Raw genomic sequence first — 57,480 nt, 5'->3', positions numbered from 1 at the left:
TCGTCGAGCCGGGCAAGGAGGCCGAGTTCCTGGACATGCTGTTGAAGCACCTGGATGTCGGTGTCGCGATCCTGGACCAAGACATGCGCTATCGCATGATGTCCAGTGCCACCCTCTACAAGATGGGCATGAAGCATGGCGACATCGAACTTGGCGACCCTCTGACCAAAATGCACGAATTGATGACCCGCAACGGTTATCTCACGCCAGAAATCATGGAGCGGAATCGGTTATCCGAAGCCGAACACCGGACGAATATCGAAGAAGGAAAGGACATCACGACGCGGCTGATCCAGCTCGGAGACGGTTCGACGCAGCGGTTCTGCCGCCAGGTGCTCGACAACGGCTATACGATATCGGTCTCATCGGATGTCAGCGAACTGGTCGAAAAAGACGAAATGCTGGACGCCGCCTTGCAACTCGGCCGGTCCGGATATTGGTTCTTCGATCTGGACACGAAAAAGTACGAATTCTCGAAGTCCATGATCCAGTACTATTCACGCGAGAAGATCGACGTCATCCAGGAAAAGGGCTTGGCGATCGTGGCCCATCCCGACGACCGGGACATCATGACCCGGGCGCTGCGGGACATGAACAAGAATGGCGGCCGTTTCGAATTCGAAATCCGCACGATCACTGGCAGAGGCAATATGCGCTGGAGCCGTACGCTCGGCGAGCTGGTCAGGGACTCGCAAGGCCGCCCGCAGAGGATCCGCGCCTTCGTCACGGATACGGAACGAGAACATCGCCAGAAAGCGACGATCGAGGCGGCTAAGGATCAAGCGATACAAGCCAGCAAGGCCAAGTCGGAATTTTTGGCCAATATGAGCCACGAGATCCGGACGCCCATGAACGGCATTCTCGGCATGGCCGAATTGCTCGCGCTTTCGGGCATCGACGAACGTCAGCGCGAGTATGTCAACGTCATCACCAGTTCCGCCAGTGCCTTGCTGTGCATAATCAATGACATTCTCGACTTCTCGAAGATCGAGGCCGGGGCACTGGAGCTCGACCCGATGCCGTTCGATCTCAAATCGTCCGTCAATGACGTCATGGCCTTGTTGGTGGCGAACGCGCAGGACAAGGGTCTGGAGCTGATCATAAACTACCCTGGTGGCCTGCCCGCGAATTTCATCGGTGATGCCGGACGGATTCGACAAGTTCTGACCAATCTCGTCGGCAATGCGATCAAATTCACGGCCGACGGTTATGTCAAAATCGATGTCAATGTCGCACCGGATCCGGATGATGCGGACCGGCCGGTCGTTACAATCGATGTCACGGATACGGGGATCGGCATCGCGCCGGAAAGCGTCGAATCCATCTTCGACAAGTTCACCCAGGCCGACGGATCGACGACACGCGTCTATGGCGGCACCGGCCTCGGCCTCGCCATCACCAAGCGCATCGTCGAAATGATGAACGGCAAGATTTACCTGACTTCCGAGGTCGGCATGGGTTCGACCTTCGGAGTCAAAATTCCGTTGACGATCGACCATGATGCGCGGGCGGAAACCTACGACATCGCCGCTCTGAACGGCAAGCATGCCTTGATCGTCGACGATATCGACGTCAATTGCCAGATCCTGTCCGACCAGCTCGCCGGCTGGGGCATGACCAGCGACACGGCGAAGAACGGCGTCGAGGCGGCGGAAGCGCTGAAAGCGTCCGCCAGCGACTCAGATGCGAAGCCATACGATGTGATCGTACTGGATTATCTGATGCCTGGCGTGAATGGCCGCGAACTCGCTTCCATGCTGTCCAAACAGTCCACCTTGCCGATCCCGCCGATCGTCATGCTGTCTTCCTGCGACCAATCGGTAACCAGCCAGGAATTGGCCGCGATTGGAATCGAGACCTATCTCGTCAAGCCTGTCCGGGAGCGGCGCCTGTTCGAAACGCTGGGACGGATGCTCGGCAAGCATGAAGCCAGGTCTCAACCTGTTTCGCCCGACCCGGAAACCAGCAACGAGATGCCGGAGCCCGGAGAAGTCGAAGCTTCCGTGCAGACGCTGAACGCGATCCTGGATACACCGTCCGCCCAGACTGAAACCAGTCGGGAAACCTTTTCCGAACCCGTTATGGCTGAGGCCGACCAACCGTCTGACGACGTTTACAGCCCGGTACAGCTTGCCAGCGAACACCCCGAGTCCGGTGCAAGCTCGGTTCCACATGAATCGCCCCGGAACGACACGACGATTTCGGCATCGGAAACGGATGCTTTGCTCGACTCCCTGCTTTCGGACATTTCGATGCCGAAAAACGTATCTGCACCCGCTGAGGACACTCAACAGGAGGACACTCAACACAAAGCCAGAACGGCTCCGGATCCCGAAACTGAAGCAGAGGTCATGACGTCTCGTGTTGTAAAGCCGGACAAACAGGAAATACTCGTTGCGGAAGACTTCCCGCTCAATCGCGACGTCGTCCGGCTGATGCTTGTCGAGACCGCTTTCGACCCGGTTTTCGCCGAAAACGGCAAGATTGCTTTCGACATGTTCATGGAAGACCGCGACCGCTTTCCGCTCATCCTGATGGATGTCTCCATGCCTGTCATGGACGGTTTCGAAGCCACGGGCCGCATCCGGGCTTTCGAAGCGGACAACGACACGGCCAATCCCATCCCCATCATTGCGCTCACAGGGCATGCGTTGAAGAACGATCGTCAGGACTGCTTGGATGCGGGCATGACCTATTACCTGACCAAGCCTGTGAAGCAGACGGAATTACTCGAAGTGCTGGAAAAGTACAGTGGCCGTGCCGTGCAATGTGAAAACAGCCAAGCCGCCTAATCAGAGACCGAATAAGGCCCGCAAATGATCGCAGGCCTCGTATTGTGGCATCACGCCGACTGCGGACCAGCCTTCGCCGCCACCGACTTGATGATCTGTGCATAGCGTTGCAGCAAGAACATCAGAGCAAAATGCATCACACCCAAGACGATGGCAATTAGCCCGATCTTGACGGCCAGAAATTCGATGACTTGCGCCCAATTTATAGGACCCACTCCGGAGATGCGCAACGTATAGGCAACAAAGCCGATATTGATGAGATAGAAGCCGACCAGCAACATGTTGCTGATTGCATCGACGAGATGCGGCGCATCCTCGTAGAGATGGTTCAAGAACACCTTGCCATTGCGGTTGAGCGTCCGACCGACCCAGACCGTCAAGCTCAGAGATATGACGACATAAATCAGATAAGTTATTCCAAGCATATGCTGCTCTTCTTGCTATTTCCGCCATTCCGGCTATATTTAACCAGTTAGCTAAATTCCTCTGACCCTGTTTAAGTATTTAGTCAATAGGTTAAATGGATTTTTGCTCGGTTTTGGATTCTGATGCTCATGGACAAGATTTTCTCAGCTCTCGCCTCCACGCCCCGCCGTCGCATCCTCGCCTATCTTTCAGCGACATCCCTGACGGCGGGCGAGATCGCCGAACGCTTCGACATGTCCAAGCCTGCACTCAGCAAGCATTTGTCGGTGCTGGAGAATGCTGGCCTTGTGACGCGCGAACGCCGAGGGCAATACATCCACTACTCGCTCGTACCCGAAAGCCTGACGAACACGCTGAATGGCTTCGTTCAGGAAGTATGTCCCTTTACTCGCCCGTTGAAAAAAGAAAGCGAAGCGAGAGCGGCGCAACAGCAGGCAGACGATGCGGATTGCATGGAGCCCCCTGTCGAGCCGATATGAAAAAGCCCGCCTTTGGGCGGGCTTACAGGTTTGGTATCGTCGTCGGAACGATCAGTATCCGACCTTTTCAAGCTCGGCTTCCAACTCCGGCAGAGCCTTGAACAAATCCGCCACCAATCCGTAATCCGCGACCTGGAAGATCGGGGCTTCCTCATCCTTGTTGATCGCGGCAATGACTTTGGAGTCCTTCATGCCGGCCAGGTGCTGGATCGCGCCGGATATGCCGACGGCGATATAGAGTTCTGGCGCCACGGCCTTCCCTGTCTGGCCGACTTGGTAGTCATTAGGTACATAGCCCGCATCGACGGCGGCGCGCGAGGCCCCGACGGCGGCGCCGAGCTTGTCGGCAATACTTTCGATCATGGAGAAGTTTTCGCCCGACCCCATGCCGCGCCCACCGGAAATAACGATCTTTGCGCCTGTTAACTCAGGGCGGTCCGATTTCGTCAACTCTTCGGACACGAATTCGGAACCCATGTCGCCGATCTCGGTCGCCTTCGTTTCGACAGAAGCCGAACCGCCTTCGCCCGCCGCGGCAAATGCGGTCGTACGAACCGTGACGACCTTCTTGGGGTCGTCCGACGTGACATAGGCGACGGCGTTGCCGGCATAGATCGGACGTTCGAACGTGCCGTCCTCGATCCCGGTGACGGAGCTGATCTGTTGCGTGTCGAGCTTGGCGGCGACGCGCGGCATGTAGGCTTTATGCGTGGTCGTATCGGGCGCCATGAGCGCGTCGTACCCATCCATGAGGGCGACGAGGGTCGCTTCCATGGCTTCGGGCATCTGCTTGTCCAGAAGGTCGTGTTCGATGTGGATCACGGCGCGGACGCCATCAATCCTGCCGGCGGCTTCGGCAGCAGCGGCAGCGCCCTTGCCCGCCACAAGAATATCGATGTCTCCACCCAGCGCTTTTGCGGCCGTAACGGTCTTGGCGGTCGCGTCGGCCAGCGACGCGTTATTATGTTCTGCAACGACAAGCGTGGCCATTAGAGCACTCCTGCTTCGTTCTTGAGTTTATCGACGAGGGTCGCGACATCGTCGACCTTGATACCGGCTTCGCGGGCTTTGGGTTCCGTCACCTTCACGACCGTCAGGCGCGGCGTCGTATCGACGCCGAAATCGTCTGGCGTCTTGGCTTCGATCGGCTTGCGCTTGGCCTTCATGATGTTGGGTAACGATGCATAGCGCGGCTCGTTGAGCCGCAGATCGGTCGTGACCACGGCTGGAAGCTTCAGGTTCACGGTCTGCAGGCCGCCGTCGATCTCGCGCTTGACCTCGACGCTGCCCTCGCCCGGACTGACCGTATTGGCATATTGACCGATCGGCCAGTCCAGCAGCGCGGCGAGCATGCCGCCGGTCGCACCGTAATCATTGTCGATGGCCTGTTTGCCCATGAGGATCAGCTCGGCGCCTTCGGCTTCGGCCACGCTCTTGAGGATCTTGGCGACCGCGAGCGGCTCCAGATCTTCGTCGGTCGTGACGTGCACGCCGCGGTCCATGCCCATGGCTAGTGCAGTTCGGATGGTCTCCTGCGCCTTGGCCGGTCCGATCGAGACGGCAATGGTTTCCGTCGCGGTACCGCCTTCCTGCAGGCGCACGGCTTCCTCGACGGCAATTTCGTCGAACGGGTTCATGCTCATCTTGACGTTGGAGAGATCGACACCGCTCTGATCGGGTTTGACGCGGGCTTTGACGTTGTAATCAAGCACGCGCTTGACCGGGACGAGAACTTTCATGAGATCTCCATGACGTGGAAGGTGAAGTTGCCGATCATATGCGGAAGGCGCCCGTCGGTTTCAAGCGACATTCCGGCACAGCCGGATGCGCGGATGCATGGCGCGAACCGATCTACGAGACGATCGAAGCCCGTTCCTTATTGGACTTCGACACTTAAATTGAGCGGTTCGATCGTCGGTTCGCTGCCGTCCTGACCCGTCAGCGACGTTATGGACACGGGCTCTTCGGGCGCCATCGTGATCGTCATGGTCTGTCCGGGCGTGTCGATGAAATCGATCAGACCGGATCCGACCGTGTCCATCAGGTCGCGCTGGAAGGCCGACGGTGCGGTCAGCGAACCGAGCGCGATCATCGTCTTGGCACTGCCCTTCAGGACGGGGACCGGGCGGCCAGTGATCGCGGAAGCGACTTTGTAGCCGCGCTCGACCAAGCTGTTGCCAGGCACGTCTTGGATATCGCAATCGAGGCTCTCGATCCGGATCAGCTTGTTCGCCTCGGCCTGGGCCGCATTGTAGCGTTCCATCTCGGCCATGTAGCGCTCCATTTCAGCCTCGCTATCGCCGTCGTCCGAGAAATCGAAAACGGGCATGGTCACACCGCTGGCCTTCATGGACGCGGCGGCCGCATTCGTTCCGAGAACCGAATAGTCACAGCGCATTCTCAGCCCGTCATCGATGTCGAAAAGGCCGTCTTCATAGCGCACGCGGTCTTCGGCCGGATCGAAGATCGTCGTTCCGGACCCCTTCATGGAAATCTCCGCCAACCCGTTCTCGCGCAGCACATCCATGTAGGGCGCAACGGGTGTGTCGGTCATGTCCTTGAAGGTCACAATCATCGGTTCCATCACGGAGCGAAGCGTCGTGACCCCGCCGTCCACGGTCGTATCCGCTTCGAAACCGTCCGTGATCAAGTCGAACGTGCCGGACTCCAACGCCACGCGTCCCAAGTCGATCTGCCGGAAGGGCGGCGTCCCTCTCGGCGAGAGACCCGACATGAAGCCGTTCATGAAACTGGCACCCAATCCGGCCCCCGGCATGTTTCCTGGGTCCATCTGGGTCGTATCCAGTCCCATTGCGGTCAGCCCGTCCATTTCCAGCTTGAAGGGTTTGGCTACAGTCGCGGCGTCGGTGTCAGAAGCGGAGTCGTCATCAGCCGCCCATTCGAAGTTCAGAGTCTCCAACACGACATCCATGATGGCCATGTCGGCATCGTTGCCGACCACGATCTGCTCGATCGCGAATGTGCCGGTTTGCTCGTCCTCCCGCACGGTGGCCGTCATGTCGGCCAAGCGGATCGCACGGAACTCGCCCGTATCGGCGATGTCTTCGACCGTATCAGTAGCCTTTTCGGCCGCTGTGTCGCGCGCCATCAGAACATCGGTCAGGTCAGCCATGAGGTCCGCGGTCGGTTGCACCACGGTCAGATTGGCGACCGCGGCGTCCACGACTTCGACGCGGGCCTCGCTCTCATCCTCTTCGTAAGCCTTGAGACCCATATCGAGGACAACCAGCTTGTCGAGCGTGGCCCCGTCATCCGTTTCATGCAGGCCGATCATCTCGACGCGGTCCGCCTGAATGGCGGCATTGCCGCTGGATGCGGTCCAGTCCGTATAGACAACCGTGGAGCCGTCGATCGCGCGCTCGCCATAGCTTGCCCCGTCCATGCCGAGCGCGTCCAGCAAGGCCAGCGTTTCGGATTCGGTTCCGTCACGGGCCTCGACCTCGAAATGGCGGGACAGAGCGCCCTCGTCCGCCTTGGTCAATTCCAGCGTCGCCGCATCGACCGTGATTTCCTCAGCCGCGGGCTTGTCCCCGCCCCGGCAAGACCCCATCACGAGGGCGGACGCGCATAGTCCGGCAAGAAGGGTGCGCTGCAAGCTCAGCGGGGAAGCGAACATGTCGGAAGTCCTGTCGAAGTTGAGCCACATGTCTAGCGGCCATGCCCTGCCTGACAAGACGCAATTCCCGTTGATCGACTCAGCCGACCCACGCGTGCTCTACGTCCTGTCGGACCGGGCGCGGCGCGTCTCGTTGAAGGTCAAGCCTGCCGACCGGCAAGTCCATGTCGTCGTGCCGGGTCTGCGCAGTTTCGCACAGGCGCAGCGCTTCGCGCGGGAGCAACGCGATTGGATCGATGTCCAATTGGAAGGCTTGCCCGCGCCCATGCCGTTTGTGCCCGGCGGGAACATCCTATTTCAGGGAGACCGGTTCCAGCTTGTCAATCCGCCCGGAAAGGGCCGCGCCAAAGTGGACCGCTCCGGGCGGAGAATCACCGTCCCCTCCCCCGATCGGGAAAGCTTTCCCGGCCGGGTGCGGCGCCTGCTGATCCGCGAGGCGCGCGCCGAGCTGGAGGCTGCCACCCACCATTACGCCGCGCAGCTTGGCAAGCGTGTTGGCAAAGTCAGCGTACGCGACCAGTCCTCCCGCTGGGGCAGCGCCATCACGCGGCGCGGCGAAGGTCAGATCTCCTATAGCTGGCGACTGATCTGCGCCCCGCCGGACATTTTGGAGTATGTCTGCGCCCATGAATGCGCCCATCTGGTCGAGCCCAATCACAGCCCGGCCTTCTGGGCCGTTTGCGAACGGCTCTTTCCGGACACCCCGATGGCCAAACGGTGGCTCGGCCGCCACGGCGGAGAGCTGCATGCCGTCGGTGCGGATGCCTGAAAGCATGGGGTGCGATACGGGTTGAAATCCCTGCATCCCTTCCCACATCCGCGCCATGCAAGACATCATGAAAAACCAACTCACCGTCTTCACGGTCGGTGGGACAGACGACACGCTCGCGCCCGTCAGAGGCCGCGCCGTGCGCCTGCCGTCGGCTTTGCAGACGGCACTGGCCGACCGCTATCCCGAGCCAGTCGCCCGCCTGCTTGGCGAAGCGATGATCGTCGGTGCGCTGGTGGCGCGCTCGCTCAAGTTCGACGGACGGCTCGTCGTCCAGTGCCACGGCACGAATGAGGGCGCGGTCAGCCTGCTGATGGCCGACTGCACCACGGACGGGCATATTCGGGGCTACGCCCGATATGACGAAAAGGCATTGAAATCCGTCACTTTGGACAATCGCAGTCCGGGCGCGAACACGTTATTGGGCGGCGGCACCTTTTCCATGACCATCGACCAAGGTCCAGATACGGATCTGTACCAGGGTCTGGCCGCCATCGAAGGCCAGCGCCTGTCTGATTGCGCCGAGCATTTCTTCGAACAAAGCGACCAGATTCCGACCATGATGCGCCTGGCTGTGGGTCAGGATGTCGGGCCCGGTGGCAGCCAATGGACCGGCGGCGGCCTCATGATCCAACGTGTCGCCGAAGATGCGGCACGCGGCGAAACGGACAGCGTGTTCGACACGGCCAAGGCCCTCATGGCGACAGTGGACGATGCGGAATTGATCGATCCGGACCTGCCGACGGACAGCCTGCTCTACCGCCTGTTCAATGAAGACGGCGTCCGGGTGCTTGACCGGCTGGATGTTCACGCCGAATGCCGCTGCTCGCGCGATCGGCTGGCGAACACATTGAAGAGCTTCGACGCCGCTGCCCGCGCCGACATGGCTGACGATGACGGCATGATCCGCGCCCGGTGCGAGTTCTGCGATGTGGAATATGTGTTTCCGGTCGGAGGGATGGAGCAGGCCTGACCATTGGACTCATCCGCGCGTTCGGACGCGCGGGGGCTACGCTATGCGCGCCAGAACCCGGGCGTCAGCACGACCAGGGCGGTGACGATTTCCAAACGTCCGACCACCATGCCCGTCATCAGAGCCCATTTCGCCAGTTTCGGCAGATCCTGATAGGTGCCGCTGGGCCCGATGATGTCGCCCAGCCCCGGCCCGACATTGGCTACGGCGCTGCCCGCGCCGGACCAGGCCGTAACCGGGTCCAGCCCGATTGCGCCCAGAATGGAAGCGATGACGGCGACGGTGACGAAGAACAGGAAGAAATAGCCCAATACCGAATAGACGACGGCATCGGGCAGCGGCCGGCCATTGTAACGCATCGGCGCAATGGCGTGCGGCCTCGGCATGCGGAACAGATAGGCCCGCAACGCTTCCAGCGCGACTTGGTAGCGGAAAATCTTGATCGAACAGGCCGTGGACCCGGCACAGCCTCCGATGAACATGTAGAAGAAGAAGGCACCGACCGCCATCGCCCCCCAATTCATGTAGTCCGCCGTGGCGTATCCGGTCCCGGTAATGATGGAAATCGTATTGAAGGCGGACAGGCGCAGCGAATGCAGCAGGCCCAGTTCGCTGTCCTGCGCGCCCGATGTGACCAAGGCGACGCAGACCAGAAGGCTGAGCATCACGACGACGCTCAAAAACGCCCGGACTTGCGGATCGCGGGCTGGCGCATCCAGCTGCCCGCGGCGCACCATCAGCATGTAGACCCCGAATGGTAGCGCCCCCAGCAACATGAAGACCATGCCGACGATGTCGGCGCCGTCATCCATGAAGCCGCCCATGGACGCGTCCGAGGTGGAATAGCCGCCCGTCGCGATCGTCGTCATGGCGTGAGCGACCGCATCGAACACGCTCATCCCCGTCCAGGTGTAGGCGGTCGCGCATGACAGGGTCAGCCCCAGATAAATGCCTGCAATGGTCAAGGCAATGCTCCGTGCGCGCGGCAGGATCTTCTCGCCCACATCGGAGCTTTCCAGCCGGAACAGCTGCATTCCGCCGACGCCCAGCATGGGCAGGATCGCCATGGCGGTGACGATGATGCCGATCCCGCCTATCCACTGCAGCATCGCCCGCCACAACAGGATGCCCTTGGGCATGTCGTCGATCCCGGTCATTACCGTCGACCCGGTCGTGGTGATGCCGGAGGTCGCTTCGAAAAAGGCATCCGTCAGGCTGAGCCGCACCGGGTCCAGCATGAAGGGCAGCGCGGCCAGCACGGCCAGTACGATCCAGGAAAAGACGGTCAGGACGAAAGCGCCGCGCGCCCGGATGTCTGGCACCGGATTGTAGGTAGCCGTCGCCAGCGCTCCGCCGATCAGCGTAACGACCAATCCCGAAATGGCGAAAGCCTGCCAGGACCGGTCTTCATAGAGCAGGTCGACCGCCATGGGGACGAACATGAGCAGCCCCATGGCGAGGGCCATGAGTCCGATCACGAAGAATACGGAACGCAGATCCGCCATGGCGGGCTTATCGGGTGCGCGGCAGGGCGTGGCAAGGCCGGGCATGGCGCTTATGGCGGGCTTGGGGAGGTCCCTCTCCGAAACCCGGTATCTATTGCGTGGAAACCGGGCCGCGCGTAAGCGCAAGGGACGATCACCCTCCACGGAGTCCGGCATGCGCCACCGTCTACTTTTTCCGCTCCTGCTCGGCTCCTTGGCCGCCTGCAACTATGGCGGCGATCCGGTGGACCGGAACGACGAGACGAAGGAAACCGTTCCGGCCCTGCAGCAAGCGGCCTCCGACGCGCTGACACCCCGTACGCAGCGGCGCAGCTACCTGATGGACGATCCGGGACCGGGTCGGCTGACGCCCGAACGCATCCATGCCGAGCCGTCTATCGACGGCCCGTCCTTGGCGCGTGCCCGCATCGCCCCCGACGGCACGTTCGTCACCCTCTTGAAAGGCCGCGAGGACGATGCGGACCAGCAGGACCTCTGGGCCTACGACATCGAAACCGGTGAAGGACGTCTGCTCGTCAGTTCCACCGACCTGCTCGGGGCGCCGGAAGAACTGTCCGAAGAGGAAAAGAATCGCCGTGAACGCCAGCGCCTCTACGCCAGCGGCATCGTCGATTACAGCTGGGTCGGCCAGGACCTGCTGATGTTCCCGCTGGGCGGGGACATCTATCTCTATGATCTGGATACAGAAGAGGCGCGCCAGGTCACGGCTACGCCCGCCTTCGAGACGGACCCGAAAGTCTCGCGCGACGGCGCGCTCGTCGCCTATGTGCGCGAGGACGAACTCTACGTTAAGGAATTGGAAACCGGACTGGAGCGCCAACTGACGGACACGGCGACCGACACGGTCCGCAATGCCACGGCCAGCTTCGTGGTGCAGGAGGAACTGGACCGCGACACGGGCTACTGGATTTCGCCCGACGCGACGCGCATCGCCTACACGCAGATCGACGAGAGCCCGATCGCGATCGAAACCCGCGCCAACATCGGACCCGACGGGATCACGACCATCGACCAACGCTATCCGTTTGCCGGAACGGACAATGCGACGGTGCGGCTGGGCGTTGTGAATACATCCGGCGGGGAAACCCGATGGCTCGACCTGGGCGACGACGCTGACATCTACCTGACCCGCGTCGCTTGGGCGCCGGACGGCCGCTCGCTTTATGCCGGCGTGCTCAGCCGGGACAACCAGACGCACACGATCTACCGCATCGATCTGTCAGATGGCGGATCGGACGTATTCTACGAGGAGACCAGCGAGACATGGCTGAACATTCGCTCGGAGTTCAAGGCTGTCGAGAACGGCCTGCACTTGATCAGCGAACGCGACGGCACAAGGCGGTACTACGAGATCACGGCGGACGGTCCGCGGCCGTTGACGCCGAGCGGCCTGCTGATCGAAGATGTGTTGTGCGAAACGGCCGACGGCACGCTGTTCGTGACCGGCTGGCGCGACAGCCCGGTCTCCACCCACATCTTCCGCGTGGATTCTGGGAACGACGAGGGGGCGGACAGCACGACCGAACGCTTCGTCGCGACACAGATCGACAAGGGCGAAGGCCAGCACCGCGCGGCGTTCAACGCCGACTGCACGCGCTATCTGGAAACCTTCAGCAACGACAACGTCCCGCCCCAGGTCCGCGCGTTCGAGGCGGACGGCACGCCGCTGACCTGGCTGTCGCGCAATCTGCTGGACGACACGCATCCTTACGCGCGCTACCGTGACGCGCATATCGAGCCGGAATACGGCACGCTGAGCGCTGAAGATGGCTCTACGCTGCACTATCAAGTCTACAAGCCTCTCGGACTTCGGGCGGGGGAACGCCGACCGTCCGTCACGATCGTCTATGGCGGCCCAGGCGTACAGCGCGTGCTGAACCGCTGGGAACGCAAGCATTTGCCGCGCATGCTGGCCCATCACGGCTTCGTCGTCTTTCTGGTCGATGGCCGCGGCAGTTCCAATCGCGGCAAAGCGTTCGAGGATGTGCTGCACCGCGCATTGGGACGGGCCGAAGTCGTGGACCAGATGGTCGGGGCGGAATGGCTCAAAGGCCGGGACTTTATCGATCCAGACCGGATGGGCGTCTATGGCTGGTCCTATGGCGGCTACATGGCGCTGATGATGCTGGGCCAGACCGATCTGTATGCATCGGGCGTTGCCGGGGCGCCGGTGACGGACTGGGCGCTTTACGACACCGCCTACACGGAACGTTATCTGGGCGATCCGCGGCCCGACCATCCGAACCATACGCCCGGCGCCTATGAGGGCGGGTCCGTCTTCACCTGGCTCGACGGGCTGACCGAACCGGTGCTGGTCATTCACGGCATGGCGGACGACAATGTCGTCTTCCGCCACACGGTGAAGCTGGTGGACGCGATGCAGAAGCTAGGCCGTCACAATCTGACGCTCGAAGCCTATCCGGGCGAAAAACACGGCTTCCGCGCGACCGAAGCGCGCATCCACCGCGACAGGTCTATTCTCGAGTTCTTCCTCGACACGTTGGGCGCCGAGGAAAACGGTTAGCGTCAGTTCACAGCCGACGGGGCGTTCCCGTCGGCCCAGTCCCTAGCAGGGTTCGAGACTTCCGTCCGGCAGTTCGACCAGGCAATCGACCGGCTCTTCGACCTCGATAATGCCGCCGGTCTCGCCGTCGATGATGATCGTGTCGGGACCCAGGTCCATATCATCCCATTCCCAGTCGTACCAATAGGTGCGGTCCTCCCACCAATCATAGTCGTCCCAGTAATCGAGACTGTCGTAGAAGTCGTAATCGTCGTAGTAGGCATCCCAATATGTATTCAGCTCGAAGCTGATGACCGGCACGCCATATTGCCGGGCATAGACCGGGCCGTGATAGCGTTCCGACATGTAGACGATATCGAGATCGTCGCTGGGCACCCAGCCTCTGAAACGCCCGGCGCTGACGTCGCACCATGTATAATGGCGCACGCATCCCAGCACCTCGATATCGTTGTCTTCGGCCAGCACGACGATCGTCGGGAAACGCGCCCCCGGCCCGGCCCGTAAGGGAATGTCGTCGATGGTAAAGCCAATCGTTTGTGCTTTCGCATTGGACGGAGCCACGACCGCAGCTGCCAACGCCAGAATGGCGGAAGCCGTCAGTGTTCGTAATGATATCATGTCCTAAACTCCACTTGTGTCGATACCGACATGTATTGCTCTTGCGACTTTGCCCTCACTGTCTCCGTGACGAGACCAATGAAATTTCAAAGCCTGATCGAGTGTCGCACTTTCGGGATCATGGATCGAATTACGATCACGATATGTTTATCTCTCCGCCGGCGCCACGTTCGCCAGACGGATCGCCTCGACGATCCGGCCGCGCATCAATGCCGTTTCGACCGATGCAGGATCGGCAATCAGTGCGGCTTCGATATCCTGATGGGCCGCAGCAAGCCGGTCTTGTCGCAACCGGACATCGGCCCGGTAGCGCAAGGCTTCGGCATTGTCCGGGTCGTCTGAAACAACATGGCTCAGCTCCGTTTCGGCCGCACGGATGTCGCCGCGCATGACACTGGCGCGCGCCCGCGTGATGCGCAGCGCCGCATGGTCGTCCTCATGCGCCAGCCCAGCCGTCGCAGAAGCGTGCGCTTGGTCCGCTTCGCCCGCCGCCAGCCAGAAATTGGCGGCTTCGGAGCGGAAGTTGGCGCGCATCTCGGCCGATCCGCCGTCCCGGCTTTCCGCGAGGGTGTCCAGCCGGTAGGCGGCCTGGCTCTCATGGCCGAGCGCGAACAGGGCCATGGCCTCGCAATGGCGCGCCCGGCGACCACCGCCTTGGTCACGCCAGATCATGGCTTCCTCGAACGCCAGGTCCTGATCCTCGGCGATACGCTCCAGGCAGGCTTTGTGCTTGGCGTCCAGTTCCTGCGTGCGGTCTGCCGCCTCGGCCGACAGGGCGCTTGCCAACAGCGCGGCGGCGACGGAAAGGATGAAGGTTGCGGGTCGGGTCATGAGGGCCGCGCTATAAGGTCAGGCAGATGGCGGACACAATGCGCCCGCGCGTTACATTGCAGTTACCTGGAGCCTATGAGCGGGCCATCGCGCTGGACGGGACCAAAGTTCTCCTGTTGGGCCGCGGCTATGTCGCCCGCGCGCTGGAGCCGCATTTGCGAAAGGCCGGAGCCGTCCTCCGGCACACGTCGCGCGATGAGAGCGGCTTGACTTTCGGGTCGGACGCGATGCGCGACGCTTTCACCCGGGCCGACATCGTCCTCGTCTCCGTGCCGCCGAGCCGCCAAGGTGCGGAGCCGTCGCTGGCCGCATTGGCCGGCGTGTCCAGCCGGGCGCGCTGGATCGGCTATCTGTCGGCCACGAGCGTTTACGGCGACCGGCGGGGGCAATGGGCGTTCGAGGGCGAAGCGCCGACGCCGGGACTGTCCCGCGGCATCCGGCGCGCAGACGCCGAGCTTGCCTGGCTGGAGGCGTATCCGCAGACGCAGATCTTTCGGCTGGCCGGAATCTACGGGCCGGGCCGGGCGCCCTTCGCGCGCCTGCGCTCGGGTGAGGCCCGCATCGTCGAAGCGCCCGGCCATGTGGTGAACCGCATTCACGTGGACGACATCGTGAGCGCGCTGCTGGCGTCGATGGAGCGGCCTAGCCCGCAGGACATCTACAACATCGCCGATGGCCATCCCGCCCCGCCGGGCGAGGTGCTGCGTTTCGCAGCCGACCTTATCGGCGTATCGCCGCCGCAGACCGTCGCCCTGCACGATCCCTCCGTCTCCGCCATGGCGCGGAGCTTCTATGCCGAGTCGAAGCGGGTCGACGCGTCGCGCGCCCGATGGCGGCTGGGCTGGCAGTCGCGCCATCCTACCTATCGCGAAGGCCTGCGCGCGATACTGTCCGCTATGGAAGACCGGACGACACGATAGCGGCCGCGTCCGGACGGTAGCCGCGCGCCTTCATGCAATGCTCGAAAGTCTTCGCGTCGGCATCCAACGCCCCCGCTTCGCAATCGCGCCAGTCTTCGAGCAGCGCCGCGCCGTCCAGGCGCACATAGGACACGCCGTCCACGGTCATTACGTCCATGGCCAGAGGGCCTACCCTGACCGTTTCCAGAATCTCCACGGAACGAAACATCTCAACCTGAGCTGTCTGGACAGTCACGACGGTATCCGATCCGGCCTCGGCGACGGAGAAGGCCCTAGCATCCGTCGCCGTACCGGCCTTCGCGGGTGCGGCCCTTTCCGGCGCGTCGCGCAACAGCTTGCGAACCGGCGCGGAGACGAAACCGGCGACCGACCGTGTCCGGTCCCACAACCCGTCCGCCGTCGACTCCAGCGCGGCGCAAGCCGTCAGGGTCGTCGCGGCGAAGCCCATGACCGTCAACATCCTCGGAAATCTGGCCGTCATGCTCACCCTCCCCTGATTGGTAGCGACCTCAGAGCCGTTCAAGTCGCGTGCCAGTCTTTTGCGACGCGAAAGGCAATCCAAGGTTCGGAACACCGACGCGCTTCAGCCGTCTTGTTCCGGCGGCCTTGACAGCTCCGCCGCCAAACCTCACCGGAGCGCCCATGTCGAAAAATGGAAAACCCCGCCCCGGCCGATCCAGACCCGTGGTCGGCAAGGCAAAGCCGCAACGCAACGTCGCGAAAGAGCCAGTCCGGGACACGGTTCCGACACCCGATATCGGCACGCCGGAGACGACGGCGCTTTCGGGGTCGAAGCCCAGCCCGGGCGAGGTCGATTTCGGCCCGCGCCTGCAGGCCCTTTTCGAAGTCGCGCAGAATTACGGCGAACGGTCGTTCGAGAATTATTCACGCATCCGCAGCTTGGCCGAGACTTTGCGCGACGAATTCTGTGCCTGGCTGTCCGAACAGCCGGGCTGCGTGTTCCTGGTCCCGCCGGAAGGGCGCTTTTCGGCCAAGAACTACCAGTCGGCGGCTTTTTCAGTGGCCGGCAAGGGCTATCTGCCGCTCAAGCCGATCAGTTTCGGCCTGGCCGTGCGGGTGTCCCAGGACAAGGATTTCATGCGGCTGAAGGTGAGCTGCCGCAAGGAAGGCGACGTGATGTTCGTCCGTCTGGAACGCGGCCCCGAGATCAAGCTGGGCATGCCGGTGTCCGACGACGCGCTGCTGCCGCTATTTGAGGAAATCTACGCGCATCTGATGAAGTTCTTCCAGGACCGGATCGACGATTACGACAATGGCCGCTACGGCGTGCAGGAGATCGGCTTCGATATCCAGCGGATGACCACCTAAGCCGTCTGCGGGCCGGGCCATTTGTGGGCCGCGCCGTCTGTGGGCCGAGCTGTCTGTGGGCCGAGCTGTCTTGGCGCTTCCCCTTCCGCAGCCCAACCGCTAGAGCGAATCCTTTGAAGCGGGTCGTTACGTCCTGCGTCGCGACGGATCCCGAATGGCCGCTTCCCTCTCCGCCGATGCCGCGCATTATGCGGCCTTCAGCCTGCCGATCAAGCTCGCCCTGATCGGCGTGCTGGGGATCGGCGCGCAGTGGCTGGCCTGGCGGTTGCAGCGCCCGGCCATCGTGCTGATGGCCTTGGCGGGGCTGATCTTCGGGCCGCTGCTCGGCGCGGTTCTGCAATTGAACATTCCCCACCAGATAGCCTCCGTCATCGGGCTGTTCCGGCTCGACCCGGTCAATGATTTCGGCGAACTCTACCGCCCGCTGATCGGCCTGTCGGTGGCGATCATCCTGTTCGAAGGCGGGTTGAATCTGCGTTTCCGGGATCTGGGCAATGCCCGCAACGCCGTGTTGCGCCTGGTGTTTCTGGGTGGACCGATCGCCTGGGCGCTCGGCGCGGCGGCCTGCTACTACATCGTCGGCCTGCCTCTGCTGATTTCCGTCATGGTCGGCGGCCTGTTCGTCGTGACCGGGCCGACCGTCATCATGCCGCTCCTGCGCCAAGCCCATCTGAAGAACCGGCCCGCCAACGTGCTGAAATGGGAAGGCATCGTCAACGATCCGGTCGGCGCTCTGTTCGCCGTCATCGGCTACGAGATCATCGTTTTCCAGCTTACAGGCGTCAGCGCGGCGGCGATCTTCGGCCGCCTCGCCTTCGCCGCCATATTCGGCATCGTGGTCGGCATCCTGTCCGGCTACGCCATGGCGTGGTCGTTCCGGCGCGGGCACATCCCGGAATATCTCAAAGCCCCGGTCGTCCTGGCCTGGGTATTGGCCGTCTATGTGCTGTCCAACAAGCTGGCGGACGAAACCGGCCTGCTGACGGTGACGGCGCTGGGCATGACCATGGCCAATCTGAAATTTGCCGCCCAGGTCGAGATGCGGCGGTTCAAGGAAACCATCACCATCATCCTGGTCTCCGGCGTGTTCGTCATCCTGACCGCCACGCTGACGCCCGCCATCCTGCAGGCGTTCCTGCTGGAATGGCGCGTCTGGGCGTTCGTCGGCATCATGATGCTGCTGGTCCGCCCGATCGCCGTCATGCTGTCCACCCTCTGGTCGGGACTGGACTGGCGCGAGAGCCTGCTGGTCGCCCTGATCGCGCCGCGCGGCATCGTCGCCGTGGCCGTTGCCGGCCTGTTCGCCGCAGAGCTGCAGGCTCTGGGTCTGGACCAGGGCGCGCTGTTCGTGCCGCTCGCCTTCGCCCTTGTCTTCGCCACCGTGCTGTTCGCGGGATTCTTCATCGGACCTCTGGCCAAGGCGCTGGGGCAGAGCAGCGGCGGCGGCGACGGCGTGCTGATCGTCGGGGCCAATCCGTGGTCGCTGGGCCTGGCCAAGGCGTTGCGCGACATGGACGTGCACGTGCTGATCGCGGACACGAACTGGCGGCGCCTGCGCGCGGCCCGGCTCGACGGGCACAACACGTTTTTCGGCGAAGTCCTGTCGGAAAACGCCGATTATTCGCTCGACCATTCGCAATTCAACTACCTTATCGCCGCGACGCCCAACGATGCCTACAACGCCCTGGTGAGCGTCGAATTCGCGCCGGAACTCGGCCGCCACCGCGTGTTCCAGATCACCAACAGCGACGACGATGCCGATGACGACGCCATCGCCTATACGTCGCGGGGCCGGACCTTGACCTCGCGCGGACGGGCCTTCGATGCGCTGACGCGGGACTGGTGGAACGGCTGGCGCTTCCGCGTGACCAAGCTTTCGGATGAATATACTCTGGAGGACCTGTATCGCGACCGCGGCGACGATCTGGACCTCATCCTGGCCAAGACCCCGCAAGGCGGACTGGAATTCATCCAGCCCGGCCAGGAAGACCGCGCCCGCGGCAATACGGTGCTGAGCTTCTGCGCCGCGACCGACCAGGACGTGGTCCGCGGCGAAGGCGCCAAGCGGTCCGGCGGCAGCACGCTGGCGGGACCGACGGCGACCCTCCCAGGCTAACCCCACAGGTTTGCGTCCCGCCATGCGGGTCTAAGGTTGCAACGGCAATCGTCGCACACCTCGTCGGCCCGATATTCGCCTCAAAGGACGAAAAGGGGACCTCGCGGCGCAAGCACGACTCAGGCAAAGGGACTGCCATCGGCAATACAACACGCATTCGATGCAACGTCGGGGTCTGGTAAGGTCTGCGAAGACCGATATGTGGTGAGTGCCTGACCCAAACCCCAACAACAATGCCGAGGTCTGGCCGAGGGTTTTGTCACAAGATGCGCGTGGATGAATGCGCGAAGAATGGGCAACACAGGCCCCAAACCGCTCAGTTGAAAACGAATCCTAAAACACCCGCCTCAAACACTCTCATCCGCACGAATTCCTCCCGATATTAGCCACCCATAAACCATTTCATAACCATCATGGCCCGGTCACCGAACGCTTCGCTCCGGACCCCTCATGCGCCTTGCGCTGCCGACATTGCCGCCTCGCCTGCTGACCTTCGGCCGCATCGCGGCGACGGCCGGGTTCGCCTGCGCCTACCTCGTCGGCATGGCCGTCCTCACCGCTTTCGCCCATGTCAGCGCGGACCTGCCCGATGCGTCGCGCCTGTGGGAGGACAACCGCCCGCCTTCGATCCAGTTCATGGACCGGCAAGGGCGCGACATCGCCGTGCGCGGCGCGCACGCATTGGAGCCAATGCCGATCGCGAACGTGCCCGCCCATGTGCGCCAAGCCGTGCTGGCGACCGAGGACCGCCGCTTCTACGCCCATAGCGGCATCGACCCTTACGGTCTGGCCAGGGCGACCGTGGCGAACCTGCGGGCGGGACGCGTGGTCGAAGGTGGGTCGACCCTGACGCAGCAATTGACCAAGAACGTCTTCCTGACACCGGAACAGACCCTGAACCGCAAGGCGCAGGAAATGATCGTCGCGATCTGGCTGGAACGGCGTTTCACCAAGAACGAACTGCTGCGGCTCTATCTGTCCCGCGTCTATTTCGGCGGCGGGGCCTGGGGGCTCGAAGCCGCGACCCAGACCTATTTCGGACGAACGCCGGACGATATCAGCCTGTCCGAAGCCGCCCTGCTGGCCGGACTGCTCAAGGCGCCGTCGGCACTGAACCCGGCGCACAATCCGAACGATTCGGCGGCCCGGATGCGCACCGTCCTGCGCGCCATGGACCGGCAGGACCTGCTGGGCGAAGGCGCGCTGGATGCGGCGCTGGCCGCGCCGGTATCGGTCCTCATGCCGCGACGGTCGGCCACGCCGGACGGGTTCATCGACTGGATCTGGCCGGAGATCGAACGGCGCGTCGGCGTGCCCAATCGCGACATGGTCATCCAGGTCAGCCTCGATGCGGACTTGCAGCGCGCCACGCAGGCCGCGCTCGCCGCCTATCTGGACCCGTCACGCGGCGCGGACCAAGGCGCCGCCGTGCTCCTGGGCGGCCGCGGCGATGTGCTCGCCATGGTCGGCGGCGCGGACTATTCGGAAAGCCAGTACAACCGCGCGGTGCAAGCCCGGCGCCAGCCCGGCAGCGCGTTCAAGCCCATCGTCTATCTCGCCGCGCTGCGCGCCGGGTTGAAACCCTGGACGATGAGCACCGACTCGCCGATCACGGTGGACGGCTGGACGCCGCGCAACTTCTCGAAAACGTTCGCCGGGCCGATCGCGCTGGAGGATGCGCTCGCCCGGTCGATCAACACGGTCGCGGTCAAGGTCTCCGAACAGGCCGGGCGGCACCGGGTCGTGGCGACGGCCGCCCAGCTCGGGCTCGAGGATCTCAAGCCCTACGCATCCCTCGCGCTGGGTGCGCAAGGGGTGAGCGTGATCGACATGACGGAAGCCTATCTCCCCTTTTCCACTGGCGGGGACGCATGGGCGCCCTACGGCCTGATCTCCATCGCCACGGCGGACGGAACGCCGCTGTACCACCGTGACCCGCCCGCGCCGCGCCGGGTGCTGAGTGCGGAAGAAGTCCGGCACATGAACCGGATGCTGGTCGGCACGGTGGAGCGCGGCACGGGCCGACGGGCGCTCATAGCGGACCGCGAGGTCGCGGGCAAAACCGGGACGACGAACGGCAACCGCGACGCCTGGTTCGTCGGCTACGCGCCGGACCTGACGTTGGGGGTGTGGATCGGCAACGATGCCAACGCGCCGATGGACCGGATCACAGGCGGAACGATCCCGGCTCAGGTCTTCTCCGATGTGATGGGTGCGGCCTTGTCTGAGCGGCCTTTCGCCTCTTTGCCACGCACCGCCAAGCCCGACGATCTCGTCCGCCGCGACCGGCTCAACAGCCTGCTCGACCGGATCGAACTGGCGACAGCCGCCGGGCAGTAGGCGCTATAGCGAAATGTCGCTGGGGCAGTTCCGATTGTAGATCTCGACGGCTTCGGGCATCCAGGTCTGGAAATCGCTGATGCGCGTTTCCGGCGATGGGTGGGTGCTCTGGAATTCGGGCGGGGTCGCGCCGCCGGCCGCCGCCATGCGTTCCCACAGGCGCGGCGCTTCGCGCGGATCGTAGCAGGCGCGCGCCATCAGGATCAGCCCGATATAATCGGCCTCGGACTCGTGCTTGCGCGAAAAGGGCAGCGCGTAGCCATACTGGCTGATGCCGCCGAACACCCCCATCACCATGCGCTGGGCTTCGTAGTCCATGCCGCCCGCACCCATGGCGACGCCCGCGCCGACGATGCGCTGCATGTTCTGCTGCGCCATACGCTCGGCGCCGTGATGGGCCAGGGCGTGGGCGACTTCGTGACCCATCACCACGGCCAGACCATCCTCGTTCTGGGCCACCGGGATCAGCCCGGTATAGACGGCGGTATATCCGCCCGGCAGCGCGAAGGCGTTGACCTGGTCGCTGTCGATCACATTGAACGCCCATTCGAAACCCGGGTCTTCGGCTTGCGCGGCGCGAGCGATGCGCGCGCCGATTTCCTGCACCACTTCGACGACGGGACCATCCGTCAGGACGTTGGAGTCGGACAGGATCTGCTGATAGCTCTGCAGGCCGAGCTGCATTTCCTGGTCCACGTTCATCGTGCGCAGCTGCTTGCGCTCCGTGAACGGCACGGTTTCCTGGTTCATGAAGTAGTAGATCGCCGCCCCGACGGCGAAGAGGATCATGACCGGCCAGCGGAACCCTCCGCCGCGGCGACGCACGGACCGCCCTCCGAGACCGGCGCGACCGAGTGGTGAACGACGATAGACCATGGAACCTCCGCAGGCGAAACTATGCCTAATATAGCGGACAGCGCCCCGAAAGTTCCCGATCGATCGGGACCGATCGCTACATCTTGGCGTTCTGACGGGCGAGCAGGTCGCGGATTTCGGCCAGAAGCACCTCGTTGGCGGGCGGCGCGGACGGCGCGGCCTCTTCCTTCTTCTTGGCCTTGTTCATGCCCTTGATGATCAGAAACATGACGAAAGCCACGATGACGAAAGTGATGAGCGACGTGAGGAACTGCCCCCAATTGATGATCCAACCCGGATCGATGACCGTCCCGTCGGCGGCGACCTCGGCTTCGCGCAGCACCATGCGCCATTCCGACAGGTCGATCCCGCCCATGACCGGCTGCAGCGCGGGCATGAACACGCCGTCGATGAAGTCCTTGGTCACTGTGGCGAAGGCCGAGCCCATGACGAAGCCCACGGCCATGTCCACCAGATTGCCCTCGACGGCGAACTGCTTGAATTCCGAAATCATACCCATGCGATAACCCTATGCAATGCGGGCCGGCCTGGCACCGCCCCGGCCGGACTATAAAACGGTGTGAACGGTTTGAAAGGCCGTCTCGACCCTCAGCAAGGCCCGTTGGCCTCGCGCGAGGCGTCGATGTTCTCGCGCAGATCCTTGCCGGTGCGGAAAAACGGCACATGCTTTTCCGGCACCGCGACCGGTTCGCCCGTACGCGGATTGCGTCCGGCGCGCGCCTGGCGATGACGAACGGAAAAGGCTCCGAAACCGCGCAGCTCGACCCGCGCGCCGCGTTCGAGCGTCTGCGTCACGGTTTCCAGGACCACGGCGACCACGCGTTCCATGTCCCGCCGCGTTAAATGCGGGTTTTCTTCATGGAGCTTGTCGATGAGCTCAGAGCGCAGCATGGCGCCGTGTAAACCGCGTCCGACCGCAACCCGTCAAGGACTAACCTGTCCTTGCGGTTAAAAAAAGCCCCGCCCGGAGCGATCCGGGCAGGGTTGAACCATCATAAGTCAATTCCAACCGCGATTGCGGCACGATTGTGGCGGCCAAGCCGCCCTTCAGGTCGCCTTAGTCTTGGTCCTTCAGGGCCGCACCCAGAATGTCGCCGAGCGACGCCCCGGAGTCCGAAGAGCCGTATTGTGCGACCGCTTCCTTCTCCTGGTTGATCTCCAGCGCCTTGATGGACAGGCCGTATTGGCGCGTCTTGCGGTCCACGCGGGTGATCATGGCGTCGACCTTGTCGCCGACGGCGAAGCGCTCGGGCCGCTGCTCGGAGCGGTCGCGCGACAGATCGCCCTTGCGGATGAAGGCCGCGACGAGATTGTCTTCTTCGCCGAAGCTGACGTCGAGACCGGCCGGCTGGACGTTGGTGACCGTGCAGGTCACGACATTGCCTTTTCCGAACGACTTGGCGCCCGCCGGCATGGTGTCGCGTTCCAGCTGCTTGAGGCCGAGGCTGATGCGCTCCTTCTCCACATCCACTTCGAGGATCTTGGCCTCGACCATGTCGCCCTTCTTGTAGTCCTTGAGGGCTTCCTCGCCGGACTTCTCCCAGGACAGGTCGGACAGGTGCGCCATGCCGTCGATATCGTCCTCCAGCCCGATGAACAGGCCGAATTCGGTGACGGATTTGACTTCGCCGGAGATCGTGCTGCCGACCGGGAAACGGTCGGTGAAGCTGTCCCACGGGTTCGCCTGGACCTGCTTGAGGCCGAGCGAGATGCGGCGCTTCTCTTCGTCCACGTCGAGGATCTCGACTTCCACTTCCTGGGAGGTGGAGACGATCTTGCCGGGATGGACGTTCTTCTTGGTCCAGGACATCTCCGAGACGTGGACCAAGCCTTCGACGCCCTCTTCCAGCTCGATGAACGCCCCGTAGTCGGCGATGTTCGTGACGCGGCCCGTATGGCGTGTGCCGGGCGTGTATTTCGCGGCGGCCGCGTTCCACGGATCGTCCTGCAGCTGCTTCATGCCGAGGCTGATGCGCTGGGTTTCCGGGTTGATGCGGATGACCTTGACCTGAACCGTGTCGCCGACATTGAGCACCTGGCTCGGATGGGACACGCGGCGCCAGCTCATGTCGGTGACGTGCAGCAGACCGTCGATACCGCCGAGATCGACGAACGCGCCGTAGTCGGTGATGTTCTTGACCACGCCTTCGCGGACTTCGCCTTCTTGCAGCTGGGCGACCAGTTCGGCGCGCTGTTCGGCGCGGCTCTCTTCCAGGATGGCCCGGCGGGACACGACGATGTTGCCGCGGCTCTTGTCCATCTTGAGGATCTGGAACGGCTGTTCCGTGCCCATGAGGGGGCCGATGTCGCGCACGGGGCGGATGTCCACCTGGGAGCCGGGCAGGAAGGCGTTGATCCCGCCGAGATCGACGGTGAAGCCGCCCTTGACGCGGCCGACGATCGTGCCTTTGACGGGCTCTTCGTCCTCGTGGAACTTGGCCATCTTGACCCAGCTCTCCTCGCGGCGCGCCTTGTCGCGGGACAGGACGGCCTGGCCCAATGCGTTCTCGATGCGTTCGAGGAAGACCTCGACCGTGTCGCCGACCTTCAGCTGGTTGTCCGATCCGGGTTCGTAGAATTCGCGCAGTTCGATGCGGCCTTCGGTCTTCAGGCCGATATCGACGATGGCCATGTCTTTTTCGATGCCGGTGACGATGCCCTCGACGACCTTGCCTTCGCGCATGGGGGACGCCTCGACCGAGGCTTCGAACATTGCGGCGAAATCGTCCGTGGACGGGTTGAATGTTTCATCCATCATAATGTGTAGAGTTCCAAAAAGGGTCTTGTGCCAACGGGTCCGTTCGCCCGCGGTCTTCTCTTGCGCCTGTGACGAAAGAGCGGATTGAAAAGATCACGAGGGTGAAAAGGCGGCGGGTTTGGAGAGCCCGGCGGCGGTTTTCACGCAGTCGCGTTCACCACGGCATCGATCACATCGCACGCCGCACTGACGGCGGCGTCTATAGAGAGCTTGCTCGTATCCAGCAAGTGCGCATCCGCAGCGGGTTTGAGCGGCGCCGTCGCCCGGCTCATGTCGCGATCGTCGCGCTCGCGCAGCGCCGCCAGCACGCCTTCGACGGTCACGTCCTCGCCGTAGCCTTTCAGCTCCTCGAAGCGCCGACGCGCCCGCACTTCGGCCGCCGCGTCCACGAACAGCTTCACATCCGCGTCCGGACAGACGACCGTACCGATGTCGCGCCCGTCCAGCACCGCGCCGCGCGCCGCGACCTTGCGCTGATAGTCCAGCAAGGCGGCGCGCACCGGCGGATGCACGCTGACCTTCGAGGCCGCCGACCCCATGCCGCCGCTCTTCAGATACGGATCGTCCAGCGTGTCCGCATCGATCCGGCGCGCCACCTGCGCCGCGCGCTCCGCATCCTCCAGCGACCCGCCTTCGGCCAGCAGATCCCGCGCCACCGCCCGGTAGAGCTTGCCCGTGTCCAGATGCGCCAACCCATAGCGCCCCGCCACCCGCCGCGCCAACGTCCCCTTCCCGGACGCGAACGTCCCGTCGATGGCGATGATCAGCGCAGACCCATTCATGACGCGCGGCTCTAGGGAAGCGAACCCCCCCCGTCCAGCCCCAGGCCTTGGATTGCCGGTCAACACCGGTCCCACGGACGCGCGCGGAGCGCAGCGCGAGCCCATGAACGTCCGCCTGACGCCGGGCTTTTTCGTCTGTCCCCCTCCGCCCCTTCGGGGCACCTCCCCCTCGCGGGGGAGGAACTCAGGGTCGGGCTGGCTTCTCGCTTCCGTTCCTCCCCCGCGAGGGGGAGGTGGCCGGAGCATAGCGTAGGTCGGAGGGGGACCCGTTGAAGAAGCCCGCCGCAGGCGGCCCATCCTGCCCTGCCTTGCAACCTGTCGTAGACCCATCCTCGTTATAGCGCTCTTGCGCGCCGGAAAGTTCACCGCCCTTTCAACCTCTTCCACGATTTCTGCATGAATTATATCTTCGCAAACCCCTTTTGCCCGTAATTTCATACCCGTTCGCTGCAAGACACGAGGAGGGGCCTAACCCTCGGTGCGGCGGGCAGGAGCGAGGGCTCGGTGGTGTGAGCGGGGATCCTTCCGCCGCACAAGGACTGTGAAGAGCAGTCCGCGGGTCCTTTCCGGGAGAGCCGACGCCAGGGTCTGACAAACCCCGGTGCAATCGTAGCCCCGGAGAGGACCGCGCACCGCCGGGTGGAGGGGTCGGCCGACCTACGCAGCGGCCGATCGCCTCCGATGTCTCGTCCCGACGTGTGGCTGGTCCCTGGGCTCCGCGCGCGCTTGAGATCCCCGCCTCGCCAGGTTCGGCGGTCGGGGGGAGGCCGTGGATCTCAGGGGTGGGCCGCACGCCGGGCGGCGATGTCGGGCCGGACTCCTCGCGCGGGCCCTGCCTTCGTGAAAATGGTTCTTGTTTTCCCTTCCCCGTCACGGGGCAGGGCCCGCGCCTCGTGTCGCCTTCGCGGCACAAACGCAACCCCGCCGTGGCCCCGATGCCCGGTCGCACGATGACACTCGCCTGAAGATCAATCAGCCCCCCTACCCCGGACAGGAACACGCTCGCGCGGTCCCGTGGGGTCCACTGCCCGACCCTTGCAGCCAGACGAGACGGTGGGAGATGGATCCCGGATCGAGTCCGGGATGAGGGATAAAGGAGGCAGAGACAGAGAGCGAAGAGGGAGCTCGGGATGAGGCATGAAGGAAACGACGTTCACGGCACTCATCGACAGGGTCTGGCGTCGGCCGGGCTCTCAAGAGCGGATAGGACACGCGCCCTCGTCTTGTAAGCGCTGACGATGGCAGACTCGGGCAGTGAAAGCCGGGGTCGGAGCGACGGGTCGGGAGTGGAGGCCGGAATGCCACGCGACACCGGCCCAAGCCCCACCCCTTGACTTCCCCGCCCCGCCCTGCGACCGCTTCGCAGACCCACGCGGACAAGCCCCAGAAAATGGTTTTCGAGGCGGCTCGCTGTTATGAGGAGAGATCGATGATCACCCTGCTATCCCCCGCCAAGAAACTGAACATGGACGCCTATGACGGGCCTGTCGCCGTGACGCGGCCGCGCCTGCTGGACGACACAAAGTCGCTTGCCGCGACCGCCAAGCAGAAGAGCCTCGGCGATCTGAAGCGCCTGATGCACCTGTCGGACAATCTGGCGCAGCTGAATGCGGACCGGTTCGACCGGTTCGATCCGGACGGCGAGGCGGACGGAATGAAACCCGCTGTCCTCGCCTTCGACGGGGACGTCTATTGGGGGCTGGAGGCAAAGAGCCTGTCCGATGACGATCTGAACTATGCGCAGGACCATCTGCGCATTCTGTCGGGGCTCTACGGCCTGCTGCGTCCTATGGACGCGATCCAGCCCTACCGGCTGGAAATGGGTACGCGCATGGCGAATGCGCGCGGCGCGACCCTCTATGAGTTCTGGGACGACCGGATCGCGGATCAGTTGCGCGACGACGTGGACGGGCACGACGATCCGACCGTCCTGAACCTGGCGTCCAACGAATATTTCAAGGCGGTCCGCGCCAAGTCGCTCGGTCTGCCGGTGCTCAGCGTCAAGTTCCTTGAAGAAAAGGACGGCAAGGCCCGGCCGATCCAGTACTACACCAAGTTCGGGCGCGGTCTGTTCGCGCGCTGGGTGGTGGAAAACCGCATCGACCGGGCGGAAGGTCTGCGGGATTTCGATGCGGGCGGATACGAATTGTCCGAAGACCGGTCGTCGGCGGCCGAGTTGGTGTTCGAACGCCCGCAACCGCCCAAGAAATCCTAAGCCGCAGGTCCGGACCCGATCGGAAACCGCCCGCCATGAGCATTGCGTCCCTCGACTTCGTCCAGCGCGACGTGAAGACACCGTTCGGCTTCACCCTGCGCGAATACGGCCAGATCGCCGCGCGCGTCTTCGTCCAGGTCAACAAGGACAATGTGCCGGTCGTGGCGGCGGGCGTGGCCTTCTTCGCCCTGCTGTCGATCTTCCCGCTGATCTCCGCCTCGCTGTCGATCTACGGCTATTTCGCGGACCTGACGGACGTTCGCGGCATGGCCAACTTCCTGCAACCGCTCATGCCCAAAAGCGCCTGGATCATCATCTCGGACCAGATCGCCTCGGTCATCAGCGCCCCGGACCGCGATCTGTCGATGCGCATCCTGCTGTCGCTGATCTTCGCCTTCTGGACGGCCGGGGCCGGCATCCGCGCCATATTGCGCGCGATGAACGTGGCCTATGGCGAGGACGAAAAGCGCAGCATCCTGGTCTTCTATCTGACCGCGTTCGGCATGACGCTGGGGCTGTTCGCCTTCATCTACGTCTCGCTGATGGTCATCATCGGCGTTCCGGCGATGCTGGCCTTCCTGAACCTGGACGACACGGCCCGGATCCTGTCAGGCTGGCTGCCCTGGATGCTGCTGCTGATCGTGTTCATGCTGGGGGCGGGTATCGTCTATCGGTTCGGCCCGTCGCGCAGGCCGCCGCGCAAGCGCTGGGTCGTGCCGGGCGTGCTGTTCACGACGATCACCTGGCTGGCGCTGTCCTGGGGGTTCGGCGTCTTCGTGCGCAATTTCGGCCAGTACGAAACGACCTATGGCGGCATCTCCGCCGTCATCGTCCTGCTGCTCTGGTTCTGGCTGACGGCCATGACCGTGATCATCGGGGCGGAGCTGAACGCCGAAATGGAACGCCAGACCATCGCCGACACGACACGCGGCCCCTTCCGGCCCGTCGGATTGCGCCAAGCGCGCATGGCGGATTTCCTGACCCTGGCGATGCGGCGGATGTTTCCGGGGCGCTTTCCCGAAGCGCCCAGCCTGACGGACCAGGTCAAGCCGGTCGACCCTAGCGCCCCCGACGCGCCCGCCGACGACATCAACCCGCCCAAGCGCGAAGCGAAGAACCCGTGAGCGCTCAGGCGAGTGGCGCGATCAGCTCCGCGCCCCGCGACCGGCTGTTGCCCACGGCCCGGCCGACTTCCCAGAAGATCAGGTCCTCCGCGTCCAGCCGCGTCTCGGCCAGCAGATCCGGATTCGCCTCCGGATCGAGCCAGTCGCTCCAATAGTCCTCGGGCAAGCGCACCGGCATGCGGTGGTGCAGCCGTTGCAGCGGGCCGTCCGAGTCGGTCGTCAGGATGGTGCAGGACAAAAGCTCGATGCCTTCGTCCACGCGCCATCGATCCCACAGCCCGGCAAAGGCGAAGATCCCGCCTTCCTCCGGCTTGATGCACCAGGGGATCTTGCCGCCTTGTTCGCCGGTCCATTCATACCAGTGGGTCGCCGGGATCAACGCGCGGCGGCGTTTCCACGGCGTGCGGAAGGACGGCTTCGTTCCGGCCGTTTCCAGGCGCGCGTTGAAGAGCGGGCCGTACTTGCTGTCCTGGGGGTTGTCCTTGCTCCAATGGGGGTGCAGGCCCCAGCGCATCGGCACGATCTTGGTCCGCCTTTCGCCGTCATGGGCGATGACCGGCACGGTGCGGGTCGGCGCGATATTGTAATCGGGCTCCCAGTCCCACGCGCCCTCGCTGCCGTCTTCGGCATCGAACCGCTCGGCCACGTCCTCGAGCTCGGCATCCAGAACGTAACGTCCGCACATGACATCGGCGCTAGCACAGGGCAGAGGGAACGCAATGACGGACGATATGAAAGAGCGCAGGATCATGCGCGTGGATTGTGTCGGCGTGGTCTGCCTGCGAGGGGACGACGTGCTGCTGATCCGCCGGGCCAATCCGCCGCACGCGGGCGAATGGTCCCTGCCCGGAGGTCGGATCGACCCTGGCGAAAGCGAAGCCGAAGCGGCCTTGCGCGAACTGGCCGAGGAGACGGGAGTGGCGGCCGACCTCGGCCCGAAGATCGCGACCATCGATGCGGATTTCGAAGGCGTCGCCTACCGCCTGCACGACTACGCGGCGACATGGCGCGGCGGTCAGCCTCGCGGCGCGGACGATGCGCTGGAGGCGCGTTTCGTGCCTGTGGCCGACATCGCCGCGCTGAACATGTGGCCGAAGACGGACGTCGTCATTCGCGAGGCTCATGCGGCCATGCAGCATGCTGAAATCCGCGCTCGCCCTGCGCAGGCGGACAGGCTAGCCTGAGGCGATGCGCGTCCTGCTCGCCATATTCGCCCTGCTGCTGCCGTCCACAGTGATGGCCCAGACCGCCGCGGAGCGCTCCGCGGCGCGCGAGGCGGCCGAGCGGCGTATCGAGGCCGACATGGTCAAAATGACCAGCCTGGTCGAGGCCTTGGCACGCAATCTGGGGCAGATGCACTATTTGCGCACGCTCTGCTTCGGCGACGGCGACCAGCAATGGCGCACCTATATGACGCGCATGATGTATGTCGAAGCGCCCGGCGATGCCGGACAGCAGCGCGCCCTGACCCAGGCCTTCAATGCCGGCTACTATCTGGAACAGTCGCGCCATGCCGTCTGCGACCAGTCCGTCAGCGTCGATGTCGCCGCGCTGGCCGAAAACGGCCGCTCCATCGCCCGCATGCTGGGCGATCCGTACCGGGAGGTGAACTGATGATCGGACGCGTCGTTGGCTCGCTGGTCGTGATGGCCGCACTCGCCGCCTGCCAGAAGGCGCTCAGCCACGCCACAAGCCGCCCGCTGGCCAGCTTGGCCGGGACCGAATGGGGTCCGATGGACAGGGAGGGCGATCGGTTCGTCGCTTTCAAGGCCGACGGCGAGGTCGTCGGGTCCGGCGGCTGCAACGATTTCTTCGGCAATTTCCACCAGAGCGGCCGCGTCGTCACCTTCGGCCCGCTGGCCAGCACCAAGAAGGCCTGTCCTGCACCCCTCATGCAGGCCGAACGGGATTTCCTAGACCTGCTCTCCCGCGTCCGCGCCGCCGAAGCGACGTGGAAGGAGCTGACCCTGTTTGGGGAAGACGGGGACGTGCTCGCGGTGATGCGGCGGCGGGATTGGGATTAGGGAGCCAGGGTTGCAAGCTGTACGTTAAAGGAAGGTCTATCGTTACACTCGTTCTATGTACAAAGACTAATGGGGACGACCGAGTCGCAGGGATTACAAACACTAATCACAGATGGCCTCATCTTCGCAGAATTCTATATCGATGATGTCGCCCGGCTTGCACTCTAGAAACTCGCAAATCTTTGCGAGTGTTGCGAACCGAATGCCTTTGGCCTTGCCCAGCTTGATGATCGACAGGTTCTGTTCGGTGATACCGATGTAGCGTGCGAGGTCCTTGGACTTGACCTTGCGACGCGCCAACATGACGTCGAGCCGAATGACGATGTTCGTTTCCGGCACTAGAAAATCAGCCGCAGATCTTCGGTCTGCATCTTGGCTTCTTTCAATACCAAAGCGAGCGCGTAGAGAAGCAGACCCGCGAACACGGCCATGAGAGCACCTCCCGTCACATTGATCGTGAGCGCAACGTCCGGCTTTGCATCCAGAACCTCCAGACCGGCGGCATATACCCCGACACCGATCTTGTTCAGTCCGCTCGCGGCCACCGAGAGGCTGAGGCACCGTAGATCCGCGACGGTGTGGCGTGTGAAAATGCGCCCATGCGCGAAATGCCCGAAAAGCCGAAACAGGAAAACGAAGGCTGCGAGCGCACTCAGGTGATAGGGCAAATAGGTAAGACGGTCTTTGGCTCCGCCGAATGTCGAGGCGTCTATGGCCGCAGCCTCTGTATCACTCAGGGCAATCGAGATGTCGCCGACGACCGTGATCAGGATGAAAATACAGATCGCCAAAATTGCGACACCTTGGACGGCTCGCGCGACAATGCGGATCGATCTCGTGTTTTCACTAGACTGAGGATCAGGAATCATCGTAAAACAATCATTGCTAGTTGTTTTATGATGATAACGCAAAGATCTGCGGACGTCTAGGACCGAGGAAATCTCATGATAACAAGATTGGTGACCCTCTTTCTGATTGGATGCCTGACCGCATGCAACGCGGCCTTATCCGGTAGAACCGATCTGCCACAAGCGCAGGAGAAGCCTTCCGACCAACCGGTCCGAATTGCAACGACACCTTTGGGCGTCAGTGATTTTGAGCGGTTGGACCTGACTTTCGGCTCAGCGCAATACGCCGCCTATCTTCGCAGAGGCCGCAACGGCGCACCGCTGCTCGTCATGATTCAGGGATCGGGATGCGAGCCAGTGTTCTCGAATCTGGGAGATGGTCGGTATTCAGGGACGGCAGGGCAGGATGTTGTCGCAAGCTTGTCAGGTGAACGACATCATGTGCTGATCGTGGAGAAGCCCCATGCCGGTCAGTCCGATGGAGGGGAGCAAGGTGACTGCTCCGAGGCTTTCAGACGTCAGCATAGCTTGGAAAACTGGACACATACGGTCGATCTGGTTTCGTCTGCCGTGCACGATGAGCTTCAAGCGCTCGCAGGTATTCGCGTGATTGGCTTGTCCGAAGGGGCCATTGTCGCCGCGCATCTCGCGGCTTCGCAAACAGCGGTTTCCCATGTCGCGTTCATATCCGGTCATGGGTGTCATCAACTCGATGACATGCTGGTGCGAGCGCGGCGTGACTGGCTTCTGGAAAATCAAGATGCCGGGACTGACGCGAAACAAGAGGGTGTCGCAGAGACGCTCAGGCAGAGCGAATCCGATTTGCGGCGCATATTCGCCAGCCCAGAAGACAGCACCACAAACATCTGGGGGCAGACGCCGCTTTTCTGGTCGACTTTCGGCATGGCGTGCCCGGCCACTGACCTTGCGGCGTCCGATGCCGACGTCTTCATCGCCTATGGGACGCAGGATGAGCAGATCACGGCTGACGGGCTGGAGGAAATCGTTACGCGACGGATTGTTGCCGGCAAGGATGTGACGACCCATCGCGTCGTTGGCGGATCGCACGTTCTATCGGTCGAAGGCGACGAGAACCCCTATGCGCGTTTGATCGAAACATTCCGCCTAGCCTTGGACTGGATGGACCCGAAGCCACTTTGACGGCTGGGTTACGATTATTGTCCATTAGCCGGTCGCTCAATGGACAAAAGCACCAAAGAGACAACCATGCATAGCGGCTGAAACTCTTTGTCTCACTAGACCCGTGCGCAATCATTATCAGTGGAGGGGTGTTAAACGTTGCAAGTCGTGGACTTTGAATGCTGTGCCCATACCTTCATGCTGAAATGAAAAGACCGCCCTGAAGGGCGGTCTCTCTCTCCCGGTCGCTTGAGCTCACGGCGTTAGGCTGTTTTCTCCGCTAGCGAAAAGTCGCCTGCGGCGACTGCCTACGCATCTTCCTTCGGCGTCTCCGAAGACCCTTCGTCCTCGGGCGCCTTGGGCTTGGGCGCGGGGACGAATTTGAAGGTCAGGCCGTCCTCGTCCTTCTTGCGGCTGACGCCGACCTTGACCAGGCCGCCATATTTCAGCTTGCCGAACAGGATCTCGTCGGCCAGCGGCTTCTTGACATATTCCTGAATCGTGCGGCCCAAGGGTCGCGCGCCGTAGCGCTTGTCGTAGCCCTTCTCGGCGATCCAGTCGTTCGCGCCCTTGGTCAGTTCGAACTCGATCTTGCGGTCGGCCAGTTGGGCTTCCAGCTGGATGACGAACTTGTCCACGACGCGGGCGATGTGCTCCTTGGACAGCGGGGCGAACATGACCACGGCGTCGAGGCGGTTGCGGAATTCCGGCGTGAAGCGGCGTTTGATCGCCTCGTCCTGCTCGTCATCCTTGAGACCGCGCCCGAAGCCGATCCCAGCCTTGGCCGCGTCCGCCGCGCCCGCATTGGTCGTCATGATGATGATGACGTTGCGGAAGTCGACCTTGCGACCATTGGAGTCGGTCAGGAAGCCATTATCCATCACCTGCAACAGGATGTTGTAGATATCCGGATGCGCCTTCTCGATCTCGTCGAGCAGCAGCACGCAATGCGGGTTCTGATTGACCGCGTCGGTGAGCAGTCCGCCCTGGTCGTAGCCGACATAGCCCGGAGGCGCACCGATCAGGCGCGACACGGTATGACGCTCCATATATTCTGACATGTCGAAGCGCAGCAGTTCCAGGCCTTGCGTCATGGCGAGCTGGCGCGCGACCTCGGTCTTGCCGACGCCGGTCGGGCCGGCGAACAGGTAGGAGCCGATCGGCTTGTTCGGTTCGCGCAGGCCGGCCCGCGCCAGTTTGACGGCGGCGGCGACCTGTTCGATGGCCGTGTCCTGGCCGAACACCATGCGCTTGAGGTCCTGCTCGAGCGACGCCAATGCCTTCTCGTCGTCGCGCGAAATGCTCTTGGGCGGGATGCGCGCGATCTTGGACACGACGGCCTCGATCTCCTTGTTGCCGATCACGGTCTTGCGCTCGTCTTCCGGAACCAGCTTGGTCCGGGCGCCGGCCTCGTCGATGATATCGATCGCCTTGTCGGGCAGCTTGCGGTCGGTGATGTGGCGCACAGCCAGCTGCACGGCGGACTCGATCGCTTCGGGCGTATACTCGACCTTGTGAAACTCCTCGAAATAGGACTTCAGCCCTTGCAGGATCTTCACCGCGTCATCGGATGTCGGCTCGGACACGTCGATCTTCAGGAAGCGCCGGGACAGGGCCCGGTCCTTCTCGAAATGCTGGCGGTATTCCTTGTAGGTCGTCGAGCCCATGCAGCGCAGTTTGCCGGACTGCAGAGCAGGCTTTAGCAGATTGGACGCATCCATCGCGCCGCCACTTGTCGCGCCCGCGCCGATGATGGTGTGGATCTCGTCGATGAACAGAACCGCGCCCGGCGTGTCCTGCAACTTCGTCACCACGGCCTTGAGCCGTTCCTCGAAGTCGCCCCGGTAACGGGTGCCCGCCAACAGCGCGCCCATGTCGAGCGAGTAAATGGTGGCGTCCTGCAGCACTTCGGGCACGTCCTCGTTGACGATCCGCCGGGCGATGCCTTCGGCAATGGCCGTCTTGCCCACGCCCGGATCGCCCACCAAAAGCGGGTTGTTCTTGCGGCGGCGGCTCAGCACCATGATGCAGCGTTCGACTTCGTCGGCCCGGCCGATCAGCGGATCGATATCGCCTTCGCGGGCCTTCTGGTTCAGATTGACCGTGTATTCGGATAGCGGGTCCTTGCCTTGTCCGTCTTCCACGTCGTCGCCGGCACCCGTGGGCGGCTTGGGCACGGACGCGCCGTTCTTGGCGATGCCGTGGCTGATGTAATTGACCGCGTCGTAGCGCGTCATGTCCCGCTCCTGCAGGAAATAGACGGCGTGGCTTTCGCGTTCGGCGAACAACGCGACGAGCGCATTGGCCCCCGTCACTTCCTCGCGGCCCGACGACTGGACATGGATGACGGCGCGCTGGATCACACGGTGGAACCCCGCGGTCGGGCGGGCTTCCTCGAAGTCCTCGACTGTCAGCGAGGCCAGATCCTCGTCGAGATAGCGCGTCACATCCTGACGCAGGGGTTCGATATCGACACTGCACGCCGTGATGACGGCGGCGGCGTCCTGATCATCCAACAACGCGAGCAGCAGATGCTCAAGCGTCGCCAACTCGTGTTTACGGTCGCTGGCGAGCGTCAGGGCGCGATGGATGGTTTCTTCCAAGACTGGGGAGAATGATGCCATGATTATGGGTCCTTTCAGCTATCCGATTTGGGTAGTCCGGAATCGGTTTGCAATGCGGCGAGCTGGGCAAGGGGCGCACATAAATGTGAATGCGCCTTCCACATCATACTGGCGCAAGAAACGACGGCGAAAGGAATGGTTTTCATACATCCTCCCTGCCCTTTCGGGCTATCGCCCGGCCTTGCCACCGGAGTGCCACAAAGGCGAAAACGGCCGCATGAACGAAGAAGTCTCTCCCGATCGGTTTCAAAGTGCCCAAGAATGAGCTGGCAATGAATGCGAGCATGAGCACAATCACAATGCGACTAGCATGGGCCTTGATAACCCACGACCCGTAATGCTGATAGATGCGCAGCAGGGCAAGGCCCGCCCCGAGTCCAGTGCCGGATAAAAATGTCGTCCAGACAGACAGCCCGGTCAGCAGATAGTCACGGATGAAAAGGCACAGGATAGCGACAAGCGAGACTTCCAAACACCCGCGCAGGAGGGAGTCCCGTTCAACGGGCGAAAGAGCCCTACCGATCACGCCTTCTCCAACGTGCATTGGAGTGGGTGCTGGTTGCGTTTCGCCGCATCCATGACCTGCGCGACCTTGGTCTCGGCGACTTCGAACGTGTAGACACCGCAGGTGCCAATGCCTGTCTGATGGACGTCCAGCATGATGGTCGTGGCTTCTTCCTGCGTTTTCTTGAAGATGCCCATCAGGATGGAGACGACGAATTCCATGGGCGTGTAGTCGTCATTCATCAGCAGAACGCGGTACATGGACGGCTTCTTGGTCTTTTCGCGGACCTTGGTGGCGACGCCGCGTTCCGTCTCGTCGCCTGGAAGCTTGGGCGACGGACCGTTATCGCCGGGACCGTCCGGGCCGGAGGCAAGCAGAGGATGAAGAGGGGATGCGGTGATAACGTCGTCGTTCATGCTGACCCAATCTAAGTGGCATCGCCGCGCTTGAACAGCCCTCGGGCGCATTCGGTGCACAATGCGGTGTGAATGACCATATTCCGGTCCTACCGTCCCGGTCCTGTTGCGCGCGGATGTGGGTTCACGGGGATCACGATGCAAGTCGGTCGGCGTTAACGCCCATTAACCAAGGTCTAACCGATGGCACGCTAGAGGGCGGCCATGCGGTTCCTCCATCTCATCCTGCTCCTTCTGTTTTGTCCCGTCGCGCTATTTTGGCCCGTTGCAGGGGCGGCGCAGGATCGATACGCGTCGATCATCGTCGATGCGGACACGCTGGACATCTTGCACGCACGCCAGATCGATGCGCCGCGTTTCCCCGCCAGCCTGACCAAGATCATGACGCTGCACGTCGCCTTCGATGCGGTCGAACGCGGCGAGATCGCATTGGACACGCCCGTTACGATCACGACACACGCCGCAGCCACGCCCCCCGTGAAAATGGGATTGAAGGCCGGCCGTACCGTCGCCCTGAATACGTTGATCCAGGCCGTTGCCGTGCGCAGCGCCAACGATGCGGCCGCCGCCATCGCCGAAGGGGTGGCCGGGTCCGAAGCGGCCTTCGTGGCGCGGATGAACGAGACGGCGGCGCGGCTGGGCATGCGCGGCACGGTGTTCCGCAATCCGCACGGCCTGCCGAATCCGGAACAGCGCAGCACGGCGCGCGACATTGCCAAACTGGCCCAAGCGACGCTGAGCCGCTTTCCACAGCATTACCATTATTTCGGGCAGGAGAGTTTTTCCGGAAAGCGCAACACGAACGCATTGCTGCGTTCGCGCGCCGATGTTGACGGGTTCAAGACGGGCTTTACGCGTGCGTCGGGCTACAATCTCGTCATCAGTGCGGTCCGTGACGAACGACGCCTCATCGCCGTGGTCATGGGCGGGGCATCCAGCGCGTCACGCAACAGCCATATGTCCGATCTTGTCGATCGCGGTTTCGCCGTGATGGGCCAACTCGATAGGCCCGATCTGGCCGGCGCGCCCGCCAGGGCGCTTGACGCAGCGCCCCGCATGATCGCGGCGCGCGCCGAAACCACGAGCCTCGGCGAAACCGCGCCGTGGGCGCTGCAGATCGACGGGTTCGAAAGCTCCGCCGAAGCGGCCATCCTGGCGGACACGCTGGTCCGCAATGCGGGGAGCGGGACCGTCGGTGCGCGCAGCCGAGAGCGCGACGGACGAACCGTCCATAGCGTCCGTGTCGAAGCGCTCGACCAGGCGACGGCCCGCACCCTTTGCGCCCGCCACGGCGAAATGCTGCGGATCACTCCGCGCCGATGCAAGGTTTTATCCGTCGCCGAACCCGGTTAGAGGGCGGCGTCCAATCCCGGATATCGAAACCAGCCAAGATCACCCTGCCGATGACTGCCACGCCGCCGATCGTGACGACCCTGAATGCCTTGCGCGCCGAAATGGCCGAACTGTCCGGAAACGGGCTCAGAACGGCTTTGGTGCCGACCATGGGCGCACTGCATGAAGGGCACCTGTCGCTAGTGCGGCTGGCGCGAGAGACGGCCGACCGGACGATCGTATCGATCTTCGTCAATCCGGCGCAGTTCGCTCCTGGCGAGGATTACGAGGCCTATCCACGGGACATCACACGCGACACGGCTTTATTGGCCGAGGCGGGAGTCGATCTGATCTACGTGCCCCCGACGGACGCCATGTACGAACCCGATCACAGCACGCGCATCGTCGTCGGCGGGGTCGGCGACGGGCTGGAAACCGATCACCGTCCGACGTTCTTCCACGGGGTTGCGCTCGTCGTGGCGAAACTGCTCAACCGCGTCCGACCGGATATGACCGTATTCGGCGAGAAGGATTACCAGCAGCTGGCCGTGATCCGTCGCATGGTGCGCGATCTGGACATGCCGGTCGACATCGTCGGCGCGCCCATCGCGCGCGACGCGCACGGTCTGGCCCTATCGTCGCGCAACCGTTATTTCGATGCGGACGGCATTACCGTGGCGCGGGCGTTGAACCATGCGATGTTCGGCGCGAAGGACGCGCTGGAAAGTGGCGGCGACATTGCGGCGATATTGGAGAACGCCCGGCAAGAGCTGACCGACCGCGGTTTCGACAGCGTGGACTATGTCAGCCTGGCCGATGCGGAGACGCTCCAACCGCATCCGTCCGGACCCTTGCCGCCGCGACCGTTGCGCTTGCTGATCGCCGCCCATTGCCGCGGAGTCCGCCTGATCGACAATTGCGCAGTCCAACCGCCTGCCTTACCGGGAACCCCGTCATGATCACGCTGCACCATCTTGAAAACTCCCAATCCATCCGCATCCTCTGGCTGCTCGAAGAGCTGGGCGGCGATTACGGGTTCAAGATGTATGACCGCGATCCGGAAACGATGCTGGCGCCCGACGATTACAAGGCGATCTCGCCGCTGGGCACGGCGCCCGTCATCATAGACGGCGACATAACCCTGGCCGAAAGCAACGCCATCATCGACTACGTCCTCGACCGGACGGACGGGCACGATCTGCGCCCCGGCCCGGATGACCCCGACCGGGCGCAATATCTGTTCTGGTTCCATGCCGCCCAGGGCAGCTACCAATCGCTGCAGACCGGGCGTTTCGTCAACAGCTTGGCCGTGGACCGCTCGCCGCGCCTGGTCCGCGCGATCATCCGCAAGGTCATGGAGACGTTGGACAGCGCCTTCTACGGCCCCCGTTTGGAAGCCGTGATGACGAAAATGGAAGGCGATCTGTCGCGCCATCCCTTCCTGGCGGGAGAGCGCTTCACGGCGGCCGATATCGCCTTTGGCTACACGCTGCAGATGGCGGCGATGCGCGGCAGCCTGGCCGAGCCCTATCCGCACACGCAGGCCTATGTCGAGCGGATGGAAGCCCGCCCGGCTTGGCAGGCCGCCCTCGCGCGCGACGGCAAATTCAAGGGCATCCCCGTTTAAGGAGCCTTAAGGGTTTTTCCGCGAAGCCCGCCACAGAAACGGCGCATATGCCGTGAACCCTTGCCAGACCCGTCAGCGGCATTAACGGGAAGCAAGATTGGAGAGTCGGACGAACCCCTCCGCCCGGCCCGCAGCACGAACAGGACATCCCCACTCCTATGCGACACCGCCCCCTCATCCGGACATTCGGTCCTTCCCTGAGCATTCTCGCCGCCGCCCTGGCGACGACCATGACGCCAGCCTCCGCCCACGCGCAGACGCCGCCAGCCGAACTGGAACCCGATGACGGCTTCGTCGTCATGGACGAGATCGTCACGATCGGCACACGCCGCACGCAACGTTCGGCCGCTGACACCCCGGCGCCCGTGGACGTCATCACCGCGCTGGAATTCAACCGCAACGCCTCGGACGACGTGCAGGATCTGCTGCGCACATCCGTCCCGGCTTTCAATGTGGCCACGCATCCGATTTCGAACGACTCCACCATTTCCCGCCCCGCCAATCTGCGCGGCCTGTCGCCGGACCAGACGCTGGTGCTGGTCAACGGCAAGCGCCGCCACCGCGGATCCATCATCACCTTCTTCGGCGGCGACATCTCGTCCGGCGCACAAGGCGTGGATATCGCCTCGATCCCGTCGCTCGCGCTGAAGCAGGTCGAAGTGTTGCGCGACGGGGCATCCTCGCAATACGGCTCTGACGCCATCGCCGGGGTCATCAATTTCGTTCTGAAGGATGCGCCCGAAGGCGGAGTGGCCGAATTCAAATACGGGTCCACCTATGAGGAAGATGGCGACGAATACCGATTGTCCGCCAATCTCGGCCTGCCGCTCGGTCCTCGCGGTTTCGTCAACCTGACCGCCGAATACGGCGAGGCGGATGGCACCGACCGGTCGGTCATCCGACCCGACGTGCTGGGCTTCATCGGCGCCGGCAACGAGGCGGCTGCCGATTTTTCGACGATCACGGGCGGCTTCAGCGACAGCGTGCCGCAATATTGGGGCCGGTCGCAGATCGACGACGATCTGAAGCTGGTGCTCAATTCCGCTTTCGACCTGGGCTATGTCGCCGAAGCCTACGTCTTCGGGACCTATAGCCAACGGACCGTCTCGAACGGTTTCTTCTACCGCGCGCCGACCAATTCCGACAGCCGGTTCGCCGGCCCAAGCGTCGATCCGGTCACGGGCGACGCCAGCACGGCACCTGGTGCGGTCGGATCCATCCGTATCGGCGACCTGGACGGGCTCGGCACGGGCGCGTCCTGTCCAGCCGGCATTCCGCTCCGCGCCGGCGGGAACCTCCCCGACCCAGCCATCGCGGCCCGGATCGCGGCCGATGCGAACTGTTTCTCCCTGCTGGAGGCCTATCCGGGCGGTTTCACACCGCGTTTCGGCGGCGAGAACACCGATTACAGCATCGCCGGCGGCCTTCGCGGCACTTGGGACATCGGGTCCGGCGTGGCCTACGACCTGTCGATCGCGCATGGCAGCAATGAGACCGATTTCTTCATCCGCAATACGATCAACCCATCGCTCGGGAATGCTTCGCCGCGCGACTTCCGCCCCGGCGGTCAGCAACAGACCGAAACGGTCATGAATCTCGACTTCGCCTATCTGGTCGATGCCGGTTTCAGGTCCGAACTCTCCATCGCTTTCGGCGGGGAGTTCCGCGAAGAGAGCTTCAAGCTGAGCCAAGGCGATCCCGCCTCGTACGCCGTCGGCCCGCTTGCGCTGCAGGGCTTCGGTTCGGGCGCGAACGGTTTCACCGGATTCGCCCAATCCGTGTCCGCCAACCAGCATAGTTCCGCCGCCTATGTGGAGCTCGAGACCGATGTGACGGACGCGCTGACGCTGCAGGGGGCACTGCGTTATGAAGACTATTCCGAGTTCGGAGACACGCTCGATTACAAGATCGCGGGCCTTTACAGGATCACGGACGGGTTCACTCTGCGCGCGACGCATTCGACAGGCTTTCATGCGCCCACGGCCGGACAGGCCAACGTCCGGCGTATCACGACCCTGATCGAAGAAGGCTTGCCCGTGGACAGCGCGCGGCTGCCTATCGACTCCGTGCCGGTGCAGCTTGCGGCGGACTTCATCGAGTCCCGCGACGGTGGACGCCCGTCTCTGGACGTTGAAACGGCGGACGTCTTCACCTTGGGCGCGGCGTTCGACCTGGGACCGACGCAGTGGACGATCGATGCCTATCATGTCGATGTCGACGACCGGATCGCCGTGGCGCAAGATGTCGACTTCACACAGGTTCTGGCCTTCACGGCCGCACAAAACGGCGTGACGCTCGCGCCGGATGCGACACCCGGTCAGGCGATCGTGCAGCTGGACGCCGCCGGCGTCCTGAACCAGAGGGATTTCGCGGGTTTCGAGAATCTGACCAACATCAGCTACATCGCCAACACGTACGACACGCGGACGCGCGGGGTAGACATTGTCGGCCAGTATCCGTTCGACCTGTTCGGCGGCGCCTCCGAATTGACCCTGGCGGTCAACTACAACGAAACCGAGGTCACCGATGTGGGTACCGTCAATCCGATCGGCGCGAGCCGCATCGCCTCGCTGGAAGACCTTCTGCCGAACTGGAAAGGCTTCGCCAGCTGGATCCACAATCAGGGCCGCTGGCGGACCTTGCTTCGGGCCAACTATTTCGGAGGCTGGGACGATACGATCTATTTCGTGCCGGACCAGAGCGCCGAACTCCTGTTCGACGCCGAAGTCGGCTACGAAGCGATGGACGGCGTCGAGCTTATCGTCGGGGCCAACAACATCTTCGACAACTACCCCGACCGGGTGCGCGGCTTCGGGCCGAGTTTCGGTCAGCTCTATCCAGATTTCTCGCCATCCGGTTTCCTCGGCGGCCATTACTACACCAAACTGCGCGTCAGTTTCTGAGGGCTACCAGGCCCCCAGTTCGACAAGCTTGCGCATCAGTTTGGGCGGAAGCGCATCGCCCTCGCCGAGCGCATTGCCCAGATCCTCTGGCGCGTCTTCGGGCTTGAGGTAGCGCCAGCCCTGAAAGGCTCGGCGCGGCGTCGGCACGACCGGAACCGGCGTCGGCTCCATCAGGATGGAACAGGCCTTCACCCCGTCGCGGCGCGTGACCTCTTCGAGCCGGACGACGGGATTGCGGCACAGGATCATGCCCTTGATCACCCAATAGATCGACCCACCCGCTTCGATGGCCTCCTTCTGCTTGGGGAACATGCGGGTGACGTGTTCGTGATGAGCCGACAGTCCCTTGGCCCTGCGGCGCCCGACGACCGTCTTCTGCCAGTCGGCCAGCGTCTGGATCGATTTCGACCCGACGGAGAGCTTCTGCAAATGCATCACGCCGTCCGGGATAGCGCCGCCGGTGTTTTCCGCAAGGCAGTGGCGCACCACGCCGCCGTGGCCTAGTAACGGCAGGATGAAACACTCCCTTCTGCCGATAGCTTTCGCCCTCGCCGCTTGCGCGACCGTTCCGGATCAGCGCCCAAATATCGTCATGCTGACCGAACTCGGCGCGATCGAGATAGAGGTCCACAGCGACGCGGCGCCTGTCTCAAGCGGGGATTTCCTGATGCATGTCGACCGGGGACTCTATGACGGGGAGGCTTTCTACCGGGTCGTCAGAGCGGATAACGATCCGCGCGCCATGGGAATGAGCCTGATCCAGGGCGGGCTTCTGTCGCAGGAGCCGGTCACGCCTCCTATCGCGCACGAACGCACGACGGATACCGGCCTGTCCAATGTGCGCCGCACGGTCAGCATTGCCCGCGACGCGCCCGGAACGGGTAGCGCCGCCTATTTCTTCATCAATATCGGCGACAACAGCTTTCTGGATACGGGCGGCGTGCGCAATCCCGATGGGGAAGGCTATGCCGGCTTCGCCACGGTCGTGCGGGGAATGGACGTGGTCGAAGCCATCCAAGCGCGAGATGCCGGCGGCCAAAGCCCCCTGCCCGTGACCGACAATCAATATCTGACCGAACCTGTCGCCATCATCCGCGCCTACCGGGTAGAAGGTTAGACAAGCCCACCCGCTATGTCTAAGCGCACGGCCATGAGCGATACCCCCATTCAGGTCGATATGGTGTCGGACTTCGTCTGCCCCTGGTGCTGGCTCGGCTACAAGCAATTCATGGCTGCCGCCAAGGGAACCAAACCCGAGCCCGGTCTGACCTTCCGCCCCTACATGCTCGACCCGTCCGTGCCGGATGACGGGCAGGACTACCGCGACTACATGGCCGCGAAGTTCGGTGCTGATGACCAGGACCGGTTCAAGCAAGCGCGCGCCCATCTCGAAAAGGCGGGCAAGCGGCATGGCATCGATTTCGACTTCTCCGCGATCACGCGGCGGCCCAACAGCCTGAACGCTCACCGCCTGCTGAAATGGGCGCAAGGGCAGGATGCAGGCGGGGCCGTCGCGGAACGCCTGTTCCGCGCCTATCACGAACAGGGCCGAGACATCGGCGACACGAACGTGCTGGCCGACATCGCGATCGATGCCGGACTGGATGGCGAGCTGGTCCGCGAGATGCTGGCGCGCGGCGACGACAAGCTGGAGATCCAGCAGGAAGCCCAATTCTTCCGCGGTCTCGGCGTGTCGGGTGTGCCGACCTTCATCTATAACGGGCAATTCGCCGTGCAGGGCGCGCAGGATCCGGAGACGCACAAGCGCGCGTTCAAGGATGCGTTGAACAGCCCGCCAGACGCCTAGGACACCGCCTCATGACCACTTTCCAGATCGTCGCCTTCTACGTCGCGCTCACCCTTCTAATGAATCCGTTCCTGATGCTGCGCATCGGGTTGGTGCGGCAGAAAAAACGCATCAATCTCGGCGATGGCGGCGATGCCGACATGCAGGCCCGGATCCGCGCCCACGGCAATTTCGTCGAAGTCGCGCCGCTCGTCCTGATCGGCCTAATCGCCATCGCCATGCTGAGCGGCCCGCCGGTCATGTTGCACCTCTTCGGCGCGACCTACATCGCCGGACGGCTCCTGCACTTTCTCGGCATGCGCGGCACGCTCGGCTCAGGCCGCCTGATCGGCACGATGATGACCCTGTTGGTCTTTCTCGGCCAGGGGCTCTACATCCTGTTTCTCATCTTCCAGAACGGACCCGTCTGATTGGCCCTCTCCGATCCTGTTTCCCTGGAACCGCTCGACGCCCCGCTCGGCGCATTGCTGGATCTGGCCCGCGCGGCCGGCGCGGACGCGGCCGACGCGATCGGACTCTATGGCCGTGCCTCATCCATCACGGTGCGGGGCGGCGAACTCGAGGATATCGACAATAGTGAAGGTTACGACATCGGCTTGCGCGTGATCGTCGGGCGGCGGCAGGCCTGCGTGTCGTCATCGGACCTGTCGCACGGCTCGATCCATCGCCTGGCCGAACGCGCCGTGGCCATGGCCAAGCTGGCACCGGAAGACCCCTATTGCGGCCTCGTCCCAGACGACCGCCTGTCGGCGCGCCGCGATGCGCAGGGGCTGGAGCTGTTCGATTCGAGCGAACCGGACCCGGCTGCCCTGCAGCGCCGCGCACTCGAAATCGAAGCCGCCGCCCTGTCCGTTCCCGGCGTGCGACAGGCCGAAGGGGCCTCGGCCAGCCTGGCCTGGTCGGCGGTCCGGCTGCGCACCAGCGCGGGATTCGACGGCGGTTACTCCGCCTCCCGCCACGGCCTCTCCGTCTCCGCCTTGGCGGAACGCGACGGCGCGATGGAGCGCGATTACGATCATGACGGCACGCGCTGGTTCGAAGATCTGCGAGATCCGCAAACGATCGGCCGCAACGCAGGCGAACGCGCCGTCGCCCGGTTGGGAGCGACATCGATGGCGTCTGGCGCTCTGCCTGTCCTTTTCGACCGCCGCGTCTCGGCCAGCCTCGTCTCTGCACTGATCGGCGCCATCGGCGGCAGTGCGGTGGCGCGCGGCGTGTCCTTCCTGAAAGACGATCGCGGCGAGAGGCTGTTCCCGAGCGGCATTGACATCGTCGAAGACCCGCTCCGGCCGCGCGGCCTCTCCTCCCGGCCCTTCGACGGCGAGGGCGTGGCGACAGGACCGTTCGACATCATCCGGGGCGGACGGCTGAACGATTGGCTGCTCAATACCAGCGCGGCACGGCAACTCGGCATGAAGACCAATGGCCATGGCGCACGCGGCCTCAGCGGCCCTCCGGGGATCAGCACGTCGAACGTCGCCCTGATGCCGGGCGAGCTTTCGCAAGACGCGCTCATCGCCAAGGCCGGGCACGGGTTACTGGTGCGCGAAATGTTCGGCCCATCGCTCAACCCGAACACGGGCGACTATTCCGTCGGCGTGTCGGGTTTCGCCATCGAGAACGGCGCGCGCGCCCAACCGGTCAGCGAAGTCACGATCGCCGGCAATCTGCGCGATGTCTTTGCGAGCCTGGTTCCCGGATCGGATTTGAAGCACGAATACGACACCAACGCCCCGAGCCTGCTGGTCGAAGGCCTGACGATTGCCGGGCGATAGCGACACCGAAAAGCTCGACCGGGACGATCTCGCCCTGCTGGAACGCACCGTGCGCGAAGCCGGGCGCATCTGCCTGGATCATTTCAACCGCAATGAGGATCAGGTCTGGGACAAGGGCGGCAATCATCCGGTCACGGATGCCGACATCGCCGTGAACGACTACCTGCATGCCACGCTGACGGGCGCCCGACCGGGGTATGGCTGGCTATCGGAGGAAACGGCGGACGACCGGTCGCGTCTGAGCGCGGCACGCACCTTCGTCGTGGACCCGATCGACGGTACGCGCGCCTTTATCGATCGCAAGCCGGGTTTCGCGATATCCGTCGCCATCACCGAAGGGACGAAGGCCGTCGCAGGTTGCGTGATCAACCCTCTGAAGGACGAATTCTACGCGGCCCGGCGCGGCGGCGGTGCGACCCTGAACGGCAACAGGCTGCATGTGCGAGATTGCACGCGCGTGGGCGGCTGCACGATGGTCGGCTATCCGCGCAAGTTCAAGCGGGCCGGTTTCCCCGACATGCGCGTCCGGATCAGCAATTCCATGGCCTACCGCATGGTCATGGTCGCGGGGGGCCACGCGGACGCGACCGTGTCGTTCACGCCGAAATCGGACTGGGATGTGGCCGCCGCCGCCCTGATCGCGACGGAAGCCGGGGCGACCGTGACGGATCTGTACGGACATCCGCCGCGTTATGGCGGAGAGACGACTCGCGGAATGGGCGTCATTTGCGCTTCCCCGCCCCTGCACGCCTTGCTAATGGAACAGCTGAAACCGGTGACGGCCAAGCTCCACAGCAGCAAGGCCGCGCCGAAGCATAATCCGTTTCTGGGGACGACCATGAGCGACCGCGACACAGCGCCGATCCAACTTCTTCATCTCGTCATCGGGGGCGAACTGGTGGATCCGAACAAGACCACCTTCAAGGATCTCGCCGGAGTGGATTTCGTCGGGGCCTACGCCAATTACGCCGAAGCGCACGATGCCTGGAAGTCTGCCGCGCAGCGCACGGTGGACAACGCTCATGCCCGCTATTTCATCCTGCACGCGCACGAATTGATCGATCCCGATAAAGACGGCGTCATTGGCTGACAGCTCCACCGTCCCGTCCAAGGTCGCGGACCGGGCGCTGATCCGGCGTCTCTGGCGGGTCTACCTCGCCCCGCAGCGCGGGCTGCTGGTCCTCGCCGCTCTCTACATGGCGATCTACGCGGCGGCCACTTCCGCCTATGTCTTCGTCATCCAGATCGTCATCGACGCCGCGACGCAAGACGGCAGCGTCGAGGACTATGCCCGGCTGGTCCTGCCCATCGCCATCGGCGTGCCGCTGATCAGCGCGGCGACCAACTACCTGCAGCGCATCGCCACCAACCGCATCGCCCTGACGGCCGTCGCGGACATGCAGACGCACATGTACGATGCGGTGCTGGACGCGGACTTGGCCACCTTTTCGTCTGAGCCGTCCGGCATGCTGATTTCGCGTTTCGTCTCCGACGTGGGTGTCGTCTCGGCCGCGCTGATCCGCATCATCGGCAATCTGGTCCGCGACGTGCTGACCGTGATCTTCCTGATCGTCTCCATGCTGTGGCTGTCCTGGAAACTCAGCGCCGCGCTCGCCGTCTTCATCCTCGCCCTCGCCCCGCTGATCGCCCTGTCGCAGAAGATGCGCGGATCGGCCAACGACGCGCAGGCCCATGTCGGACGCATCACGTCGGAGCTGAAGGAGAGCTTCGACGGAGCACGCCTGGTCCGGGCCTACGGGCTGGAGGTGCGCGAACGAGACCGGCTGGGCGAGAGCTTCGCGACCCGCATCCGGCTGTTCCTGAAACTGGTCAGTCAACAGGCCCGCGTCGATCCGATCCTCGAAGTGCTGGGCGGCGTCGCCATCGCCGCCGTCATGATCTTCGGCATCTGGCTGTTGCGCGACGACGCCATCACGGGCGGCGAAATCGCCGGCGTGCTGGGCGGCGTTCTGTTCATCGCGCCCAAGCTGCGCGCGCTCGGCACGATGAACAATGTCGTGCAGGAGATGATGGCCAGCCTGTCGCGCATCTTCGCCATTTCGGACCTGCGCACGACCGTACTGGAACGCGAAGACAGCGCCGATCTGGGCGACGCAAAGGGTCGGATCGAACTGGACGACGTCCATTTCACCTATGCCGACGGCACGAAGGCGCTGGACGGCGTGACGATCACGGCCGAGCCGGGACAGCGCATCGCTCTGGTCGGACCGTCGGGCGGCGGCAAGTCCACCATCCTCAATCTTGTCCCACGCCTGTTCGACGTAGGAAAGGGGCGCGTGCTCATCGACGGCCGGGACGTGCGCGATCTCACCCTGGCTAGCCTGCGGCGCAACATCGCGCTGGTCAGCCAGCATGTGACGCTATTTTCCGGATCCATCGCCGACAACATTGCGCTTGGCCGCGAAGGCGCATCGCGAGACGACATCATCGCCGCCGCCAAGGCCGCCGCCGCGCACGACTTTGTCACGGCCCTGCCGGACGGCTACGACACGGTTCTGGGGGAGTCCGGCGATACGCTGTCGGGCGGCCAACGCCAGCGCCTGTCCATTGCGCGCGCGATCTTGCGCGACGCCCCGATCCTGCTGCTGGACGAAGCGACCTCCGCGCTGGACGCCGAATCCGAAGCCAAGGTCCAGGCCGCGCTCGAACACCTGTCACAAGGGCGCACGACGCTGGTCGTGGCGCACCGTCTGGCCACCATCAGCGGCGCCGACAAGGTCTATGTGATCGAAGACGGCCGGGTCGTCGAAGAGGGCACGGAAACGCAACTTCGCCGCCGGAAGGGCGTCTTCGCCCGCCTAAAAGCGTTGCAAGGGCAATAACAGCCAGAGCAGCCGAAAGTCAGCTCCGGTTAAGGTTCGATCCGTCAGAACTGTTAACGTCCCCTCGCCTGCTATGGAGTCCGTCATGCGCCAACATCTGACCTGCCTGCTTGCCACGTCCATGCTGGCCGCGGGCGGCATTGTCTCCGGCTGCGCCTCCACCGCGAAGGGCGTGCAGGCGACCGCCTTCGCGGCCGGCCCCGAAACGCCGCTGTCCCAGACCGCTCCCACCGGGACTGCATTGGCCGTCGTGCGCTATCCCGCCTTCATAGAAGCGGACGCCGAAGAGGCTTTCGCGGCCGCCTATGCCGGGCAGGCGATCGGTGGCGGGCAGATCGAGGCGGACCCGGTCGAAACCAAGGCGCTGGCCAATTCCGTCGTGCTGAAATCCAACTATTTCGCCATGTCGCTCTACCGCGAACTGACGGCGCGCCTGCCCGAACATTCCGTGTTGCTCAGCCCGCACAGGATCGTCAAGGCCGCGGACGGCACGCTGACGTCCGAGCCCATGACGCAGGCCGAAACCCTGCCTTCCGTGGTCGCCGTCGATTTCACCGCCTACACCTATCCCGACATGGAACGCATGATGGGCGACAAGCCGCTGACCTTTGGCGATCTGGTCACGCCGGTCGTCACCGTCCGGACAGATCCGCGCACGTCCGTCGGCACGGAAGGCGTGCTTCTGGCCTCCAGCCCCGTCATCGCCGCCGCCGCCGGCGGCAACTACGCCCAGGCGATCACCGACGCCACGGCGTTGCAGGCCGGACGCCTGGAAACGGGGGTGCCCGAACTTGACATCATCAGCCACCTCTCCGGTACGCCGCGCCTGGCACCCGAAACCTCTCCCTTGAGGGGCCGCCCCGCCGCAGCCACCGTGCGCAGCTATCCCATCGAGAAGATCAGGTTGAATGGCGAGGCCATCGCCACTGTCGCCGCCGACAAGGCCGACGTGCTGGAGGCGCCTTTCACCGACGCCTTCGCCAATCAGATCGTCAGACTTATCAACCGGACCGATGCGACCAAGGCCGCCATGCTGCGCCGGGCCGACGTGATCGCCGACTATGACGAAGGTCTGGCCGCGCTGACGCTGGTCGGAAGCCATGATCCGGCCTACCGCGCGCGTCTTCGTTACGCCGAACGCCTGCTCGAAGCCGAACAGAAATATCTCTCCGTGCAGTCGCTGCGCCTCTATGACGGCATCGTCAATGGCGAGATGGGCGCGCAAGTGCGCGACATGCTGCAGGAAGAGCACCGCATTCTGGAACGCCGCCGCAAGCTGGCCCGGCAGCAGAACACCGCCGTCGCACTGGGCGTGCTGTCGGCTGTCGTGGCCGGCGCCGCCATCGCCAATGACGGGAGCGGGCGGGAGGATTGCCGCCGCGCTCAGACACGCGGACAGTATTACGACTGCATCGACCGCAACAACCGTCGCAGCCGGGCCGACCGCGGCAATCAGATCGCGACGACGGCGGCGATCCAAGGCGCCATCTTCAGTGCGACCGAGGCCATGCGCCGCAACAGCATGTCCCGGAGCATCGGGGAAAACTATCTGCAATCCGTCGTTCCCGTGCTGAACGCCCAGACCGAAGTGCAGGTCGACCTGATCGACAGTAGCGAGACCATCACGGCGATCCGGCTAGAAGACCTCAAGGACAAGCTCGGCGCGCTCTATGCCGAAAACCAACGATCGCTCGACACGGTGGCGACCCGTTGCGCCTATTCCGGCTCTGTCGGACCCGGCACCTGGATGGGTTCCTGTGCGAACGGCCTGGCAGACGGGCCCGGTGTGGGCGTGTTCCGCAACCGCGCCGGCAATCTGGTCGAACATTACGGCCATGCGCGGGCCGGCCGGGCGGACGGTCCGGGCTACCGCATTGTCCGCGCGCCCGAAGGCAGCTATTCCATCGAAGGCAACTTCTCCGGCGGCGCGGCCAACGGTGTCGCGCGGGTCGAACGGTCGGGGTCTGTCGCACTGCGGCGGTTCAATAACGGCCGTGACATGGGCGCTGCCCCGGACGGGTCGGTCAACGCCTCGCCCTTCAGAATGGGAGACCGGGCAGGATGAAGCGTTTTCTGACGATTTGCGCCGCGCTGCTGCTCCCCGTGACGGCCGCCGCGCAAGACCGCGCGCAGCCACGTCTTGCACTCGACGCGGAACAGACCGAGCAATGCGTGACCATGATGGCCGGCTTTCCCGACGAGACGCCGGAAGCACGCTATGTCTTCTTCCGTCTCAGCCAGGAACTGGCCAAGGACGTCACGCCCGAACTGTCCCGGCTCATGGCCGCCTTCATGGCGCAGAACGAAACGCGCCGCCTGCCCGCCGACTGGCCGATGATCGACGTGGTCGAAGACATCGCCGACCCGGTCCTGCGCCAAGCCGCGCCGTCGCAGACCGTCGCCAGCATGGCCCATATCGCCTATTTCGACGCCATGTGCGGCCGCTTCGTCCAAGGCCAGGTGGACAGTCTCCGGGCGTTCGATCCGGTCTTGGCCGACAACGACCTCGTCATTCGCGAAGACGCGCTCTATCTGCGCCAGATCCTGGCCGAGGCGCTGGACCGGCTCGGCGGCGGCGACAAGCGGGCGACGCAGATCTACACCGCGTCGCTGATCGTCGAACGCGACGACATCGAATATGTCGGCTTCGAGGACGAGGTGGATGAGCTGGAAGCCCTTTATATGGGCGATCTCGATACCAAGTTGGCCCGCTCCAACGATGCCGTGAACGAAGGCGTCGACGTGAACGGCTACAAGGACGCCGTCGCTCTGGCCAACGACATGGATGACCAAGCCCGCAAACGCGCCGAACAGGAACGGCTCTATTCGCTCGTTCGCATTCTAGGCGGACGCGGGTAATCCGCGTCCATGCGCTCGCGCAACCGCAACATCACGGTCTTTTCGATCTCGGCGCTGGACCTGTTCGCCGCTGCGCTGGGCGCCTTCATCCTGATCGTTCTGGTGCTGTTTCCCTATTACCGGCTGGGCGGCACGGACACGTCGATGGAGGAACTCGAGGAAATGGTGGAGACGCGCCGCCTCGTCGCCAGTTCCACCCAGTCCGAAATGGCGGAAATCCGCGCGATCCAGGCCGAGATCCGGCTGCTCGACGCACAATACCGCACGACGGCCGAGAACATGTCCGAAACCGAGGCCCGCATCCGCGAGGTCCAGCAGCAGACCGCCGACATCGAAATCCCTGATCCGCCGCCCGTGCCGGAACCGGTCCCGGAACCCGAACCCATTCCCAACCCGCCGCGATCGACGGGGCGCGGCGTGGAGTTCTCGATCTTGGGTATCGGTACGCAGAAGAAGGACGTGATGATCGTCGTGGACATGTCCGGGTCGATGCAGTCGCACACGCGCAACGTCGTCTCCGCGCTCGAAGAGATCCTGCGCCAGATGAAGCCGGACAACCGTTTCGCCATTCTCGGCTATCGCGGCGGACCGAGCTATTCGGTCTATCCGCCCGGCGGCTCGCTCGCGCGGGCGTCGCGCGGTGAAATCGACGGTGCCTTGTCCTTCGTGAACCGCCTGCCGCGCCAGTTCGGAGGCGGCACGCCGACGCAGAGTGCGCTGATCCGCGCCCTGAACGTGCAGCCCGGCGCCATCATTCTGATCAGCGACGGCCAGCCGGACGACGGCAATCCGGGCAACATCGTGCGCAACATCACCCGGCGCAATCGCGGCCGCGCGGAAATCCACACGGTCGCCATCGGCGACTATACGTCCGATCCGGCGCTGACCCTGTTTCTGCAGGAACTGGCCAACAATAATCGCGGCGACTTCGTAGGACGCGCCCGGTGAGACGGCGAGCCGACAGAGAGGTCAACGTCTTCTCGCTGAGCGCGGTCGATCTGTTCGCCGCCGCCATGGGGGCTTTCGCCCTGCTCGCCATCATCCTACTGCCCTACTACCAGAAGGAAATCCGGGAACTGACGCCCGAGAACGCGATCAGCGACCTGCTACGCGCCGCCCAGGACAGTTCGGTCGAGACCGTCGAGCAACGCAAGGCGCTGGAGGCCAAGCGGTCGGCCTCTACCCAGGCCGTTTCCGACATCCGGTCCGAGGCCGACAAACTGCTGGCCGAGCTGCGCGCCGCCGAAGCCGCGCTGAAGGAGAAACAGGCCGAAGTGAGCCGGGCCGTTCCCGAACCGGAACCCATCGAGGAAGACCCCGCCCCGCAAGACGCACCGGAACCGACCCTCGTGCCGTTCCGGTTTCTCGGCATGAACACATCGGCCGACGACATCGTCATCGCGCTGGACATGAACCGCTGCATGGGCGGTCACGAGCGCAGTATCGGTCGCGCCGTGGAGCGCATCGTGGACAGCCTGCAGGACAATCACGCGCTACGCATCGTCGGCTTCCAGCAGACCGATGCCGGCCCGCGCACGCAGAGTTGGCCGCCGGGCGGCGGCCTGCGCAATATCAACGCGTCCGGCACACAAGGCCAGGCCAAGCGGTTCGCGCAGCGCCTGACGGGTCAGTCCGGCGGTTCGGCCTCTATGCTTCACGCCTTTCGCGAGATCCTGTCCGGACCGGGTCAGGCCGTCTTCCTCGTTTCCGACGGCCTGCCGAACCCGCGCGCCAATGACGGGCTGTCACCCAGCCGTTTGGCCGCCGAGCTGACGCGCCTCAATGGCGGGCGCAAGGAAATCCACACGGTCGTGGTCGGCAACTATTTCGATTACGACGGCACGGTCGAATTCATGGAATCCCTCGCCGCGCGCAATGGTGGTCAGTTCATGGCGCTGGCCAGCGGACAGCAGGGCGTATGCGACTGATGTTCCGTGACAAACCGACATATTCAACGTTAGGACCGACGCGATGAACCAGACCGACACCCTCATTAAACGCGCTTTCGTCTTCCTCGTCGCCATCGTCGCGGCGATCGTGCTGATCGGGATCATCCGGTTCACGACCGGCCCGGCATTGCAGGAAATCCTGCTGGACAGCGACGCCTCCTTCTGGCCGTTCACCGTGCAGAACATCATGTGGGTCGCGCTATTCATCGGCTTCGGCGAGCTGGTGCTGCGCTGGTCCGCCGCCAAGGACGAGGAAAGCCAGCTCAGGCGCGGCTATCTGCCGACCGACGGACGGCGTCTCGACCATGGCGTGCTGGGTAAGATCCGCGATTCCATCGCCAGCCGCAAGTTCGCGCGCAACGCCTTCCTGCCCCGCCTGATCAGCCGCACCATCGACCAGTACCGCGTCAGCGGAAAGGAGGATCAGGCACTCGGCGTGATGAATGCCAGTCTCGAACTCTACATGCACGAGATCGACCTGCGATATTCGATCCTGCGCTATCTGACCTGGCTGATTCCGAGCCTGGGCTTCATCGGCACCGTCATGGGCATCATGTTCGCCCTGCAATATGCGGGCGTTCCGGCCAATGCGGAGAGCGAGGATTTCCTCTACCAGGTCACCCAACGCCTCGGCGTGGCCTTCACGACCACGCTTCTCGCGCTCATCATGTCCGCCGTGCTGGTCCTGGTCCAGTCCATGGTCCAGGCCAAGGAGGAGCGCGCTCTCAACGCGGCCGGGCAGTACACGATCGACAATCTGATCCTGCGCCTCGGCCAGGACCGACTGCCGGAGGCCGCGGAGTAGATGAGCGACGGCAAAACCAAAGAGGACTGGACACCGCCCAGCGATGATTTCGACGTCCGCGAAGAGCGCGCCCCATGGGGCCGCTATCTGATATACGCCGTGCTGCTGGGCGCCGTGGCGGCGGGCGGCATCTGGTTGGCCTCGCAAGTGGTCGTCACGCACGACATCCCGGACCAGGCCCGCATCGACCTGCCCGCCGAACAAGCGAGCGAAGCGCCGCCCATGGGCGCCGACGAGGCGGCTTGGGTCGCGGCGCTCGAAAAGGACACGCTGGAGGGCTACCGCGACTATCTGGACGCCTTCCCGGACGGCCGGTTCGCCGACAAGGCGCAGGAACAGATCGACGCCTATGACAACCGTGCCTGGGAGACCGCCGAACAACGCAATACCATTGCCGGTTACGAGGACTATCTCGCCGACTGGGAGGACGGGTTGCATGCCGACACGGCCCGTGAGCGCGTCGCGCAGATGAAGGCCGCCCGCGACGCGGCCGCGGCCGACGCCGCCGAGCGCGCCGCGCAGGAACGCGCCGACTGGGAACGGGCCGCGCGCGAAAACACGGTCGCCAGCTACGAGGCCTACCTGGCCAAGCATCCAGCGGGACCGAACGCCGACGAAGCCCGCGCACGCATTTCCGCCATGCAGGCATCCGCTGCTGACAAGGCTGCGTGGCAGGCGGCCGAAGCGGCCGGCACGGCCGACGCCTACCAGCAATATCTGACCAGCTTCCCGCAGGGGGCCCACGTCGCGTCCGCCATCGCCGCGCTGGAGCGGCTGCGCCCCAGCGTCGGCAAGACGTTCCGCGACTGCGACGCCTGCCCGTCAATGACCGTCCTGCCCGGCGGCAACGACGTGCTCGGCGCGGCGGACACGGACGACAGCGCCCGTGCCAACGAAAAGCCTGCCCGGCCCGTCACGTTTCAGTCGCCGTTTGCCATGAGCGTGCACGAAGTCACCTTCGCCCAATACGACGCCTGCGTCGCGGCAGGCGGATGCGGCACCCGACCCGGCGACGAGGGGTGGGGCCGCGGATCGCGCCCGGTCGTCAATGTCGCCTTCGCCGACGCGCAAAGCTATGCCGCCTGGCTGTCGCAGGAGACGGGCTTCGCCTACGCCCTGCCGAGCGAGGCGCAGTGGGAATATGCCGCCCGCGCCGGCGCGAACGACGTCCATCCCGGCGGATCGCCCGAAGCGCTGTGCGCGTTCGCCAACGGCGCGTCGAGCGAGACGTCGGTCGCCTGGGCCAACCGCGCCTGCACCGATCCGGGAGTCAGCCGTACGCTGCCTGTGGGCACGCTGTCGGCCAACGGCTTCGGCCTGCGCGACATGATCGGCAATGTCGCCGAATGGACGCTGGACTGCAACACGCTGAACCTTCGCGACGCCCCGGTGGACGGCCGTCCCGATGCGCGCGGTTCCTGCGGACAGCGCGTGGTGCGCGGCGGGTCGTGGTTCTCCGGCGCGGACGATCTGCGCTACTCCGCCCGGTCCATGCTGCGGCGCGGCGACCGCAACGATTTCACGGGGTTCCGCGTCGTGCGCAATCTCGACTGATCCGTTCATCGCGCGCTCAGCCGAAATGCGCTATGGCAGGGCCATGATGCGCACTCTGCTCACGACCACCGCTGCCTTGACGGCCATGCTTCTGGCGTCCGGCCTGAGCCTGTCCGCGCATGCGCAGACCACCAATCCGCCGACCGACCAAACGGATCAGTCCGAGGAAGACTGGCGCAAATCGCGCAAGAAACGCAGCACGCCCGACATCTTCGGTCCCGGCCCGTCGTCCATCGGGTCAGGTGCGCCGATCGTCGATTACAAACCCGTCACGGCGGTCGAACGCCTGCCATCGGACTCGCGACGCCACCTGATGCGCGAACGCGCCAAGGCCATCGCCGAAGACGTCGACGGCGATATCTCCGACGCCGCGTTCAAGCCGTCCGACTCCGCCAAGACAGACTCGGCGCTGGAAGCCGATGAACGCGAAGCCTGGGCGGAAATCACGGGCGGGTCAGGATCCGGCTCACCGGATGCGACGACACAGCCATCGTCCGGCCAGGCCTCGTCCGGAGCCGATGCAGGTGATCGGTCCGGCGACAGCTCGGACGGCGAGGGTGGCAGCTCCGGCCAACCGGCCGGCGACGATGCGCGCAGCCAAGGCCCACGCGGCGGATCCACGGCTTCGTTGCAACAGATCATGGACGCCATCAAATCGGGCCAGCCAGTCGGCGCCGCCTCCAGACATGCGTCTCGCCAGGACCGCACCCAGTCCGGTGGCGGTTCGCAAAATGACGGCAAGGCGGCTCAAGACAACCCAGCCGAGCAGGGTCAAGTCTCTGGACAAAGCCAAGATGGCGCCCTGACCGGCGCCCAATCCCAAAGCGAGGGCGACGATCAGGGCTCCAGTCAGGATGGACAATCGTCCGACGGCGGCAGCGCATCGGCCTCCGCTCAGAATGCGGGCCAGCACGCCGCTCAAGACGATGCACAGACCGGACAGGACGGCGACACATCCGGATCGGAGGGCAATGCGGCTGACCCCGCGAGCCCGGCAAGCCGCGCCAGCGAGCCGCTCAGCCCGCTCGAGCGCATCCGCCGAACCCGCGAAGAGCGCCCGGCCGAAGGCTCGCAGCGCAGCGCGTCCGACTATATCGACCGCACGCCCGACCGCTAGGGACAGCGGCCAGACCTTCCAGGTCGTTCCACCGCGTTGCATGATCGACCCTTGAAACTCGGCCTCTTTCTTTTCGCCTTTAAAAAAACAAAGGCCGCATCCGAGCTCTTCTCTCTCCACAATCCTCATCCCGGACTTGATCCGGGATCCATCTCCCGCCGTCTCATCTGGCTGCAAGGGTTGGGCGATGGACCGCACGGGACTGCGCCAGCGCGTCCCTGTCCGGGGTGAGAGGCTGATTCATGTTCAGGCATGTTTCATCGTGCGACCGGGCATCGGGGCCACGGCGGGGTGTGTGTCGCGTCCTGGTTCGTGCCGGATGACACGAGGCGCGGGCC

At 63.8% G+C, this 57,480-nt stretch carries 51 protein-coding genes (1 of these 51 only partly in view); 32 read left to right on the top strand and 19 right to left on the bottom strand.

The window, feature by feature from the left end:
* Positions 1-2,792, top strand: partial view of a response regulator gene (locus Q0718_RS11345; RefSeq protein ID WP_298917880.1) — the 3' portion only. It extends 58 nt beyond the left edge of the window; the window shows 2,792 of its 2,850 coding nt (coding positions 59-2,850); its start codon lies beyond the left edge, outside the window; its stop codon occupies positions 2,790-2,792.
* Positions 2,793-2,842: 50 nt separating this feature from the next.
* Here the strand turns inward: Q0718_RS11345 and Q0718_RS11340 are convergent, their stop codons facing one another.
* Entirely contained in the window at positions 2,843-3,217 is a 375-nt protein-coding gene (locus Q0718_RS11340; RefSeq protein WP_298917878.1) for a hypothetical protein, read from the bottom strand.
* Positions 3,218-3,346: 129 nt separating this feature from the next.
* On the opposite strand from Q0718_RS11340, the gene Q0718_RS11335 reads away from it, so the two are divergent.
* Entirely contained in the window at positions 3,347-3,697 is a 351-nt protein-coding gene (locus Q0718_RS11335; RefSeq protein ID WP_298917875.1) for a metalloregulator ArsR/SmtB family transcription factor, read from the top strand.
* Positions 3,698-3,748: 51 nt separating this feature from the next.
* Here the strand turns inward: Q0718_RS11335 and Q0718_RS11330 are convergent, their stop codons facing one another.
* The 3 genes from Q0718_RS11330 to Q0718_RS11320 all read right to left on the bottom strand — a co-directional run bounded on the left by Q0718_RS11330 (position 3,749) and on the right by Q0718_RS11320 (position 7,334).
* The gene (locus Q0718_RS11330) at positions 3,749-4,687 is read right to left on the bottom strand and encodes an FAD-binding protein (RefSeq protein WP_298917873.1); all 939 of its coding nucleotides are present in this window, start codon (positions 4,685-4,687) and stop codon (positions 3,749-3,751) included.
* Entirely contained in the window at positions 4,687-5,436 is a 750-nt protein-coding gene (locus Q0718_RS11325) for an electron transfer flavoprotein subunit beta/FixA family protein (protein ID WP_298917870.1), read from the bottom strand. The genes Q0718_RS11330 and Q0718_RS11325 overlap by 1 nt, the downstream gene beginning before the upstream one ends.
* A gap of 137 nt (positions 5,437-5,573) precedes the next feature.
* Positions 5,574-7,334, bottom strand: a complete 1,761-nt coding sequence (locus Q0718_RS11320) for a hypothetical protein (RefSeq protein WP_298917867.1) — start codon at positions 7,332-7,334, stop codon at positions 5,574-5,576.
* Here Q0718_RS11320 and Q0718_RS11315 point away from each other — a divergent pair.
* Together Q0718_RS11315 and Q0718_RS11310 are read left to right on the top strand one after the other, a co-directional pair.
* The gene (locus Q0718_RS11315) at positions 7,333-8,103 is read left to right on the top strand and encodes a SprT family zinc-dependent metalloprotease (RefSeq protein ID WP_298917864.1); all 771 of its coding nucleotides are present in this window, start codon (positions 7,333-7,335) and stop codon (positions 8,101-8,103) included. The genes Q0718_RS11320 and Q0718_RS11315 overlap by 2 nt on opposite strands.
* Positions 8,104-8,170: 67 nt before the next feature.
* On the top strand, positions 8,171-9,076 hold the full coding sequence (locus Q0718_RS11310; protein ID WP_298917862.1) for an Hsp33 family molecular chaperone HslO: 906 nt from the start codon (positions 8,171-8,173) through the stop codon (positions 9,074-9,076).
* A gap of 41 nt (positions 9,077-9,117) precedes the next feature.
* Here the strand turns inward: Q0718_RS11310 and Q0718_RS11305 are convergent, their stop codons facing one another.
* The gene (locus Q0718_RS11305) at positions 9,118-10,581 is read right to left on the bottom strand and encodes a TrkH family potassium uptake protein (protein ID WP_298917859.1); all 1,464 of its coding nucleotides are present in this window, start codon (positions 10,579-10,581) and stop codon (positions 9,118-9,120) included.
* Positions 10,582-10,735: 154 nt separating this feature from the next.
* On the opposite strand from Q0718_RS11305, the gene Q0718_RS11300 reads away from it, so the two are divergent.
* Complete coding sequence (locus Q0718_RS11300) at positions 10,736-13,105, top strand: S9 family peptidase (RefSeq protein WP_298917857.1); 2,370 nt, start codon at positions 10,736-10,738, stop codon at positions 13,103-13,105.
* A 42-nt stretch (positions 13,106-13,147) separates the two neighbouring features.
* On the opposite strand, the gene Q0718_RS11295 is transcribed toward Q0718_RS11300, so the two are convergent.
* A complete protein-coding gene (locus Q0718_RS11295; RefSeq protein WP_298917855.1) occupies positions 13,148-13,723 on the bottom strand; it encodes an SH3 domain-containing protein in 576 nt (191 codons plus the stop codon).
* A 147-nt stretch (positions 13,724-13,870) separates the two neighbouring features.
* Positions 13,871-14,554: a tetratricopeptide repeat protein gene (locus Q0718_RS11290; protein WP_298917853.1), complete on the bottom strand. Its 684-nt coding sequence runs from the start codon at positions 14,552-14,554 to the stop codon at positions 13,871-13,873.
* Positions 14,555-14,592: 38 nt separating this feature from the next.
* On the opposite strand from Q0718_RS11290, the gene Q0718_RS11285 reads away from it, so the two are divergent.
* Complete coding sequence (locus Q0718_RS11285) at positions 14,593-15,474, top strand: hypothetical protein (RefSeq protein WP_298917851.1); 882 nt, start codon at positions 14,593-14,595, stop codon at positions 15,472-15,474.
* On the opposite strand, the gene Q0718_RS11280 is transcribed toward Q0718_RS11285, so the two are convergent.
* Positions 15,449-15,955 carry a hypothetical protein gene (locus Q0718_RS11280; protein ID WP_298917848.1) on the bottom strand — a complete coding sequence of 169 codons (507 nt, stop codon included), beginning with the start codon at positions 15,953-15,955 and terminating at the stop codon, positions 15,449-15,451. The genes Q0718_RS11285 and Q0718_RS11280 overlap by 26 nt on opposite strands.
* A 161-nt stretch (positions 15,956-16,116) precedes the next feature.
* Between Q0718_RS11280 and Q0718_RS11275 the strand changes: the two genes are divergently transcribed.
* The 3 genes from Q0718_RS11275 (at position 16,117) to Q0718_RS11265 (ending at position 21,259) form a co-directional block, all read left to right on the top strand.
* Positions 16,117-16,803 carry a hypothetical protein gene (locus Q0718_RS11275; RefSeq protein WP_298917845.1) on the top strand — a complete coding sequence of 229 codons (687 nt, stop codon included), beginning with the start codon at positions 16,117-16,119 and terminating at the stop codon, positions 16,801-16,803.
* 154 nt (positions 16,804-16,957) lie between these two features.
* The gene (locus Q0718_RS11270; RefSeq protein ID WP_298917842.1) at positions 16,958-18,919 is read left to right on the top strand and encodes a cation:proton antiporter; all 1,962 of its coding nucleotides are present in this window, start codon (positions 16,958-16,960) and stop codon (positions 18,917-18,919) included.
* 450 nt (positions 18,920-19,369) lie between these two features.
* Positions 19,370-21,259 (top strand): PBP1A family penicillin-binding protein, encoded by a 1,890-nt coding sequence (locus tag Q0718_RS11265; protein WP_298917839.1) that lies wholly within the window; start codon positions 19,370-19,372, stop codon positions 21,257-21,259.
* Between the two features lie 3 nt (positions 21,260-21,262).
* On the opposite strand, the gene Q0718_RS11260 is transcribed toward Q0718_RS11265, so the two are convergent.
* The 5 genes from Q0718_RS11260 to cmk form a co-directional block, all read right to left on the bottom strand.
* On the bottom strand, positions 21,263-22,048 hold the full coding sequence (locus Q0718_RS11260; RefSeq protein WP_298917836.1) for a M48 family metallopeptidase: 786 nt from the start codon (positions 22,046-22,048) through the stop codon (positions 21,263-21,265).
* 163 nt (positions 22,049-22,211) lie between these two features.
* On the bottom strand, positions 22,212-22,634 hold the full coding sequence (gene mscL, locus Q0718_RS11255) for a large conductance mechanosensitive channel protein MscL (RefSeq protein WP_298917833.1): 423 nt from the start codon (positions 22,632-22,634) through the stop codon (positions 22,212-22,214).
* Between the two features lie 89 nt (positions 22,635-22,723).
* Entirely contained in the window at positions 22,724-23,026 is a 303-nt protein-coding gene (locus tag Q0718_RS11250; RefSeq protein ID WP_298917830.1) for an integration host factor subunit beta, read from the bottom strand.
* A 166-nt stretch (positions 23,027-23,192) separates the two neighbouring features.
* Positions 23,193-24,890, bottom strand: a complete 1,698-nt coding sequence (gene rpsA, locus Q0718_RS11245; RefSeq protein WP_366523881.1) for a 30S ribosomal protein S1 — start codon at positions 24,888-24,890, stop codon at positions 23,193-23,195.
* Between the two features lie 143 nt (positions 24,891-25,033).
* The gene (gene cmk / locus Q0718_RS11240) at positions 25,034-25,675 is read right to left on the bottom strand and encodes a (d)CMP kinase (protein ID WP_298917824.1); all 642 of its coding nucleotides are present in this window, start codon (positions 25,673-25,675) and stop codon (positions 25,034-25,036) included.
* A 1,429-nt stretch (positions 25,676-27,104) separates the two neighbouring features.
* Here cmk and yaaA point away from each other — a divergent pair.
* Together yaaA and Q0718_RS11230 are read left to right on the top strand one after the other, a co-directional pair.
* Positions 27,105-27,890 (top strand): peroxide stress protein YaaA, encoded by a 786-nt coding sequence (gene yaaA, locus Q0718_RS11235; protein ID WP_298917821.1) that lies wholly within the window; start codon positions 27,105-27,107, stop codon positions 27,888-27,890.
* Positions 27,891-27,925: 35 nt separating this feature from the next.
* A complete protein-coding gene (locus tag Q0718_RS11230) occupies positions 27,926-29,014 on the top strand; it encodes a YihY/virulence factor BrkB family protein (RefSeq protein WP_298917818.1) in 1,089 nt (362 codons plus the stop codon).
* 4 nt (positions 29,015-29,018) lie between these two features.
* On the opposite strand, the gene Q0718_RS11225 is transcribed toward Q0718_RS11230, so the two are convergent.
* Positions 29,019-29,699: an SOS response-associated peptidase gene (locus tag Q0718_RS11225; protein ID WP_298917816.1), complete on the bottom strand. Its 681-nt coding sequence runs from the start codon at positions 29,697-29,699 to the stop codon at positions 29,019-29,021.
* Positions 29,700-29,745: 46 nt separating this feature from the next.
* Between Q0718_RS11225 and Q0718_RS11220 the strand changes: the two genes are divergently transcribed.
* Genes Q0718_RS11220 through Q0718_RS11210 form a run of 3 tightly spaced genes read left to right on the top strand, consistent with a single transcriptional unit; the run spans position 29,746 to position 31,038 of the window.
* Complete coding sequence (locus Q0718_RS11220; RefSeq protein ID WP_298917814.1) at positions 29,746-30,198, top strand: NUDIX hydrolase; 453 nt, start codon at positions 29,746-29,748, stop codon at positions 30,196-30,198.
* Between the two features lie 4 nt (positions 30,199-30,202).
* Positions 30,203-30,628: a TIGR02301 family protein gene (locus tag Q0718_RS11215; RefSeq protein WP_298917811.1), complete on the top strand. Its 426-nt coding sequence runs from the start codon at positions 30,203-30,205 to the stop codon at positions 30,626-30,628.
* Complete coding sequence (locus Q0718_RS11210) at positions 30,628-31,038, top strand: META domain-containing protein (protein ID WP_298917808.1); 411 nt, start codon at positions 30,628-30,630, stop codon at positions 31,036-31,038. Before Q0718_RS11215 ends, Q0718_RS11210 begins: the two co-directional genes overlap by 1 nt.
* A 102-nt stretch (positions 31,039-31,140) precedes the next feature.
* Here the strand turns inward: Q0718_RS11210 and Q0718_RS11205 are convergent, their stop codons facing one another.
* Together Q0718_RS11205 and Q0718_RS11200 are read right to left on the bottom strand one after the other, a co-directional pair.
* Positions 31,141-31,341 (bottom strand): helix-turn-helix transcriptional regulator, encoded by a 201-nt coding sequence (locus Q0718_RS11205; protein WP_298917966.1) that lies wholly within the window; start codon positions 31,339-31,341, stop codon positions 31,141-31,143.
* Between the two features lie 35 nt (positions 31,342-31,376).
* Complete coding sequence (locus Q0718_RS11200; protein WP_298917805.1) at positions 31,377-31,907, bottom strand: DUF2975 domain-containing protein; 531 nt, start codon at positions 31,905-31,907, stop codon at positions 31,377-31,379.
* A gap of 90 nt (positions 31,908-31,997) precedes the next feature.
* On the opposite strand from Q0718_RS11200, the gene Q0718_RS11195 reads away from it, so the two are divergent.
* Complete coding sequence (locus Q0718_RS11195; protein WP_298917802.1) at positions 31,998-33,047, top strand: alpha/beta fold hydrolase; 1,050 nt, start codon at positions 31,998-32,000, stop codon at positions 33,045-33,047.
* A 287-nt stretch (positions 33,048-33,334) separates the two neighbouring features.
* Here the strand turns inward: Q0718_RS11195 and clpA are convergent, their stop codons facing one another.
* The gene (gene clpA, locus Q0718_RS11190) at positions 33,335-35,650 is read right to left on the bottom strand and encodes an ATP-dependent Clp protease ATP-binding subunit ClpA (RefSeq protein WP_298917799.1); all 2,316 of its coding nucleotides are present in this window, start codon (positions 35,648-35,650) and stop codon (positions 33,335-33,337) included.
* 522 nt (positions 35,651-36,172) lie between these two features.
* Positions 36,173-36,571, bottom strand: a complete 399-nt coding sequence (clpS, locus tag Q0718_RS11185; RefSeq protein ID WP_298917796.1) for an ATP-dependent Clp protease adapter ClpS — start codon at positions 36,569-36,571, stop codon at positions 36,173-36,175.
* Positions 36,572-36,775: 204 nt separating this feature from the next.
* Here clpS and Q0718_RS11180 point away from each other — a divergent pair, with 204 nt between their 5' ends.
* From Q0718_RS11180 to Q0718_RS11165, 4 genes are all read left to right on the top strand, one after another.
* Entirely contained in the window at positions 36,776-37,924 is a 1,149-nt protein-coding gene (locus tag Q0718_RS11180; protein WP_298917794.1) for a D-alanyl-D-alanine carboxypeptidase family protein, read from the top strand.
* Between the two features lie 50 nt (positions 37,925-37,974).
* Positions 37,975-38,862: a pantoate--beta-alanine ligase gene (panC, locus tag Q0718_RS11175; protein WP_298917791.1), complete on the top strand. Its 888-nt coding sequence runs from the start codon at positions 37,975-37,977 to the stop codon at positions 38,860-38,862.
* Positions 38,859-39,530, top strand: coding sequence for a glutathione S-transferase family protein (locus Q0718_RS11170; protein WP_298917788.1), 672 nt, complete (start codon positions 38,859-38,861; stop codon positions 39,528-39,530). Before panC ends, Q0718_RS11170 begins: the two co-directional genes overlap by 4 nt.
* A gap of 230 nt (positions 39,531-39,760) precedes the next feature.
* On the top strand, positions 39,761-42,433 hold the full coding sequence (locus Q0718_RS11165) for a TonB-dependent receptor (RefSeq protein WP_298917785.1): 2,673 nt from the start codon (positions 39,761-39,763) through the stop codon (positions 42,431-42,433).
* A gap of 3 nt (positions 42,434-42,436) precedes the next feature.
* On the opposite strand, the gene Q0718_RS11160 is transcribed toward Q0718_RS11165, so the two are convergent.
* Positions 42,437-42,922 (bottom strand): DUF1489 domain-containing protein, encoded by a 486-nt coding sequence (locus tag Q0718_RS11160; protein ID WP_298917782.1) that lies wholly within the window; start codon positions 42,920-42,922, stop codon positions 42,437-42,439.
* 25 nt (positions 42,923-42,947) lie between these two features.
* On the opposite strand from Q0718_RS11160, the gene Q0718_RS11155 reads away from it, so the two are divergent.
* The 13 genes from Q0718_RS11155 to Q0718_RS11095 all read left to right on the top strand — a co-directional run bounded on the left by Q0718_RS11155 (position 42,948) and on the right by Q0718_RS11095 (position 57,142).
* Positions 42,948-43,550, top strand: coding sequence for a peptidylprolyl isomerase (locus Q0718_RS11155; protein ID WP_298917779.1), 603 nt, complete (start codon positions 42,948-42,950; stop codon positions 43,548-43,550).
* Positions 43,551-43,583: 33 nt separating this feature from the next.
* A complete protein-coding gene (locus tag Q0718_RS11150) occupies positions 43,584-44,240 on the top strand; it encodes a DsbA family oxidoreductase (RefSeq protein WP_298917776.1) in 657 nt (218 codons plus the stop codon).
* 11 nt (positions 44,241-44,251) lie between these two features.
* Complete coding sequence (locus Q0718_RS11145; RefSeq protein ID WP_298917773.1) at positions 44,252-44,650, top strand: MAPEG family protein; 399 nt, start codon at positions 44,252-44,254, stop codon at positions 44,648-44,650.
* Positions 44,651-46,015 carry a TldD/PmbA family protein gene (locus tag Q0718_RS11140; protein ID WP_298917771.1) on the top strand — a complete coding sequence of 455 codons (1,365 nt, stop codon included), beginning with the start codon at positions 44,651-44,653 and terminating at the stop codon, positions 46,013-46,015.
* On the top strand, positions 46,002-47,105 hold the full coding sequence (locus Q0718_RS11135) for an inositol monophosphatase family protein (protein ID WP_298917768.1): 1,104 nt from the start codon (positions 46,002-46,004) through the stop codon (positions 47,103-47,105). The genes Q0718_RS11140 and Q0718_RS11135 overlap by 14 nt, the downstream gene beginning before the upstream one ends.
* A complete protein-coding gene (locus tag Q0718_RS11130; RefSeq protein ID WP_298917765.1) occupies positions 47,098-48,858 on the top strand; it encodes an ATP-binding cassette domain-containing protein in 1,761 nt (586 codons plus the stop codon). Before Q0718_RS11135 ends, Q0718_RS11130 begins: the two co-directional genes overlap by 8 nt.
* 85 nt (positions 48,859-48,943) lie before the next feature.
* Positions 48,944-50,923 (top strand): hypothetical protein, encoded by a 1,980-nt coding sequence (locus Q0718_RS11125; RefSeq protein WP_298917763.1) that lies wholly within the window; start codon positions 48,944-48,946, stop codon positions 50,921-50,923.
* Positions 50,920-51,717, top strand: coding sequence for a hypothetical protein (locus Q0718_RS11120; RefSeq protein WP_298917760.1), 798 nt, complete (start codon positions 50,920-50,922; stop codon positions 51,715-51,717). Before Q0718_RS11125 ends, Q0718_RS11120 begins: the two co-directional genes overlap by 4 nt.
* Before the next feature lie 9 nt (positions 51,718-51,726).
* The gene (locus tag Q0718_RS11115) at positions 51,727-52,665 is read left to right on the top strand and encodes a VWA domain-containing protein (RefSeq protein WP_298917756.1); all 939 of its coding nucleotides are present in this window, start codon (positions 51,727-51,729) and stop codon (positions 52,663-52,665) included.
* Positions 52,662-53,645, top strand: coding sequence for a vWA domain-containing protein (locus Q0718_RS11110; RefSeq protein WP_298917753.1), 984 nt, complete (start codon positions 52,662-52,664; stop codon positions 53,643-53,645). Before Q0718_RS11115 ends, Q0718_RS11110 begins: the two co-directional genes overlap by 4 nt.
* 43 nt (positions 53,646-53,688) lie before the next feature.
* A complete protein-coding gene (locus Q0718_RS11105) occupies positions 53,689-54,471 on the top strand; it encodes a MotA/TolQ/ExbB proton channel family protein (RefSeq protein WP_298917750.1) in 783 nt (260 codons plus the stop codon).
* Positions 54,472-56,025, top strand: coding sequence for an SUMF1/EgtB/PvdO family nonheme iron enzyme (locus Q0718_RS11100; RefSeq protein ID WP_298917747.1), 1,554 nt, complete (start codon positions 54,472-54,474; stop codon positions 56,023-56,025).
* A 43-nt stretch (positions 56,026-56,068) separates the two neighbouring features.
* Positions 56,069-57,142 (top strand): hypothetical protein, encoded by a 1,074-nt coding sequence (locus Q0718_RS11095; protein WP_298917743.1) that lies wholly within the window; start codon positions 56,069-56,071, stop codon positions 57,140-57,142.
* Positions 57,143-57,480: the final 338 nt, after the last annotated feature.

Origin of the sequence: uncultured Algimonas sp. (assembly GCF_947498175.1) — a bacterium.
Classification (GTDB): Bacteria; Pseudomonadota; Alphaproteobacteria; order Caulobacterales; family Maricaulaceae; genus Litorimonas.
The sequence above is the reverse complement of the archived record's forward strand: the minus strand, read 5'-3'. Positions and strand labels throughout refer to the sequence as shown.

What these genes read in the sequence shown, in the direction of transcription:
- Q0718_RS11205 (WP_298917966.1), bottom strand. Translation starts at nt 31,341, where the DNA reads ATGTTGGCGCGTCGCAAGGTCAAGTCCAAGGACCTCGCACGCTACATC.
- rpsA (WP_366523881.1), bottom strand. Translation starts at nt 24,890, where the DNA reads ATGGATGAAACATTCAACCCGTCCACGGACGATTTCGCCGCAATGTTC.
- Q0718_RS11315 (WP_298917864.1), top strand. Translation starts at nt 7,333, where the DNA reads ATGTCGGAAGTCCTGTCGAAGTTGAGCCACATGTCTAGCGGCCATGCC.
- Q0718_RS11340 (WP_298917878.1), bottom strand. Translation starts at nt 3,217, where the DNA reads ATGCTTGGAATAACTTATCTGATTTATGTCGTCATATCTCTGAGCTTG.
- Q0718_RS11335 (WP_298917875.1), top strand. Translation starts at nt 3,347, where the DNA reads ATGGACAAGATTTTCTCAGCTCTCGCCTCCACGCCCCGCCGTCGCATC.
- Q0718_RS11290 (WP_298917853.1), bottom strand. Translation starts at nt 14,554, where the DNA reads ATGACCCGACCCGCAACCTTCATCCTTTCCGTCGCCGCCGCGCTGTTG.
- yaaA (WP_298917821.1), top strand. Translation starts at nt 27,105, where the DNA reads ATGATCACCCTGCTATCCCCCGCCAAGAAACTGAACATGGACGCCTAT.
- cmk (WP_298917824.1), bottom strand. Translation starts at nt 25,675, where the DNA reads ATGAATGGGTCTGCGCTGATCATCGCCATCGACGGGACGTTCGCGTCC.
- Q0718_RS11295 (WP_298917855.1), bottom strand. Translation starts at nt 13,723, where the DNA reads ATGATATCATTACGAACACTGACGGCTTCCGCCATTCTGGCGTTGGCA.
- Q0718_RS11105 (WP_298917750.1), top strand. Translation starts at nt 53,689, where the DNA reads ATGAACCAGACCGACACCCTCATTAAACGCGCTTTCGTCTTCCTCGTC.
- Q0718_RS11125 (WP_298917763.1), top strand. Translation starts at nt 48,944, where the DNA reads ATGCGCCAACATCTGACCTGCCTGCTTGCCACGTCCATGCTGGCCGCG.
- Q0718_RS11300 (WP_298917857.1), top strand. Translation starts at nt 10,736, where the DNA reads ATGCGCCACCGTCTACTTTTTCCGCTCCTGCTCGGCTCCTTGGCCGCC.
- Q0718_RS11230 (WP_298917818.1), top strand. Translation starts at nt 27,926, where the DNA reads ATGAGCATTGCGTCCCTCGACTTCGTCCAGCGCGACGTGAAGACACCG.
- Q0718_RS11145 (WP_298917773.1), top strand. Translation starts at nt 44,252, where the DNA reads ATGACCACTTTCCAGATCGTCGCCTTCTACGTCGCGCTCACCCTTCTA.
- Q0718_RS11270 (WP_298917842.1), top strand. Translation starts at nt 16,958, where the DNA reads ATGGCCGCTTCCCTCTCCGCCGATGCCGCGCATTATGCGGCCTTCAGC.
- Q0718_RS11320 (WP_298917867.1), bottom strand. Translation starts at nt 7,334, where the DNA reads ATGTTCGCTTCCCCGCTGAGCTTGCAGCGCACCCTTCTTGCCGGACTA.
- Q0718_RS11250 (WP_298917830.1), bottom strand. Translation starts at nt 23,026, where the DNA reads ATGCTGCGCTCTGAGCTCATCGACAAGCTCCATGAAGAAAACCCGCAT.
- Q0718_RS11095 (WP_298917743.1), top strand. Translation starts at nt 56,069, where the DNA reads ATGATGCGCACTCTGCTCACGACCACCGCTGCCTTGACGGCCATGCTT.
- Q0718_RS11180 (WP_298917794.1), top strand. Translation starts at nt 36,776, where the DNA reads ATGCGGTTCCTCCATCTCATCCTGCTCCTTCTGTTTTGTCCCGTCGCG.
- Q0718_RS11155 (WP_298917779.1), top strand. Translation starts at nt 42,948, where the DNA reads ATGAAACACTCCCTTCTGCCGATAGCTTTCGCCCTCGCCGCTTGCGCG.
- Q0718_RS11210 (WP_298917808.1), top strand. Translation starts at nt 30,628, where the DNA reads ATGATCGGACGCGTCGTTGGCTCGCTGGTCGTGATGGCCGCACTCGCC.
- Q0718_RS11170 (WP_298917788.1), top strand. Translation starts at nt 38,859, where the DNA reads ATGATCACGCTGCACCATCTTGAAAACTCCCAATCCATCCGCATCCTC.
- Q0718_RS11215 (WP_298917811.1), top strand. Translation starts at nt 30,203, where the DNA reads ATGCGCGTCCTGCTCGCCATATTCGCCCTGCTGCTGCCGTCCACAGTG.
- Q0718_RS11165 (WP_298917785.1), top strand. Translation starts at nt 39,761, where the DNA reads ATGACGCCAGCCTCCGCCCACGCGCAGACGCCGCCAGCCGAACTGGAA.
- Q0718_RS11120 (WP_298917760.1), top strand. Translation starts at nt 50,920, where the DNA reads ATGAAGCGTTTTCTGACGATTTGCGCCGCGCTGCTGCTCCCCGTGACG.
- Q0718_RS11330 (WP_298917873.1), bottom strand. Translation starts at nt 4,687, where the DNA reads ATGGCCACGCTTGTCGTTGCAGAACATAATAACGCGTCGCTGGCCGAC.
- Q0718_RS11200 (WP_298917805.1), bottom strand. Translation starts at nt 31,907, where the DNA reads ATGATTCCTGATCCTCAGTCTAGTGAAAACACGAGATCGATCCGCATT.
- Q0718_RS11150 (WP_298917776.1), top strand. Translation starts at nt 43,584, where the DNA reads ATGAGCGATACCCCCATTCAGGTCGATATGGTGTCGGACTTCGTCTGC.
- Q0718_RS11115 (WP_298917756.1), top strand. Translation starts at nt 51,727, where the DNA reads ATGCGCTCGCGCAACCGCAACATCACGGTCTTTTCGATCTCGGCGCTG.
- clpA (WP_298917799.1), bottom strand. Translation starts at nt 35,650, where the DNA reads ATGGCATCATTCTCCCCAGTCTTGGAAGAAACCATCCATCGCGCCCTG.
- Q0718_RS11310 (WP_298917862.1), top strand. Translation starts at nt 8,171, where the DNA reads ATGAAAAACCAACTCACCGTCTTCACGGTCGGTGGGACAGACGACACG.
- Q0718_RS11285 (WP_298917851.1), top strand. Translation starts at nt 14,593, where the DNA reads ATGCGCCCGCGCGTTACATTGCAGTTACCTGGAGCCTATGAGCGGGCC.
- panC (WP_298917791.1), top strand. Translation starts at nt 37,975, where the DNA reads ATGACTGCCACGCCGCCGATCGTGACGACCCTGAATGCCTTGCGCGCC.
- Q0718_RS11220 (WP_298917814.1), top strand. Translation starts at nt 29,746, where the DNA reads ATGAAAGAGCGCAGGATCATGCGCGTGGATTGTGTCGGCGTGGTCTGC.
- Q0718_RS11325 (WP_298917870.1), bottom strand. Translation starts at nt 5,436, where the DNA reads ATGAAAGTTCTCGTCCCGGTCAAGCGCGTGCTTGATTACAACGTCAAA.
- mscL (WP_298917833.1), bottom strand. Translation starts at nt 22,634, where the DNA reads ATGGGTATGATTTCGGAATTCAAGCAGTTCGCCGTCGAGGGCAATCTG.
- Q0718_RS11280 (WP_298917848.1), bottom strand. Translation starts at nt 15,955, where the DNA reads ATGACGGCCAGATTTCCGAGGATGTTGACGGTCATGGGCTTCGCCGCG.
- Q0718_RS11100 (WP_298917747.1), top strand. Translation starts at nt 54,472, where the DNA reads ATGAGCGACGGCAAAACCAAAGAGGACTGGACACCGCCCAGCGATGAT.
- Q0718_RS11260 (WP_298917836.1), bottom strand. Translation starts at nt 22,048, where the DNA reads ATGATCCTCTTCGCCGTCGGGGCGGCGATCTACTACTTCATGAACCAG.
- Q0718_RS11265 (WP_298917839.1), top strand. Translation starts at nt 19,370, where the DNA reads ATGCGCCTTGCGCTGCCGACATTGCCGCCTCGCCTGCTGACCTTCGGC.
- clpS (WP_298917796.1), bottom strand. Translation starts at nt 36,571, where the DNA reads ATGAACGACGACGTTATCACCGCATCCCCTCTTCATCCTCTGCTTGCC.
- Q0718_RS11225 (WP_298917816.1), bottom strand. Translation starts at nt 29,699, where the DNA reads ATGTGCGGACGTTACGTTCTGGATGCCGAGCTCGAGGACGTGGCCGAG.
- Q0718_RS11305 (WP_298917859.1), bottom strand. Translation starts at nt 10,581, where the DNA reads ATGGCGGATCTGCGTTCCGTATTCTTCGTGATCGGACTCATGGCCCTC.
- Q0718_RS11275 (WP_298917845.1), top strand. Translation starts at nt 16,117, where the DNA reads ATGTCGAAAAATGGAAAACCCCGCCCCGGCCGATCCAGACCCGTGGTC.